The sequence below is a fragment of the Streptomyces sp. NPDC020898 genome, assembly GCF_044333925.1.
GTDB lineage: Bacteria > Actinomycetota > Actinomycetes > Streptomycetales > Streptomycetaceae > Streptomyces.
On the sequence record NZ_JBIRRV010000022.1, the window covers coordinates 57672 to 113500 of the forward strand.

57 protein-coding genes, 1 pseudogene and 1 riboswitch (2 of these 59 cut by a window edge) are annotated in these 55829 nt (G+C 70.9%); of the genes and pseudogenes, 31 read left to right on the forward strand and 27 right to left on the reverse strand.

The genetic code is table 11. The annotated features are described in order from the left end of the window. From ACH4TV_RS41610 to ACH4TV_RS41625, 4 genes are all read right to left on the reverse strand, one after another. Positions 1–563, reverse strand: the 5' portion of a protein-coding gene (locus ACH4TV_RS41610) for a cobalamin biosynthesis protein (protein WP_398406580.1). Its footprint begins 385 nt before the window's first position; 563 of the gene's 948 nt are visible here — the first part of the coding sequence; its start codon is at positions 561–563; its stop codon lies beyond the left edge, outside the window. 97 nt (positions 564–660) lie between these two features. After that, positions 661–804: riboswitch (cobalamin riboswitch) on the reverse strand. Between the two features lie 145 nt (positions 805–949). After that, positions 950–1171 carry a hypothetical protein gene (locus ACH4TV_RS41615; RefSeq protein WP_398406581.1) on the reverse strand — a complete coding sequence of 74 codons (222 nt, stop codon included), beginning with the start codon at positions 1169–1171 and terminating at the stop codon, positions 950–952. A gap of 34 nt (positions 1172–1205) precedes the next feature. Beyond that, entirely contained in the window at positions 1206–2456 is a 1251-nt protein-coding gene (locus ACH4TV_RS41620) for an anion permease (protein WP_398406582.1), read from the reverse strand. A gap of 167 nt (positions 2457–2623) precedes the next feature. Next, positions 2624–3385 carry a lysozyme gene (locus ACH4TV_RS41625; RefSeq protein WP_398406583.1) on the reverse strand — a complete coding sequence of 254 codons (762 nt, stop codon included), beginning with the start codon at positions 3383–3385 and terminating at the stop codon, positions 2624–2626. Between the two features lie 197 nt (positions 3386–3582). Between ACH4TV_RS41625 and ACH4TV_RS41630 the strand changes: the two genes are divergently transcribed. The 3 genes from ACH4TV_RS41630 to ACH4TV_RS41640 all read left to right on the forward strand — a co-directional run bounded on the left by ACH4TV_RS41630 (position 3583) and on the right by ACH4TV_RS41640 (position 7214). Next, positions 3583–4290 (forward strand): class II aldolase/adducin family protein, encoded by a 708-nt coding sequence (locus ACH4TV_RS41630; RefSeq protein ID WP_398406584.1) that lies wholly within the window; start codon positions 3583–3585, stop codon positions 4288–4290. Between the two features lie 104 nt (positions 4291–4394). Continuing rightward, positions 4395–5531, forward strand: a complete 1137-nt coding sequence (locus tag ACH4TV_RS41635; protein ID WP_398406585.1) for an alpha/beta hydrolase family protein — start codon at positions 4395–4397, stop codon at positions 5529–5531. A 276-nt stretch (positions 5532–5807) separates the two neighbouring features. Further along, a complete protein-coding gene (locus ACH4TV_RS41640; protein ID WP_398406586.1) occupies positions 5808–7214 on the forward strand; it encodes a hypothetical protein in 1407 nt (468 codons plus the stop codon). Between the two features lie 216 nt (positions 7215–7430). Here the strand turns inward: ACH4TV_RS41640 and ACH4TV_RS41645 are convergent, their stop codons facing one another. Together ACH4TV_RS41645 and ACH4TV_RS41650 are read right to left on the reverse strand one after the other, a co-directional pair. Further along, the gene (locus tag ACH4TV_RS41645) at positions 7431–7844 is read right to left on the reverse strand and encodes a VOC family protein (protein WP_398406587.1); all 414 of its coding nucleotides are present in this window, start codon (positions 7842–7844) and stop codon (positions 7431–7433) included. 22 nt (positions 7845–7866) lie between these two features. Further along, positions 7867–8070 carry a hypothetical protein gene (locus ACH4TV_RS41650; RefSeq protein ID WP_398406643.1) on the reverse strand — a complete coding sequence of 68 codons (204 nt, stop codon included), beginning with the start codon at positions 8068–8070 and terminating at the stop codon, positions 7867–7869. 244 nt (positions 8071–8314) lie between these two features. On the opposite strand from ACH4TV_RS41650, the gene ACH4TV_RS41655 reads away from it, so the two are divergent. The 9 genes from ACH4TV_RS41655 to amaP all read left to right on the forward strand — a co-directional run bounded on the left by ACH4TV_RS41655 (position 8315) and on the right by amaP (position 15228). Beyond that, the gene (locus ACH4TV_RS41655; RefSeq protein ID WP_398406588.1) at positions 8315–9913 is read left to right on the forward strand and encodes an ABC-F family ATP-binding cassette domain-containing protein; all 1599 of its coding nucleotides are present in this window, start codon (positions 8315–8317) and stop codon (positions 9911–9913) included. Positions 9914–10266: 353 nt separating this feature from the next. Beyond that, complete coding sequence (locus ACH4TV_RS41660) at positions 10267–10488, forward strand: helix-turn-helix domain-containing protein (protein WP_006123601.1); 222 nt, start codon at positions 10267–10269, stop codon at positions 10486–10488. Between the two features lie 116 nt (positions 10489–10604). Beyond that, complete coding sequence (locus ACH4TV_RS41665) at positions 10605–11411, forward strand: enoyl-CoA hydratase/isomerase family protein (RefSeq protein WP_398406589.1); 807 nt, start codon at positions 10605–10607, stop codon at positions 11409–11411. A 124-nt stretch (positions 11412–11535) separates the two neighbouring features. After that, on the forward strand, positions 11536–12696 hold the full coding sequence (locus ACH4TV_RS41670; protein WP_398406590.1) for a pyridoxal-phosphate dependent enzyme: 1161 nt from the start codon (positions 11536–11538) through the stop codon (positions 12694–12696). 108 nt (positions 12697–12804) lie between these two features. Continuing rightward, positions 12805–13305: an Asp23/Gls24 family envelope stress response protein gene (locus tag ACH4TV_RS41675; protein ID WP_398406591.1), complete on the forward strand. Its 501-nt coding sequence runs from the start codon at positions 12805–12807 to the stop codon at positions 13303–13305. A 38-nt stretch (positions 13306–13343) separates the two neighbouring features. Next, a complete protein-coding gene (locus ACH4TV_RS41680) occupies positions 13344–13529 on the forward strand; it encodes a hypothetical protein (RefSeq protein ID WP_398406592.1) in 186 nt (61 codons plus the stop codon). A 5-nt stretch (positions 13530–13534) separates the two neighbouring features. After that, positions 13535–13948 (forward strand): hypothetical protein, encoded by a 414-nt coding sequence (locus ACH4TV_RS41685; RefSeq protein ID WP_398406593.1) that lies wholly within the window; start codon positions 13535–13537, stop codon positions 13946–13948. Beyond that, complete coding sequence (locus ACH4TV_RS41690) at positions 13945–14643, forward strand: DUF6286 domain-containing protein (RefSeq protein ID WP_398406594.1); 699 nt, start codon at positions 13945–13947, stop codon at positions 14641–14643. Before ACH4TV_RS41685 ends, ACH4TV_RS41690 begins: the two co-directional genes overlap by 4 nt. A 6-nt stretch (positions 14644–14649) precedes the next feature. After that, complete coding sequence (gene amaP / locus ACH4TV_RS41695) at positions 14650–15228, forward strand: alkaline shock response membrane anchor protein AmaP (protein ID WP_398406595.1); 579 nt, start codon at positions 14650–14652, stop codon at positions 15226–15228. A gap of 105 nt (positions 15229–15333) precedes the next feature. Here the strand turns inward: amaP and ACH4TV_RS41700 are convergent, their stop codons facing one another. From ACH4TV_RS41700 to ACH4TV_RS41720, 5 genes are all read right to left on the reverse strand, one after another. Next, positions 15334–16089, reverse strand: coding sequence for an SDR family oxidoreductase (locus ACH4TV_RS41700; protein ID WP_398406596.1), 756 nt, complete (start codon positions 16087–16089; stop codon positions 15334–15336). A 5-nt stretch (positions 16090–16094) separates the two neighbouring features. Further along, a complete protein-coding gene (locus ACH4TV_RS41705) occupies positions 16095–17948 on the reverse strand; it encodes a glycoside hydrolase family 15 protein (RefSeq protein ID WP_398406597.1) in 1854 nt (617 codons plus the stop codon). A gap of 62 nt (positions 17949–18010) precedes the next feature. Beyond that, entirely contained in the window at positions 18011–18817 is an 807-nt protein-coding gene (locus tag ACH4TV_RS41710; protein WP_398406598.1) for an SURF1 family protein, read from the reverse strand. Between the two features lie 70 nt (positions 18818–18887). Beyond that, positions 18888–19121, reverse strand: a complete 234-nt coding sequence (locus ACH4TV_RS41715) for a hypothetical protein (protein ID WP_164413017.1) — start codon at positions 19119–19121, stop codon at positions 18888–18890. Positions 19122–19279: 158 nt separating this feature from the next. Continuing rightward, positions 19280–20266, reverse strand: a complete 987-nt coding sequence (locus tag ACH4TV_RS41720) for a DEDDh family exonuclease (RefSeq protein WP_398406599.1) — start codon at positions 20264–20266, stop codon at positions 19280–19282. A gap of 154 nt (positions 20267–20420) precedes the next feature. Here ACH4TV_RS41720 and ACH4TV_RS41725 point away from each other — a divergent pair, with 154 nt between their 5' ends. Next, a complete protein-coding gene (locus ACH4TV_RS41725; RefSeq protein ID WP_398406600.1) occupies positions 20421–21290 on the forward strand; it encodes a sterol desaturase family protein in 870 nt (289 codons plus the stop codon). Continuing rightward, a complete protein-coding gene (locus ACH4TV_RS41730) occupies positions 21287–21994 on the forward strand; it encodes a lysoplasmalogenase (RefSeq protein ID WP_398406601.1) in 708 nt (235 codons plus the stop codon). The genes ACH4TV_RS41725 and ACH4TV_RS41730 overlap by 4 nt, the downstream gene beginning before the upstream one ends. On the opposite strand, the gene ACH4TV_RS41735 is transcribed toward ACH4TV_RS41730, so the two are convergent. The 4 genes and pseudogenes from ACH4TV_RS41735 to ACH4TV_RS41750 form a co-directional block, all read right to left on the reverse strand. Continuing rightward, the gene (locus tag ACH4TV_RS41735) at positions 21960–22988 is read right to left on the reverse strand and encodes a CopD family protein (protein ID WP_398406602.1); all 1029 of its coding nucleotides are present in this window, start codon (positions 22986–22988) and stop codon (positions 21960–21962) included. The genes ACH4TV_RS41730 and ACH4TV_RS41735 overlap by 35 nt on opposite strands. A gap of 76 nt (positions 22989–23064) precedes the next feature. Then, positions 23065–24438, reverse strand: a pseudogene (locus ACH4TV_RS41740) (hypothetical protein). A gap of 114 nt (positions 24439–24552) precedes the next feature. Next, the gene (locus ACH4TV_RS41745) at positions 24553–26082 is read right to left on the reverse strand and encodes a S8 family peptidase (RefSeq protein WP_398406603.1); all 1530 of its coding nucleotides are present in this window, start codon (positions 26080–26082) and stop codon (positions 24553–24555) included. Between the two features lie 67 nt (positions 26083–26149). Continuing rightward, entirely contained in the window at positions 26150–27685 is a 1536-nt protein-coding gene (locus tag ACH4TV_RS41750; protein ID WP_398406604.1) for a S8 family peptidase, read from the reverse strand. Positions 27686–28145: 460 nt separating this feature from the next. Between ACH4TV_RS41750 and ACH4TV_RS41755 the strand changes: the two genes are divergently transcribed. From ACH4TV_RS41755 to moaA, 3 genes are all read left to right on the forward strand, one after another. After that, entirely contained in the window at positions 28146–28502 is a 357-nt protein-coding gene (locus ACH4TV_RS41755) for a DUF485 domain-containing protein (RefSeq protein WP_398406605.1), read from the forward strand. After that, positions 28499–30124, forward strand: a complete 1626-nt coding sequence (locus tag ACH4TV_RS41760; RefSeq protein WP_398406606.1) for a cation acetate symporter — start codon at positions 28499–28501, stop codon at positions 30122–30124. The genes ACH4TV_RS41755 and ACH4TV_RS41760 overlap by 4 nt, the downstream gene beginning before the upstream one ends. Positions 30125–30319: 195 nt before the next feature. After that, entirely contained in the window at positions 30320–31309 is a 990-nt protein-coding gene (gene moaA / locus ACH4TV_RS41765; protein ID WP_398406607.1) for a GTP 3',8-cyclase MoaA, read from the forward strand. Between the two features lie 17 nt (positions 31310–31326). On the opposite strand, the gene ACH4TV_RS41770 is transcribed toward moaA, so the two are convergent. Then, positions 31327–31566, reverse strand: coding sequence for a hypothetical protein (locus ACH4TV_RS41770; protein ID WP_398406608.1), 240 nt, complete (start codon positions 31564–31566; stop codon positions 31327–31329). 255 nt (positions 31567–31821) lie between these two features. Further along, positions 31822–32220: a DUF3099 domain-containing protein gene (locus ACH4TV_RS41775; RefSeq protein WP_398406609.1), complete on the reverse strand. Its 399-nt coding sequence runs from the start codon at positions 32218–32220 to the stop codon at positions 31822–31824. A 245-nt stretch (positions 32221–32465) separates the two neighbouring features. On the opposite strand from ACH4TV_RS41775, the gene ACH4TV_RS41780 reads away from it, so the two are divergent. Next, positions 32466–32741: a GlsB/YeaQ/YmgE family stress response membrane protein gene (locus tag ACH4TV_RS41780; protein WP_398406610.1), complete on the forward strand. Its 276-nt coding sequence runs from the start codon at positions 32466–32468 to the stop codon at positions 32739–32741. 75 nt (positions 32742–32816) lie between these two features. On the opposite strand, the gene tyrS is transcribed toward ACH4TV_RS41780, so the two are convergent. The 3 genes from tyrS to ACH4TV_RS41795 form a co-directional block, all read right to left on the reverse strand. Then, positions 32817–34082 carry a tyrosine--tRNA ligase gene (gene tyrS / locus ACH4TV_RS41785; RefSeq protein WP_398406611.1) on the reverse strand — a complete coding sequence of 422 codons (1266 nt, stop codon included), beginning with the start codon at positions 34080–34082 and terminating at the stop codon, positions 32817–32819. A 74-nt stretch (positions 34083–34156) separates the two neighbouring features. Next, on the reverse strand, positions 34157–35551 hold the full coding sequence (locus ACH4TV_RS41790) for a metallopeptidase TldD-related protein (protein ID WP_398406612.1): 1395 nt from the start codon (positions 35549–35551) through the stop codon (positions 34157–34159). After that, positions 35548–37071: a TldD/PmbA family protein gene (locus ACH4TV_RS41795; protein WP_398406613.1), complete on the reverse strand. Its 1524-nt coding sequence runs from the start codon at positions 37069–37071 to the stop codon at positions 35548–35550. The genes ACH4TV_RS41790 and ACH4TV_RS41795 overlap by 4 nt, the downstream gene beginning before the upstream one ends. Before the next feature lie 312 nt (positions 37072–37383). Between ACH4TV_RS41795 and fabG the strand changes: the two genes are divergently transcribed. From fabG to ACH4TV_RS41810, 3 genes are all read left to right on the forward strand, one after another. Next, positions 37384–38088: a 3-oxoacyl-[acyl-carrier-protein] reductase gene (fabG, locus tag ACH4TV_RS41800; protein WP_398406614.1), complete on the forward strand. Its 705-nt coding sequence runs from the start codon at positions 37384–37386 to the stop codon at positions 38086–38088. A gap of 5 nt (positions 38089–38093) precedes the next feature. Then, the gene (fabI, locus tag ACH4TV_RS41805; RefSeq protein WP_398406615.1) at positions 38094–38861 is read left to right on the forward strand and encodes an enoyl-ACP reductase FabI; all 768 of its coding nucleotides are present in this window, start codon (positions 38094–38096) and stop codon (positions 38859–38861) included. A 172-nt stretch (positions 38862–39033) separates the two neighbouring features. Next, positions 39034–39387: a hypothetical protein gene (locus ACH4TV_RS41810; RefSeq protein ID WP_398406616.1), complete on the forward strand. Its 354-nt coding sequence runs from the start codon at positions 39034–39036 to the stop codon at positions 39385–39387. Here the strand turns inward: ACH4TV_RS41810 and ACH4TV_RS41815 are convergent. Next, on the reverse strand, positions 39362–40060 hold the full coding sequence (locus tag ACH4TV_RS41815; RefSeq protein ID WP_398406617.1) for a FadR/GntR family transcriptional regulator: 699 nt from the start codon (positions 40058–40060) through the stop codon (positions 39362–39364). The two genes, ACH4TV_RS41810 and ACH4TV_RS41815, sit on opposite strands and share 26 nt — an antisense overlap. A gap of 83 nt (positions 40061–40143) precedes the next feature. On the opposite strand from ACH4TV_RS41815, the gene ACH4TV_RS41820 reads away from it, so the two are divergent. The 4 genes from ACH4TV_RS41820 (at position 40144) to ACH4TV_RS41835 (ending at position 42613) form a co-directional block, all read left to right on the forward strand. Next, positions 40144–41466, forward strand: coding sequence for a CynX/NimT family MFS transporter (locus ACH4TV_RS41820; RefSeq protein ID WP_398406618.1), 1323 nt, complete (start codon positions 40144–40146; stop codon positions 41464–41466). A gap of 47 nt (positions 41467–41513) precedes the next feature. Beyond that, a complete protein-coding gene (locus tag ACH4TV_RS41825) occupies positions 41514–41630 on the forward strand; it encodes an SGM_5486 family transporter-associated protein (protein WP_398406619.1) in 117 nt (38 codons plus the stop codon). A 166-nt stretch (positions 41631–41796) separates the two neighbouring features. Further along, positions 41797–42003, forward strand: a complete 207-nt coding sequence (locus tag ACH4TV_RS41830) for a hypothetical protein (protein WP_398406620.1) — start codon at positions 41797–41799, stop codon at positions 42001–42003. An 85-nt stretch (positions 42004–42088) separates the two neighbouring features. After that, on the forward strand, positions 42089–42613 hold the full coding sequence (locus ACH4TV_RS41835) for a SixA phosphatase family protein (RefSeq protein ID WP_398406621.1): 525 nt from the start codon (positions 42089–42091) through the stop codon (positions 42611–42613). Between the two features lie 148 nt (positions 42614–42761). On the opposite strand, the gene serB is transcribed toward ACH4TV_RS41835, so the two are convergent. Both serB and ACH4TV_RS41845 read right to left on the reverse strand, forming a co-directional pair. Continuing rightward, a complete protein-coding gene (gene serB, locus ACH4TV_RS41840) occupies positions 42762–43964 on the reverse strand; it encodes a phosphoserine phosphatase SerB (protein WP_398406622.1) in 1203 nt (400 codons plus the stop codon). Positions 43965–44069: 105 nt separating this feature from the next. Then, entirely contained in the window at positions 44070–46178 is a 2109-nt protein-coding gene (locus tag ACH4TV_RS41845; RefSeq protein ID WP_398406623.1) for a streptophobe family protein, read from the reverse strand. Positions 46179–46418: 240 nt separating this feature from the next. Here ACH4TV_RS41845 and ACH4TV_RS41850 point away from each other — a divergent pair, with 240 nt between their 5' ends. Beyond that, positions 46419–48938, forward strand: coding sequence for an FHA domain-containing protein (locus ACH4TV_RS41850; RefSeq protein ID WP_398406624.1), 2520 nt, complete (start codon positions 46419–46421; stop codon positions 48936–48938). Positions 48939–49032: 94 nt separating this feature from the next. Here the strand turns inward: ACH4TV_RS41850 and ACH4TV_RS41855 are convergent, their stop codons facing one another. From ACH4TV_RS41855 to ACH4TV_RS41865, 3 genes are all read right to left on the reverse strand, one after another. After that, positions 49033–49782, reverse strand: coding sequence for a transglycosylase SLT domain-containing protein (locus ACH4TV_RS41855; RefSeq protein WP_398406625.1), 750 nt, complete (start codon positions 49780–49782; stop codon positions 49033–49035). Between the two features lie 276 nt (positions 49783–50058). Next, positions 50059–51174, reverse strand: coding sequence for an S-adenosylmethionine:tRNA ribosyltransferase-isomerase (locus tag ACH4TV_RS41860; RefSeq protein ID WP_398406626.1), 1116 nt, complete (start codon positions 51172–51174; stop codon positions 50059–50061). Further along, on the reverse strand, positions 51171–51866 hold the full coding sequence (locus ACH4TV_RS41865; RefSeq protein ID WP_398406642.1) for an SDR family NAD(P)-dependent oxidoreductase: 696 nt from the start codon (positions 51864–51866) through the stop codon (positions 51171–51173). Before ACH4TV_RS41865 ends, ACH4TV_RS41860 begins: the two co-directional genes overlap by 4 nt. Positions 51867–52051: 185 nt before the next feature. Between ACH4TV_RS41865 and ACH4TV_RS41870 the strand changes: the two genes are divergently transcribed. The 4 genes from ACH4TV_RS41870 to ACH4TV_RS41885 all read left to right on the forward strand — a co-directional run bounded on the left by ACH4TV_RS41870 (position 52052) and on the right by ACH4TV_RS41885 (position 54660). Beyond that, on the forward strand, positions 52052–53197 hold the full coding sequence (locus ACH4TV_RS41870) for a GAF domain-containing sensor histidine kinase (RefSeq protein WP_398406627.1): 1146 nt from the start codon (positions 52052–52054) through the stop codon (positions 53195–53197). Then, a complete protein-coding gene (locus tag ACH4TV_RS41875) occupies positions 53190–53828 on the forward strand; it encodes a response regulator (RefSeq protein ID WP_398406628.1) in 639 nt (212 codons plus the stop codon). Before ACH4TV_RS41870 ends, ACH4TV_RS41875 begins: the two co-directional genes overlap by 8 nt. A 151-nt stretch (positions 53829–53979) precedes the next feature. Continuing rightward, positions 53980–54225: a chaplin ChpE gene (chpE, locus tag ACH4TV_RS41880; RefSeq protein WP_398406629.1), complete on the forward strand. Its 246-nt coding sequence runs from the start codon at positions 53980–53982 to the stop codon at positions 54223–54225. A gap of 195 nt (positions 54226–54420) precedes the next feature. Beyond that, the gene (locus tag ACH4TV_RS41885; RefSeq protein ID WP_398406630.1) at positions 54421–54660 is read left to right on the forward strand and encodes a chaplin family protein; all 240 of its coding nucleotides are present in this window, start codon (positions 54421–54423) and stop codon (positions 54658–54660) included. 253 nt (positions 54661–54913) lie between these two features. On the opposite strand, the gene ACH4TV_RS41890 is transcribed toward ACH4TV_RS41885, so the two are convergent. Further along, entirely contained in the window at positions 54914–55696 is a 783-nt protein-coding gene (locus tag ACH4TV_RS41890) for a hypothetical protein (protein ID WP_398406631.1), read from the reverse strand. Positions 55697–55825: 129 nt separating this feature from the next. Between ACH4TV_RS41890 and ACH4TV_RS41895 the strand changes: the two genes are divergently transcribed. Beyond that, positions 55826–55829: the beginning of an ABC transporter ATP-binding protein gene (locus ACH4TV_RS41895; protein WP_398406632.1), read on the forward strand. Its footprint extends 788 nt past the window's final position; 4 of the gene's 792 nt are visible here — the first part of the coding sequence; it begins with the start codon at positions 55826–55828; its stop codon lies beyond the right edge, outside the window.

Below are 55829 nucleotides of genomic sequence, written 5' to 3' on the forward strand. Positions count from 1 at the left end.
TAGTGGGCGGACTTGTGCCCGACCATGGCGTCCAGGGTGTTGACGGCCCGGAACCCGACCAGCCCGGGCACCCCGCCCAGGGCGCCCCACACCAGTGCGCCCACGACGGCGTCGGAGGTGTTCTCGGCGACGGACTCGACGACGGCCCGGGCGATCCCGTCGGCGTCGAGGGTCTGCGGATCGCGTCCGCAGAGGTGGGGCAGCCGAGTCCGGGCGCGGTCGAGGTCGCCGTCCGCGAGCGCGTACCCGATCGCCCGCGCCTCCCGGCCGAGGGAGGTACCGCCGACCACCGCCCAGGTGGCTGCGGCGGTGAGCGCGACGGAGGCGGGACGGGAGCGACGTACGGCACAACCGGCCGTGGCCGCAAGAGAGACGGCACCGCCGACACATACGGCGGTGTGCAGCGCGCCCCACCCGCGGTGGTCGCGCCAGAGCACTTGTTCGACGGCGTCGGCGGCCCGCCCGAACGCGGCGACCGGATGCCCGCGGCGAGGGTCGCCCAGGATCAGATCACCGAGAAGTCCGGCGGCGGCGCCGTACGCGAATACGCGATCGGCACGCATCGGCTCAGCCGGCCGCAGTGGCGGGAAGAGCCCTGGTCATGGACCTCGAACGGCAGCCGAACATGGCGAATTGTCCTCACTCAGGGTGTCCACGCCCTGGTTCGACGAGACCGGCGGCGAGAGTTCCTGGCTCCCGGGGATTCCTACCCCGGTGACAGTGGCGGGACCGCGCCGGATTCGCACCGGCTTCCTCTTCTGCCGCCGTACATGGCTCCGGCAGTCCACCACGGGCCCGGAACACCCGTCAACTTGCCGTTGACCTGGAAAGGAGGACTGTGCTGAGCCCCACACAAGGGAGCATCGGGTGGGCGGACAAACGCCCGCCCTGCCGGTAACCACCCACAGGGCGGCCGCCGTCAGGGCGGGCGACGAAGCCGGGTCGGCCCTCAGGCCACGATCAGATAGATCCCGTATCCGACGACCGCCGCGCAGGCCGCGAAGCACGCGTACGCGCCCGTGACCGCGAGCCCCGCCGTGCCTCCCTGCGCCACCGCCCGCTCGCGTCGCGAGAGCCCGACGATGCCGAGGGTGAACACGCCCACCATCGCCACGGTGATGACGAGACTGACGCCGAAGACGGAGCCGAGGGCTGCCCAGTCGATCTTCATGTTGCTTCCTTCTTGGTCGAACGGGGTCTCGGACTCAGAGGGCCGTCGCCGACGGCGTCGCCGCGACCTCGGCCGGGGCGGGGATGGTGGCCGTGAGGTCGTCGGTCACGGTGCCCGCGGGGGGCGGGGTGACCGCGGCGATGGCCGTCGTCACGATGCCCGCCGGTTCTCCGGCCTCGCCCTCGACGTCGTTGACGTTCGTGTGGTCGATCACCTCGCGCCGCGAGACGACCCAGATCGCCGCGCTGGAGCCGATCAGGAAGACCGCGACCAGTGCCGTGCCCCAGTCCCCGAACCCGGTGACCCATTCCGCCACGGCGCCGACCAGTGCCGCCGCCGGCAGCGTCAGTCCCCACGCCACGAACATCCGGGTCGCCGTCGACCAGCGGACCACGCCGCCCTTGCGGCCGAGGCCCGCGCCCATCACCGAACCCGACACCGAGTGCGTCGTGGAGAGGGAGAAGCCGAGGTGGGAGGAGGCCAGGATGACCGTCGCCGCGCTGGTCTGGGCCGCGAAGCCCTGCTGCGGCTGGAGATCGGTCAGGCCCTTGCCCATCGTGCGGATGATGCGCCAGCCGCCCAGGTACGTGCCGAGCGCGATGGCCAGGCCCGCGGAGAGGATGACCCACACCGGCGGGTCGGAGTCGGGGGCGACAGCGCCGCCCGAGACGAGGGCGAGGGTGATGATGCCCATCGTCTTCTGTGCATCGTTCGTGCCGTGGGCCAGCGACACCAGGCCCGCGGAGGCGATCTGGCCGACCCGGAAGCCCTTCTCCGCCGCCTTGCCCTCGGCCCGCTGGGCGGCGAGCCGGTACGACAGTCTCGTCGCCAGCATCGCGGCGATGCCCGCCACGATCGGGGCGGCGATGGCCGGGATCAGCACCTTCGTCACCAGCACGTCGCCGTGGACGGCGCCCGCGCCCGCCGAGGCGATGGTCGCGCCGATCAGGCCGCCCATGAGGGCGTGCGAGGAACTGGAGGGAAGCCCGACCAGCCAGGTCAGCAGATTCCAGAGGATCGCGCCGACCAACGCGGCGAAGATCACCTCGGGACGGATACCGCTCTCGTCGACAAGGCCCTTGGAGATCGTGTTGGCGACCTCCACGGAGAGGAAGGCGCCCACGAGGTTGAGGACGGCCGACATGGCCACCGCAACCTTGGGCTTCAGAGCGCCGGTCGAGATGGTGGTGGCCATCGCGTTGGCGGTGTCGTGGAAACCGTTCGTGAAATCGAACGCGAGCGCGGTGACGACCACGATCGCGAGGATCAGCGAGAAGCTTTCCATTTACCCAGATTTCTTCGGGACGTCAGTGCCTGCTGGACCGTAAGCAACCTGGATGAACGGAAGGTGAACTGGCGGGGGATACGCGATGACTTGAAATGAGGCGTCGCCCCGCCGGATGTGCCGGACGGGCGACTCCCCCTTCGACCGGTCTCCCGCTCCCCCTTCGCCTACCCCTTCGCGAACTGCCTGAGCTGGGCCAATGACCCGTTGAAGAGATTCTGGTCACCCGGGAGCGTGCCGCTGTTGTCGTACTGCCAGAACGTCCAGAATTTCCAGCCACCGGACGGCAGCGCCCCCGCGTCGGCCGCGTTGTAGCGAGCCAGCCACAGAGAGTGTTTCGAGGTGAAGACACTGCTGCTGTTCGTGCACGTGTTCCACCAGTGGGCGGTCGTGTAGATGACCGGACGGCGGCCGGTGAGGCGGTTGACCTCGTTGCTGAAGGCCGTGATCCAGGCGGCCATCCTGGCCTTGCTCAACCCGTAGCACTTCTTCTTGCTGTACGGGTTGTACTCGATGTCGAGCGCGGGCGGCAGCGTCCAGCCGTCCGCGCGCCAGCCGCCGCCGTTGCGCACGAAGTGCTGGGCCTGGGTGATGCCGGACGACTTGTCCGGCAGGGCGAAGTGGTACGCGCCGCGGATGAGGCCCGCGGTCCGTGAGCCGTTGTACTGCTGGCTGAAGTACGGATTGCGATAAGTGTGGGACTCGGTCGCCTTGACGTACACGAAGGTGGCGCCCTTTGCCTTCGCGGACGACCAGTTGACGTCCTTCTGGTGCGACGAGACGTCGTGCCCCTTCGGCTTCCCCGCCGCCGAGACCGGAACCTCCGTCAGGAGGGTTCCGCCGATGGCGAGTGCCGCCGCGGTCGCCGCGAGTATGCGCGAGCGGTGGCGTAAGGATTTGCGATGGAACGGTTTGCGATCACGGGCCATGTGTCCCCCCGGAATGGCGGCGTGCGTGACAAATCCCCCAGAGATTACTGGAAGATCGACGAACCTCCGGCGGCCTCCGGCCAAAGCGCGCGCACGCGCCGTTGTATGCGCATGTGCGCCCTTACGGTTGCCGGAGTTCCGCCCTACAGTGCCCTCGCCCGGCGCCGGTCCGGGACCGGGCCTGACAGGATCACGGCATGGCTGAGCAGCGACGGGACGGGCGTGACGTGCGAGACAGTGCACAGGAAGGGCGTACGGCCCGGGAGCGCGCCTGGGACGGGCTCGTCGCGACGGCCCGGCGCACCGTGACCGACGGGCTGGTCGTCGGCACCTCCGGCAATGTCTCCGTGCGCGTCGGGGAGACCGTCCTGGTCACGCCGTCGGGCGTTCCGTACGACCGGCTCACCCCCGGCGACGTCGTCGGCGTCGACCTGGCCGGCCGCCAGGTCCTCGGCACCCTGACCCCGACGAGCGAACTGCCCATGCATCTCGCCGTCTACCGCGCCACCGACGCCCGCGCCGTCGTCCACACCCACGCCGTCCACGCGACCGCCGTCTCGACGCTCGTACGAGAGCTGCCGCTGATCCACTACATGGCGGGCGCCCTCGGCGGACCCGTCCGAGTTGCCCCGTATGCGGCATACGGCACGGACGAGTTGGCCGAGAAAATGCTCCAGGCCCTGACCGGCCGCACCGCCTGCCTCCTCCAGAACCACGGCACGATCGCGTACGGCAGCACCCTCGACCAGGCGTACGACCGCACGGCCCAGCTGGAGTGGATGTGCCGCGTCTGGCTGACGGCGTCCGCCCTGCCGGGGCTGTCCCCGACGCTCCTGTCGGAGGAACAGGTGAACGAGGCGGGGGAGCGGCTCAAGGGGTACGGGCAGCAGGAACCGCAGCGGTAGGAGGAGAGGGACTCACCCCGGCCTCCCCACCCGGCCTCCCCCGACCTCACTCCGGGTCCGTCCTCCCGCTGGCCGCCGGGGCGCTCCGCAACGAGACTGGACCCGTGCGCCCAGTCACCGCGACGGCCGCGGCCGTCACCGTAGCCCTGGCAGCGGGCGCTGCCAGTGTCGCCGCCGGCCGTTACGCCAGCGACGCCGCGCTCAAGGCGCCCCCGGGCAGGCCGCTGCCCACCGAACCCCGGCTCACCGTGCACGGCACCGCGGCCGGCCGGATCACCCTCACCCGTGCCCTGGCCTCCCAGCGCCCCGGCACCTACGGCCTGGCCGGCGAGGGCTCGCACGCGGTCGTCGGCCCTGTCCTGAACCACGCGGCCCACTCCGCAGACACCGTCGTCCGCCGCCTCGAACGCGTCACGCACGGCACCCTGGAACCCCGCGACAAGGTCTGGCTCACCCCGAACGTGTACGTCGGCGACCCCGGCACCGCCCTCGGCCTCGACCACGCCGACGTCGCGGTCCCCGGGGAACTCGGCGCCCTGCCCGCCTGGTTCGTGCCCGGGGCGCGCACCACCTGGGTGATCACCGTGCACGGCCTCGGTGCCACCCGCGAGCACCCTCTGAACGTCCTGCCGTTCCTGCACGGCCAGCGCTTCCCGGTCCTCGACCTCGCCTACCGGGGCGACCCCGGCGCACCCCGGCCGCAGGACGGCCTCGGTCACCTCGGCGAAACCGAGTGGCGCGACGTCGACGCCGCGATCCGGTACGCCGTACGCCACGGCGCCGAGCACGTCGTCCTGTACGGCTGGTCCACCGGCGCCACCATGGCCCTGCGTGCCGCCGCCCACTCCGCACTGGCCGACCGTGTCTCCGGGCTGGTCCTGGACTCGCCGGTGCTCTGCTGGGAGACCACCCTGCGCGCCCTCGCCCGGGCCCGCCGCACCCCGGGCCCGCTGCTGCCGCTGGCCGTACGCGCCGCCCAGGGCCGCACCGGTCTGCACGGTGGCCCCCAGGGACCCGCCGCCGAGGCCGCCGACCCCGCCCGGCTCACCGTCCCGGCGCTGATCCTCCACGGACCCGCCGACACGATCGCCCCTTGGGCACCCTCTCGCCGCCTCGCGGCCCGCCGCCCCGACCTGATCACCCTGCACCAGGTCCCGAACGCCCCGCACGGCGCGATGTGGAACGCGGACCCCGCGACCTACGAGGAAACCCTGCGCCGCTTCCTGACCCCGCTGATGTAGCTGCTGTAAGCGACACCCCCCCGTTTATGCGGGAGCCCCGGCTCGTGGGCGACTCCCGCTTTTGCGCTGTCCCTCGCCGCGAACCGCCTGGTCCGCAGCCCGGCACCCCTTGTCATCCGCTCACCGCCTTACAGAGGACCCCCTTCCGTTTAAGGCCGGACCACTGGCTCAAACAGCCCCCTGGGCCCCCGCCCGAACCCCCTCCCCGGGCCGGCCCCGTGGCCCGCCGTGGCATTCCGTTTGGGTTTTCGGACCGTCAACCGGAAGACTGCACCCGTGACGTCCCGTATCCCGCGCGACTCCAGGCTTCGACTTGTCCGCCCGCGACCCCTGGCCGCCGCCCCACGAGCGATGAACCAGCGGCGCTCGCGCCGCCCCGCACCGCGTCCGCCCGAGGGCACACCGGCACCGTCGGAACTGGCCCGAATGGCTCGCTCCGGTCTGGCCGGCGCGGCCCGCGTCGCCCGCTGGGCCGACGCCGCGTTCCGGCCCGGCCGTGACGGCGGTACCTCCGACGGCGGGGGCACCCTGTCCGACGCCACCGCCGAACGGGCAGCCGCCGAACTGGGGCTGACCCCGGATCAGGTCCGCCACGACTGGGACACCGCCCGGCTCGCCGGCCTCGTCGAGGTGCACGGCGACACCGCGCGACCCGGCTGGCGCCTGCGTGCCTGGAACCGCGACGACAGCGCCGTACTGCGCGGCTGGGTCGCCCTTTTCGACGCCTGGTCGCTCGCCCACCCGGAGGCCGCCGACCACGAGCCCGCCGCCGTTGCCGAGGTCGTCTCCGCGATGCCCCAGGTGCTCTCCTTCCTCCAGCTGTCCGCGGGGCCTGTCCCCATGGAGCAGCTCCTCGACCTGCTGGAGCAGCGGGTCACGGAACTGCGCACCGAGCGCTGCGAGATCCCGTACGGTCCCCGGCCCGAGCCGCTGCCGCAGCAGCCGGAGGCCACCGCCGTCGACACCCCGCTCGACCCTCTCCTCGACTGGGCCCTGCACGCCCTCGCCTCCGTCGGCGCCCTCACCTACGGCGACGGCCATGCCACGCTCACCCCGCTCGGCAGCTGGGCGGTGTGGGTCAAGCTGGAGCAGATCTGCGTCGCCGCGCAGAGCCCGGCCGGCAACATCGAGCAGAACGCCGAGGACATGCTGCGCGGCTGCTCCCAACTGCGCCCCAACGCGGCCCGCGCCGAGTACCGTGCCTGGCTCGCCGCCCGCCCTGTCGGCAGTGCCGTCGCCGAGCTCCTCGACGCCGCCCGCGGCGAGGACGCCCTGCTGCGCGGCCTCGCCTTCGAGGCGATCCGGGTGGTCGGCGCCCCGGCCGAGCCCGACGTGCGTGCCGTGTCCGACGAGACACCGCTGCGGCCGTACGCCCTGCTGTGGCTGGCCGAGCACGACGGGATCGACCCGGAGGACGCCCACGAGGTGCTCACCCGCGCGGAGGCCACCTGGCTGTGGGTGGACACCGCCGCGGCCGTCGCCGACCACGGCGAGGCGCCACTGCTCGTGCGCCATCTGGAGTCCGCGGTGCAGCCCACCATCCCCGCGCTCCTCGACGAGGTGCGCGCGGTCGGCCACCCCCGCACCGTCCAGGTCCTGGTCGCCCTCGCCGCCGCCCACCCCGACCCGGCCCTCGCCAAGGCCGTACGCCGCGCCGCCTTCCAGGTGCACACCGGGGGTTAGGGCGCTTCTGATGGAGTGCCGGGCGTCGCGACGCCCGGCACGCACCCTCGCCGCACGGCGCAAAGGGACAGGTGGCTCCGCCACATGACCCTTCACACCGCACGCCGAGCGCACGCACCGAACGCCGCTCCTTCTCCCACGGAGATCCATCAGAAGCGCCCTGACGAACACCGGCCTCGGGGAGGGGACCAGGGGGAGAGCAACAGGGGGAGGGGATCAGGTCTGTATCTCCGGGGCGTACGTGCCGAAGCTCCAGATGTTGCCCTCGGTGTCGCGCGCCATGTAGTCGCGTGAGCCGTAGTCCTGGTCCGTCGGGGGCATCAGGATCTCCGCGCCGTGGTCCACGGCCTGCTGGTGGTGTGCGTCGACGTCGTCCACGACGATGTACACCCCGCACGGGCCCGCGTCCTTCATCGCCGTGTCGAAGACGCTGCCGGTGCCCTTCGAGCCCAGCATCACCGCGCCGTTGCCCTGCACCAGCTCGGCGTGCATCACCGAGCCGTCCTCCCCCTCGTACACCGATGCCTCGGTGAAGCCGAACGCCTCCGTGAGCTGCTTGATCGCCGCTTTCGCGTCGGCGTACACCAGCGTCGGATAGATGCTCGGACGCCCGCCACCCGTGCTTGCCATGTCCATCACTCCCTCGGTCCCGCTACCGGAGAACTGCCGGAAAAATGACCTGCGCCCAGTCTTGCACCGGCCACTGACAACGCCCCTCCGAACCGGAGAGCCCGAGAAGCAGCGCGAGGAGGGCGCCGATGCCACCGCCCACGGCCGCCCTGCCGCCGGGAATGCGACTGCCGTGTACGTCCTGTACCTCGGAGGTGTCGAGATCGGCGTCGTCGTCGAACTGCATGGCGTCATCGTCGTCCGCCGCCGCGGGCGCCGCGCCGGACGGTGGCCCGAACGGGGGACGCGCCCCGCGCGGAAGCCCGCATCCGTGTGGAGAAGCACACATCTGTCTCGAACGCCTGAACGCAGGAAAAGTGCTTGCACGACCCCGTTAGACTTGGCCCCATGGCCATTCTCCTCGCGCATTAGACGGCGGGAACGTCCTCAGCCGCCCACCCCGCCAACAACCCCCGCCCTGGAGTCTGTCCGTGATCTCCGCCTCCGGTATCGAGCTGCGCGCCGGCGCCCGCGTCCTCATCGAGTCCGCCACCTTCCGCATCACCAAGGGCGACCGCATCGGCCTGGTCGGCCGCAACGGCGCCGGCAAGACGACCCTCACCAAGGTTCTCGCAGGTGAAGGCGTCCCCGCCGCCGGCAACGTCGCCCGCTCCGGCGAGGTCGGCTACCTCCCCCAGGACCCCCGCACCGGCGACCTGGACGTGCTGGCCAGCGACCGCATCCTCTCCGCGCGCGGCCTGGACGCCCTGATCCGCAAGATGCGTGAGAACGAGCAGCGCATCGCCAACGGCTCGGGCGCCACGCGTGAGAAGGCGATGCGCCAGTACGAGCGCCAGGAGACGGAGTTCCTCACCAAGGGCGGGTACTCCGCCGAGGCCGAGGCCGCCACGATCGCCGCCGCGCTGAACCTGCCCGACCGGGTGCTCGGCCAGCCCCTGCACACGCTCTCCGGCGGTCAGCGCCGCCGAGTCGAGCTGGCCCGCATCCTGTTCTCCGACGCGGACACCCTGCTGCTCGACGAGCCGACCAACCACCTCGACGCAGACTCGATCGTCTGGCTGCGGGACTACCTGAAGACGTACCGCGGCGGCTTCATCGTGATCTCCCACGACGTCGACCTGGTGGAGACGGTCGTCAACAAGGTGTTCTACCTGGACGCCAACCGCGCCCAGATCGACGTCTACAACATGGGCTGGAAGCTCTACCAGCAGCAGCGCGAGGCCGACGAGAAGCGCCGCAAGCGCGAGCGTCAGAACGCCGAGAAGAAGGCCGCCGCGCTGCACTCGCAGGCCGACAAGATGCGCGCCAAGGCCACCAAGACGGTCGCCGCGCAGAACATGGCCAAGCGTGCCGACCGGCTGCTCGCCGGGCTCGACGCGGTACGGGTCTCCGACAAGGTCGCCAAGCTGCGCTTCCCGGAGCCCGCGCCCTGCGGCAAGACCCCGCTCATGGCCGAGGGCCTGTCGAAGTCGTACGGCTCCCTGGAGATCTTCACCGACGTCGGCCTCGCCATCGACAAGGGGTCGCGCGTCGTCATCCTCGGCCTCAACGGCGCCGGCAAGACGACCCTCCTGCGGCTGCTCGGTGGCGCCGAGAAGCCCGACACCGGAGAGGTCATCGAGGGCCACGGACTCAAGCTTGGCTACTACGCGCAGGAGCACGAGACCCTCGACCCCGAGCGCACGGTCCTGGAGAACATGCGCTCCGCCAACCCCGACCTGGATCTGGTCGAGGTCCGCAAGACGCTCGGCTCGTTCCTGTTCTCCGGCGACGACGTCGACAAGCCCGCCGGCGTCCTCTCCGGCGGCGAGAAGACCCGCCTCGCGCTCGCGACCCTCGTGGTCTCCTCCGCGAACGTGCTCCTTCTCGACGAGCCGACGAACAACCTCGACCCGGCCAGCCGCGAGGAGATCCTCGGCGCGCTGCGCACGTACAAGGGTGCCGTCGTCCTCGTCACCCACGACGAGGGCGCCGTCCACGCGCTCCAGCCGGAGCGGATCATCCTGCTGCCCGACGGCGTCGAGGACCTCTGGGGTTCCGACTACGCGGACCTGGTGGCCCTCGCCTGACGGTCACGATCACGTGATCGAATCGCTGATCCACTTCACATGGATCATTCGGCCGATCCGTGATCCATCATCTGTGTGAGATCTCCTCATACCGAGGTGTGTCCTACATCCATTTCACGGCCGGGCCCTTCATCGACAAGGGCCCGGCCGTCGCACGTTCCTGACCAGGCAATTCACGAAACAACTCGTTCGGCCGTACGGACATCTTTGTAAGGAATGGCAAATTCCGCTTGTGGGGATGCGCTCCTGTCGTCAAAACCTTGTCTCACGGACCTTGCCGAATGGGTGGCCATGAGGCGCTTGAGGGGTGATCATGAGAGGAACCAGAGCGCACTTCCCACGAGGAGGCACGGGTGGCCGAGACTCTGAAGAAGGGCAGCCGGGTAACCGGCGCCGCGCGCGACAAGCTCGCGGCAGACCTGAAGAAGAAGTACGACTCCGGTGCGAGCATTCGAGCGCTGGCCGAAGAAACCGGTCGCTCGTATGGCTTCGTACACCGGATGCTCAGTGAGTCGGGCGTCACGCTCCGTGGGCGTGGCGGGGCGACGCGGGGTAAGAAGGCCGCGTCGGCCTGAGCCCGGTGGCTCGTCGGCTTCGATGGTGACCACCCGGTCGGTCCACTGACCGGCCGGGTGGTTACTGTGCAGTCACTTAGCTTCGCTCTGCTGACCGCACTTATCGGAGGCGCCCCATGGCTTCGCCCGAAAAGGACCTCCCCGGTCCCGTACTCGACAAGGACGGCGTCCGGCTCACCGTCGACGGCTCGATCGCCACGGTGACGCTGGCCAACCCGGCCAAGCGCAACGCGCAGAGCCCCGCTCTGTGGCGGGCGCTGGCCGAGGCGGGCCGGCTGCTGCCGGGGACCGTGCGGGTCGTCGTGCTGCGTGCCGAGGGCAAGTCGTTCTCGGCCGGGCTCGACCGGCAGGCGTTCACGCCCGAGGGGTTCGACGGCGAGCCGTCGTTCATCGACCTCGCGCGAAGCGACGACGCCACGCTGGACGGGACCATCGCCGAGTACCAGGAGGGCTTCACCTGGTGGCGGCGCAGTGACCTCGTATCCATCGCCGTCGTCCAGGGGCATGCCGTTGGCGCGGGTTTCCAGCTCGCGCTCGCCTGTGACCTGCGCGTCGTCGCCGACGACGTGCAGTTCGCCATGCGCGAGACCAGCCTGGGCCTGGTCCCCGACCTGACGGGCACTTATCCGCTCGTCGGGCTGGTCGGCTATGCCCGCGCGCTGGAGATCTGCGCGACGGGCCGCTTCGTCCAGGCCGAGGAGGCCGTGGGGACGGGCCTCGCCAACATCGCCGTACCGGCCGACCAGCTCGACGACGCCGTACGCGACCTGTCGTCCGCACTGCTCGCCGCGCCCCGCGACGCCCTCGTCGAGACGAAGGCGCTGCTGAGCGGCGTCCAGGGCCGGACGTACGACGAACAGCGCACCGCCGAGCGTGCCGCCCAGGCGCGTCGGCTGCGGGACCTGGCAGGCGTCGGCGACTGACGCGCCCGCCCACGCCTGCACACGTGCGGGGCCGCCCCCGGTGGGCGGCGGCCCCGCACGGAACCGGCCGATCTGGCCATGCGAGCTCTTCGCGAGGCGGGTGTGCCGCACTACGGTCGTCACCGTGGCCACTTCAGAGACGCGGTACTCGCCGACGGCACCGGCCGTCACCCAGAACCCCGCCCTCCACTCCCTCGTCTGTCTGCGCTGCGAAGCCCGTCACCCGGTGGCGGACCTCCCGCAGGGCTGCCCGGCCTGCCTGGAGAACGGCACCCCGGCGAACGTGGTCTGCGCCTACGAGCCGTCCAACGGCTCCACCCCAGCCACCCCCGCCGCCTCGGGCGTACGTCTGCCGTACTCGGTCCCGTTCACCCTCGGCGAGGGCAATACACCTCTGCTGCGTCCTGGCGCCGACATCGCCGGGGACCTCGATCTGTGGCTCAAGTGGGAGGGCGCCAACCCGACCGGCTCGCACAAGGACCGCTTCAGCGCGGCGGTCGTCGCCCGCGCCCTGTACGCCGGGTACGAGACCGTGGCGGCGGCCTCCTCCGGGAACGCGGGCGTGTCCCTGGCCGCCTACTGCGGGCGCGCCGGCCTCGGCTGCGAGATCTCCGTCACCGAGGACACCCCCGGACACGTCGTCGGCCTGATGCGCGACCTGGGCGCCGATGTCGTCGTCTTCCCCACGGCGGGGGCCCGTTGGCGTCACCTGGCCGGACATCTGGAGTCGCCGGGCGTGCTGCCGGTCACCAACTTCCGGCTGCCGCCGGTCGGCAGCAGCGCGTTCGGCATCGAGGGCTACAAGACGCTCGCCGCGGAGATCCTCGCCGATCTGGCGGGCCGGTGGCCGGACTGGGTCGTCGTCCCCACCTCACGCGGAGACCTGGCCTGGGGTCTCCACCTGGGCTTTCGCGAACTGTGCGGGGACCGTCCGGTGCCACGTCTGTGCCTGGTGGAGCCGTTCCCCAGAGTGTCGGCCGTCCTCGACGGCGCCGATCCGCACGGCGACTTCCCGGGCTCGACCGCGGTCATGCCGTCCATCGGGGGCAACTCCGTGGCACTCCAGGCGGTGGAGGCCGTACGCCGTTCCGCGGGGCGGGCCCAGGTCGTGGACGACGACACGGTGGCCGCCGAGACCCGCCGCCTGTGGCGCACCGGCCTGCCGCTCGAACCGAGCAGCGCGGCGGCTCTGGTAGCGGTGGCCGACGCACGCGCCGCCGGGGCGATCGCCCCCGGTTCACTGGTCGTGGCGGTGACCACGGCACACGGCCTGAAAGGGATGTGAACGACACCGGACCACTTCCCCTTCGCCTGCCTGCCGCATCCCCGGCGCGTGTCCGCCCGACCCCGCTTACTGTGGGTCGAGGAGGACGACCGAAAGGGATGTACGGCTATGACCGACATGACCGAGCGGAACCGGCCGGAGCAGCCCGGGGGCGAGGGCGACGACCCGCCGCCCGCCCAGCTCCGGAAGCCGAACGTCACCAAGCGCGGCGGGGGTGCCCCGGCCGACCGGGGGCGCACCACGATCGCCGACGGGGTCGTCGAGAAGATCGCCGGGCTCGCCGCCCGTGACGTCCTCGGTGTGCACGCCATGGGCAGCGGCTTCTCGCGGACCTTCGGCGCGGTCCGCGACCGGGTGCCGGGCGGCGCCTCGAAATCCGTCACCCGTGGGGTGAAGGCCGAGGTCGGCGAGGTACAGACGGCCCTCGACCTGGAGATCGTCGTCGAGTACGGCGTCTCGATCGGCGATGTCGCCCGGGCCGTGCGCGAGAACGTCATCGCGGCCGTCGAGCGCATGACGGGCCTGGAGGTCGTCGAGGTCAACATCGCGGTGACGGACGTGAAACTGCCCGACGAAGAGGAAGAGGAACCCGAGCCCCGGCTGCAGTGAAGGAAGGGTTCGGAAAGGGATCGGGAAGGCAGGGCAGCATGAGCATCGCCGTGATCGGCATGATCGCCGGAATGGCGCTGGGATTCGCCGGGTACTTCGGCGGATTCGGAGCGTTTCTGCTGGTGGCGGCCCTGGGCGCCCTCGGCTTCGTCGTCGGCCGGTTCCTGGAGGGCGACCTGGACCCGGGTGACTTCTTCCGCACCCGCGGCGACAGACGACGGTGACGCCGGTGACCGAGGAGCAGCCCGACGAGGGGCGGCCCGGTGAGGTACGTACACCCGGCAGCGCCACGACGGCCGTGCCGCCGGGCGAACGCGGTGCCACCCGGATCGCCGACCGGGTCGTCGCGAAGATCGCCGCGCAGGCGGCCCGCGAGGCGCTGGCCGAGCTGCCCCCGGACGCGGTACCCCCGCACGCCACGGTCGTCGTCCACCACGACCGGGCCCGCGTCCGTGTGAGCCTCGAACTCCCGTACCCCTCCGATATCGGTGGCCAGTGCGCCACTGTGCGTCGTCGGGTCACTTCGCGGGTACAGGCATTGGCGGGAATGGAGGTGCCGGAGGTCGCCGTCGAGATCGAGCGGCTGCATCCGGTACAGACGCACGGTCCGGCACCGGGGAAGGCACAGGGGAGGACGCGATGAGCGAGCCCCAGGGCTCCGAAGGCACCGAGAGCACCCAGCGACTGCCAGTACTGGAGAAAACGGCCGACGCTTCGGCCGACACCACCGGGCCGGGACAGGCCTCGTCCGCCGCCGACTACGACCCCCTGCCCACCCTCGGCGACGGGGACGCCGGAAACGGCCGCTTCTGGTCGGCGCGCAGGGTCCCCGCCGCCTTCCTCGCGCTGCTGCTCCTCCTGGGCGCGGGCGCGTTCCTCTACGACATCGCCGCCGTACGAGCCGACCGCCCCGGAATGAGCTGGCGCAGGTCACTGGCCAGGCAACTCGCCGAACGCCCCCTCGACGACACGTGGGTGCTGGTCGGCGCCGGGATCGCCGTCGCCCTCGGCGCCTGGCTGCTCGTCCTCGCCGCCACGCCCGGCCTGCGCGGTGTCCTGCCGATGCGGCGCACCCACGCCGACGTCCGGGCGGGCCTGCACCGGGCGGCCGCCGCGATGGTGCTGCGCGACCGGGCCGTGGAGGTGTCGGGGGTGCAGTCCGTCCGGGTCCGGATGACCCGTACCAAGGCCGACGTCAGCGCGGTCTCCCACTTCCGCGAACTCGACGACGTACGGGCCGATCTGGACGATGTGCTCGCCGACGCGATCAGGAGCCTGGGCCTGGCCCGGCCGCCCGCCCTGTCGGTGCACGTCACCCGGCCCGGCCGGAAGGGGTGAGGACGGATGTTGCGCATCGTCAACCGCGTACTGCTGGGACTCGGGGGGCTGGCCCTGGTCGTCATCGGCGGCTCGGTGCTCGCCGTCGGCCTCGGCGCGTCCTGGCCCTCGTGGTGGATCCACGACGACCGTCACGACGTGCTGCTGAGCCACGCCGAGCGAACCCACTGGCGGGACGACGCCTGGTGGTGGCCGACGGTCCTGGCCGTCCTGGCCGCCGTGGTCCTGCTGGCCCTGTGGTGGCTGGCCGCGGTACTCCGCCGACGCCGACTCGCCGAGGTCCTGGTGGACACCGGCGACGGCGAGGGCGCCCTCCTGCGGGGCCGGGCGATGGAGAGCGCGGTGGCCGGAGAGGCGACCCGCCTGGACGGCGTGGAACGCGCCCAGGTCACCCTGACCGGCCGGCGCACAGCCCCGGAGGCCCGCGTCCAACTACTGCTCCAACCCCACGCGGCCCCGGGAAACGCCGTCCACCGCCTCACAACAGAGGCCCTGGCCAACGCCCGCGACTCAGCAGGCCTCAAGTCCCTCCCAGCAGAGGTAGACCTGAGGGCCGTCAAGCACCGCGCAGAAAGGGTCAACTGACAATCAGGGTAAGGGCAACTCCCTAGGGGCGCGGGGCTGTGACATTTGCGGCTCCGCCGCGTGGGCGCGACAAGCCACAACGCACCCGCAGTCGAAAACAGCGCTTCAGAACCCGTGCCGCATCCCCCCGTCAACAGGCACCATGACCCCCGTCAGATAGCTCGCCGCAGGCGACAACAAAAACGCCGCCGTACGCCCGAACTCCTCCGGCCTCCCATACCGCCGCAAAGGAATCCGCGCCTCGTTGGCCACCCGAGTCGCCTCAGGATCCGCAGACAACGCGTCCAGCTCCCGCACGCGATCCGTGTCGATGCGCGCCGGCAGCAGCCCCACCACCCGAATCCCGCGCGGCCCCACCTCGTCCGCGAGCGACTTGGCGAAGCCGGCCAGCCCGGGACGCAGGCCGTTGGAGATGGTCAGCCCGGGGATCGGCTCGTGCACCGAGCCGGAGAGCACGAAGCCGACGACCCCGCCCGCCTCCAGCTCAGCCACCGCCGTACGGGCCAGCCGTACCGCCCCGAGGAACACCGAGTCGAACGCGGCCCGCCACTGCTCGTCCGTGTTGTCGGCGACGAACCCGGGCGCCGGACCGCCCACGCTGACGAGGATGCCGTCGAAGCGCCCGAAGTGCTCGCGGGCCGCCGCGACGAGCCGCTCCGCGACCTCCGGGTCGGCGTTGTCCGCGGCGATGCCCACCGCCCCCGGGCCCAGGGCGGCAGCCGCCTCCGTGACCACCTTCTCGTCCCGCCCCGTGATGATCACCTTCGCGCCGTCGGCGACGAGCTCGCGTGCGGCGGCGTTGCCCAGTCCGCGGGTGGCTCCGGTGACGACGTACACCCGGTCCTTCAGTCCAAGATCCATGGTCCCTATCCTGCCCGGTCCTCCCCGTACAGGGCGAGGGCGGTGTTGACGAGGCCGATGTGGCTGAACGCCTGGGGGTAGTTGCCGAGGTGGCGGTCGGCGACCGGGTCGTACTCCTCCGAGAGCAGCCCCACGTCGTTGGTGAGGCCGACCAGGCGTTCGAAGAGCTCGCGTGCCTCCTGCGTGCGGCCGGTCATGTGCAGGGCGTCCGCCAGCCAGAACGAGCAGGCCAGGAACACGCCTTCGGAACCGGGCAGCCCGTCGACGGGTGGCCCCTCCGTGCTGTAGCGGCGTACGAAACCGCCGTGCCCCAGCTCGTCCCGGACGGCGTCGATGGTGCCGACGATCCTCGGGTCGTCCGGCGGCAGAAAGCCGACGCGGGGCAGGAGCAGCACGGCGGCGTCGAGTTCGCGCGAACCGTAGAACTGCGTGAACGTGTTCCGCTTCGCGTCGTAGCCGCGCTCGCACACCTCCTGGTGCACCTCGTCGCGCATCGCCCGCCAGCCGTCCAGGTCGCCGCTCAGCTTCGGGTTGAGCTCCACGGCGCGGACCGCGCGGTCGGCGGCGACCCAGGCCATCACCTTGGAGTGCACGAAGTGCCGGCGCGGGCCGCGTACCTCCCACAGCCCCTCGTCGGGCTGCCGCCACGCCTTCCGCAGGAACTCCATCAGGGCGACCTGCACCCGCCACATGTGCGGCTTGGACGGCAGCCCCGAACGCCGGGCCAGCGCCAGCGAGTCGATGACCTCGCCGTACACGTCGAGCTGGAGCTGCCGTACGGCCGCGTTGCCGATCCGCACCGGGGCCGAGCCGCCGAACCCGGGCAGCCAGTCCAGCTCGAACTCGGGCAGCCGGCGCTCGCCGCCGAGGCCGTACATGATCTGGAGGTCCGCCGGGTCGCCCGCGACCGCGCGCAGCAGCCAGTCGCGCCAGCACTCGGCCTCCTCGTGGTAGCCCGCCGACAGCAGCGCGTTCAGGGTGAGCGTGGAGTCGCGCAGCCAGCAGTAGCGGTAGTCCCAGTTGCGGACACCGCCGAGTTCCTCGGGCAGCGAGGTGGTGGGGGCGGCCACGATCCCGCCGGTCGGCTGGTACGTCAGCGCCTTCAGAGTGATCAGCGAGCGCACGACGGCGTCCCGGTGCGGCCCCTCGTACGTGCAGCGTGCCGTCCAGGCCTCCCAGTCCTCGACGGCCGTGTCCAGAGCCTCGTACGGGTCGACGAACGGCGGATGCGGCTCGTGCGAGGGATGCCAGGTCAGCACGAACGCGACCCGCTCGCCCTCGGCGACGGTGAACTCCGAGTGCGTGGTGAAGTCCCGGCCCCAGGTGCGCACGCCTTCGTCGGTACGCAGCCACACCGCGTCCGGCCCCGCGACGGCCACCCGGTGTCCGTTCTGCCGGCGCATCCACGGCACGATCGACCCGTAGTCGAAGCGCAGCCGCAGCGTGCTGCGCACGGTCACCTCGCCGCGCAGGCCCTCGACGATGCGTACGAGATCGGGGGCGCGGTCGCGCTGCGGCATCAGGTCGGTGACCCGTACCGCGCCGTCGTCGGTCTCCCACTCGGTGTCGAGGACGAGGGTGCCGGGGCGGTAGCCGCGCCGGGTGCACCGGTCGGCGCCCTCGGGGGCGATTCGCCAGTGCCCGTTGCGCTCGTCGCCGAGCAGCGCGGCGAAGCAGGCGGCCGAGTCGAAGCGGGGCAGACAGAGCCAGTCGACGGAACCGTTCATGCCGACGAGTGCGGCGGTCTGGTGGTCGCCCACGAGGGCGTAGTCCTCGATACGGGGGATGCCGTGGTTCTGGATGCGGTGATTCCGGTGGGGGTGCACGACGGGCGGGTTCCCGGTGCGGGGCCCCGGCATTCGGGCGTGTGCGTCCTGTCACACGCCGAGGCCCCAACTGTTACGTCACCCGGCCGGTCGCATCACACGGCGGCGGGTTCGCTGTCCGGTGACTCCTGCGTTTCGCGCGCCGCCGCCGCGGCCTCCGCCCGGTCCCGCCGTTCACGGCGCACCAGGATCACCCAGCCCAGGGGGACGGCCGCGGAGAACAGCCACCACTGGATGGCGTAGGCGTAGTTCAGCGCGGCGTTCTCGTCACCGGGCTTGCCGAGCAGCTCGGGGGTGTCACCCTTCGGCTCGGGCGTCGTCAGCACGACGTAGCCGCCGAGCACCTCGGCGCCGAGCCGCCGGGCCTCCTGCTCGCTGTTGATCAGCATGATCTGGCGGTCCGGCAGCCCCTTGAGGTTCTTGATGCCGCTCGCCGCGGTCGTCTCGGCGGGCATCAGGCGCCCGGTGACGGTGATCTCACCCTTCGGGGGCGCCGGGATGCTGGGGAACGCGGTCTGGCTCGGGCCGTCTGCGGGAATCCAGCCCCGGTTGACCAGCAGGACCTTGCCGTCGGCCAGGACGAAGGGGGTCAGGACGTGGTAGCCGACCTCGTCGTCGGAGTTGGTGCGGCGCCGGACGACGACCTCGTCATCGGTGTCGAAGCGACCCTTCGCGGACACCGTGTGGTACCGCTCGCCGGTGGTGACGGTGTGTCCGGGGGAGGTCAGCTCCTCCACGGGCACCGGCTTCGCGGACAGCGCGTCGGCGACCAGCTGGTTGCGGGCGGTGCGCTCTTCGTAGCGGTGCATCTGCCAGATGCCCAGCCTGATCATCGTGGGGATGAGGAGGAGGGAGACCAGCGTGAGGATCACCCACTGCCGGGACAACAGGAAGCGGTACACCCCACTGACGGTACAACTCGCCCGTGGGGTGTTTTCAGGGGGGTACGGACAGGCCCAGGACCCGGGCCTCTCAGACCCTGTCGATGATCCCCACCCTCCCTTCCGCGCGAGCGCAGTGCGCCCCGCAGTACCAGTGACCCTCGGCTTCGACGCCCTGACCGATGATCTGGACGCGACAGTGTTCGCAGATGGGTGCCATGCGGTGGATGGCACAGGCGAAACAGTCGAAGACGTGCACCGAGCCCTGCGCGTGCACCTCGAAGGTCATCCCGTAGTTGTTCCCGCAGACTTCACAACTGGCCATGCGCCACAGGGTGGGACCCGGGGCGCCGCCACGCGAGCGGGCAGGCGGTGACGGGCCCCACAATCACCCGTCTGACGTCCGTGAGGAGGGGAGGGAGGGGAAAAGGGAGAGGTGGGGAAGTGAGGGGATGAGAGGGGACGGGAGGGCTTGCGGTGCGGTCAGGCGGGCTCGATGTCCCGCAGCAGCTGCCCGAACGCCGCCTCGTCGACGACCGGTGTGCCGAACTGCCGGGCCTTGACCACCTTCGAGGTCATGGAGTCGGGGTCGTTGGTGACGAGCAGGCTGGTCAGCCGGGACAGACTCGTCGCGACATGCAGGCCCGCCTCGACGGCCCGGTCCTCCAGCAGGTCGCGCTCGACCGAGGTGTCCCCGGAGAAGGCCACCCGCATGCCCTGCTTGAGTGGCTTGCCGTCCACGAACCGCCCCGGGTTGGGGTACGGGCACGCGGGCCGCTTGCGGGAGGGCCGCCAACTGGTCGGCTGGTAGCTCCCGGAGGCCTGCCGTCCGATCTGCGGGCGCGCGGAGCCGGTGGAGCCGGACGACCACTCCGTCAGCGGCCGGCACTCCAGCAGCGGCAGCCGTACGCCGCCCCGGGCCGCCGCGTGCAGACTGGGCCGGAACGCCTCCGCGAGGACGCGTGCGTCGTCCAGCGCGTGGTGGGCGCGCTGCTGGACGACCCCGAAGTGCGCGGCCAGTGTCTCCAGCTTGTGGTTGGGCAGCGGCAGCCCCAGCTCCTTGGAGAGCGCGATGGTGCACAGCCGCTGCCGCACCGGCGCCTCGCGCTCCGCGCGCGCGTACTCCCTGGCGATCATCGACCAGTCGAAGACCGCGTTGTGCGCGACGAGCACCCGCCCGTCGAGCCGGGACGCGAACTCCTCGGCGATGTCGACGAAGAGGGGGGCGCCCTCCAGCACGTCGCTCGTCAGCCCGTGGATCCACGTCGGCCCGGGGTCCCGCTCCGGGTTGACCACCGTGTACCAGTGGTCCTCGACCTCGCCGCGCGCGTCGAGTCGGTAGACGCCGGCGGAGATTATCCGGTCGTCCCGGGACAGACCGGTGGTCTCGACGTCAACGACCGCGTATCCCTGGGGATAAGCGGTCGGCCACGGTGCGGGGGACGGCGCGGGAGAACGGTCTTCGAGCATGGTTTTAGAGGATAAGGGCCACGACTGACAGCGCTGACCCCGGCCTGTGGGACGGAGGTTGGTGGACACCACCAACAAGCAAGCGCGTACTGCCCTGAATACTTGTCAGTAACAGCGTCTATGCGCCACCTTCCGGCCGCCCTAACGTGCAGCCATGCCCAACCTCCCCGACGTCGTGGCCTGGTCGATACCCGCCTTCGTGCTGCTCACCGTCATCGAGATGATCAGTGTCCGGATCCACCCCGACGAGGATGCCGCCGGGTACGCGGCCAAGGACGCGGCGACCAGTGTCGGGATGGGGCTCGGGAGTCTCGTTCTCGACCTCCTCTGGAAGATTCCGATCGTCGCCGTCTACACGGCGATCCACGAACTCACCCCCCTCCGCGTCCCCTTCCTGTGGTGGACGGTCCCGCTCATGCTGCTCGCGCAGGACTTCTTCTACTACTGGTCCCACCGCGGCCACCACGTCGTCCGCATCCTCTGGGCCTGCCATGTCGTCCACCACTCCAGCCGGAAGTTCAACCTCACCACCGCCCTGCGCCAGCCCTGGACCACGCTCACCGTCTGGCCGTTCTACGTCCCCCTCGTCGCCCTCGGTGTGCACCCGGCGGCGCTCGCCTTCTGTTCCTCGGTGAACCTCGTGTACCAGTTCTGGATCCACACCGAGCGCATCGGCAGGCTGCCGCGGGTGTTCGAGTTCGTCTTCAACACGCCCTCCCACCACCGGGTCCACCACGCTTCCCAAGGCGGCTACCTGGACCGCAACTTCGGCGGGATCCTCATCGTCTGGGACCGGCTCTTCGGGTCCTTCACCGCCGAGACCGAGCGGCCCGTCTACGGGTTGACGAAGAACATCAACACGTTCAACCCGATCAAGGTCGCCACTCATGAGTACGTCGCGATCGTCAACGACCTTAAGATGGCACGCAGTTGGCGTGAGCGCGCCGGCCGGCTGTTCCGAGGACCCGGCTGGCAGCCGGCGCCCGCGCCGCGGCAGCCGGCCGAAGAGACCGTCGTCGCGTGAGGCCGGCCCGCGTTCTCCTGGCCGCCTTCGCCCTCACCGCAGCAGCCGACCTGGTCTCCCTCGCGGCCGGCTCCGACACCGGGCACACCCTCGCCAAACCGCTCCTGATGCCCCTCCTCGCCGCCCACGCCCATCTGCGCGGCGCTCCCCGCCTCCTCCTGGCCGCCCTCCTCCTCGGCTGGGCCGGCGACGTCCTGCTCTTGTCCGGCACCGACTCGGCGTTCCTGGCCGGCATGGCGTCCTTCGCGGCCGGTCACGTCTGTTACCTCGCCCTCTTCAGGACGTACGGCAACGACTGCCGCACCGCGAACGGCACCCCACGCGCGCATGGGGCATGGAAACGGAAGCAGCTCGCCGGGGCCTACCTCCTGGCCTTGGCCGTCACCCTCGCCGCCCTCTGGCCCGGGCTCCCCGCCGAACTCCGCGTCCCCGTCGCCGGGTACAGCCTCCTGCTGACCGCGATGGCCTACAGGGCCACCCGGCTCGGCCTCCTCGCCGGCGTCGGCGGCGCGCTCTTCCTGCTCTCCGACACCCTCATCGCGACCGGTGTCGCGGACCTGCCCCAGCTCCCCGCCCCCGACTTCTGGATCATGCTCACGTACCTCGCGGCCCAGTGGCTGCTGGCCGGCGGCGTACTCGCGGCGGCAGAAACCGCGACCCACCCACCGGTCACGTCCAGCGGATCGGCACCGGCAGTGCCGTGAGCAGCCCCGACACCGCGACCACCAGCCCCAGCGCGACGACCTCGGCGCGCGCGGGGGACCAGGCGGCCTGCGGATCGGCCGCCCGGCGCAGCCGCAGCCGCGCCCACAGGGCGAGTACGGCGACGGCGGCCACGACGATCACCTTGGCGAGCAGCGTGCGGCCGTACGCCGTCGACGTCAGCTGCTCCAGGACCGTGTCCGACGGCATCCGGCGCAGCGTGCTCCAGATGCCCGTCGCGGTGATCAGGGCGAGCAGCACGGCAGCCACGCGCGCGTAGAGGCCCAACAACGCCACGCGCGCGCCGCTCTCGGCCTCCCAGAGGGGCAACGTCCGCAGTACGTACAGCAGTCCGCCCACCCACAACGACGCGCACGTGAGGTGGACGAGCGTCAGCGCCGAGCCGGTCAGCGGATCGAACTCCGTCGTCGGATGGGCACGCAGCGCCTCCGCCACGGCCACCGCCGCCAACGGCCAGACCTGGGTCGCCGGGCGGGCCGAGAGGGCGCACAGACCCGCCGCGGCGAACCCGTTGACCTCCAGCAGCGCGAGCTTGCCGTCCCGGGACTCGTACAGGCCGCCCACATCGATCGCGGCCGGGCTGTCCGGTACGAGGTTGCCGGTCGCCACCACTGAGGCGAGGCCCAGCGCGGCGACGAAACCGACACCGGCCGCGTACGGCGCCCAGGCGCGCGCCCGCTGCGGCGGCGCCCCGGGCAGCCTCCCGGCCAGCCGGTGCACGAACAGCTCGCCCACCGGAACGCACAGCGCCGCGAACAGCACCGCCCGCAGCAGCGCGATACCGCCGGTACCGGGGGCGGCGGCCTCCCCGGTGCCGTCCAGCGCGGCGGACGGGCCGAGCAGTGGTATCAGCGCGGCCAACGCCACCAGCACGAGCACGGCGACGGCCGGCCCGATACCGGGGCGCCCGGTTCCCGGCGTTCTCGCGGGGCCGCCCGCGTCGGCGGCCCCGTCTGTCGGTCGTATCAAGCCCACCCCAAGGTCCTCACCAGCCGTAGTACGTCTCCGGTCGTCCCGGCGACTCACTTCGGCACCCCACCCCGAGCACTACTTAACCCCAGTGCGCCCGATCCGTCCCCCAAACCCCGGGAGGCCGTGCCCAGTCGACGGGCCCGCCCGCGAAGGAGACCGGCCCGAGTGCGTAGCGCAACCGCCCCAGCGGGCTGTCCCGCTCGGCGAGCCATGCCCCCGGCCCGTCGTACACGGAGCCCGCGATCGCCGCCTGCCCCTGTTCCGCCCCGCCCGTCAGCCACCCCGCCGTCCGGGCCAACGCCAGCCGCACGAACCGGCTGCCGCCCTCCGTCATCTGCTCGCTCAACGCCCGCAGCACCCCCGCCGCCAGCAGATACCCGGTGCCGTGGTCGAGCGCCTGCGCGGGCAGCGCCCCCGGCTCCTCCATCGACCCCTCGATCGCCGCGACGCCGGTGGCGACCTGCACCAGGGTCGTGCGCAGTGCCCCTGATGGCCTGTGCATCCTTGGTGCGACTGGGTATCACGGGGTGGTGCTCAATGTGGTGCGATCGGGCTTTTTTGGAACTTTCCGGTGACTGTGCGTCCCTGAGGTGCAGGAGCGGGGTGGTGTGCCCGGTAGCGTGCGTGTCACTGTGAGGCCGGTGGGAGCAGCAATCACGATTCCGGTCTCCTTGAGGATCCGCCCCGTGCCCAGGAAAGCGACGCGGGGTCCCCGCCCCGCCCGGGTCCGTACCGGAGCGGAAAGCGTCCGGCGGGGCGGCTGCCCCAGCCTCCCGAATTGCCGCAGCCAGCGGTGCCACAGGCGGCAGGTACCGCACACGATGAGCACCCGTCCCGCACCCGGCGGCGACGGCCCACGGTCCACCGGCAGGCGTCCACACCCCGCCAGCACCACGGACCGCTTCCCGGCATCCAGGAAAACCCAGGATCATCCAGGAAGCCTCAGCTCATCAGCGACGCTGTCGAAGCCCCGCCGCCCACCCCAGGGCCCGTACGCACCCCACGCCGACAACTGCGCCACGACCACCCCTGAGCGCGGCGGCGACGGACGCCGGGTCCTCGGGCGTGCCCAGGGCCGCGAGAAGCCGTGCCCGGTGGTGCGGGTAGTTGGCGTGGGTGCGCACCCAGCCGTCCGCCAGAAGCGCGACAGCGGCGCGAAGGAGACCGGTGCGCGTCCGTCGATCAGCAGGTGCCGCTCACTGACGAACGCGGTGGCGACCGCGCCGTCGTCCACACGGGCCGCGGGCACCTCGGGCAGCCCGGCGCGCAGGGCGCCCAGTTCGGCGGCGGCCAGCGCGCACGCGCCGACGCAGGCGCGCGCCAACTCCCGTACCGGAAGCCGCGCTTCGAGCGCTCCCAGGCGTGCGACGGTCGAGAGCCGGGGGAGGAGGGCGGGATCGCCGCCCAGTGCGTCCCAGGCGTACGCCACGTCCGGTGCGCGGAGGTCAGTCATGTCTGCACTATGCCGTGTGTACCGGATCAATACATGTACTGGACCAACATGACGGGCCGGGCGGTCCATTGACCGCCCGGCCCGCTCACGGGGTTGACCCTGCCTGCGTATGCCCTACTTCGTCACCGCGTCCAGCGCGTCCGCGATGCCGTGGCCGTAGAAGCCGTTGTAGTTCTTCGGGCCCTCGCACACCGCGTCGACCTTGCCGTCGCCGTTGATGTCGTACGGGTCCGTGCACGCCGTGTCGTCCGCCTCCGCGTACAGGAGCGCCTTCACCAGGGCGGCGGGGGCGTACGGGTGCGTCGACTTGATCAGGGCGGCGACGCCCGCGACATGGGGGGACGCCATCGACGTACCGGCCATGTAACCCCAGGTTCCGCCGGGCAGCGGGCCGAGGATCAGACCGCTGGTGGCCGGCGGGGCCGGGGTCTGGTAGCGGGTCGAGTCGCCGCCGGGGGCGGCTATGTCGATGACGCCCCGGCCGTGGTTGGAGAACGACGACTTGATGCCCTTGGCGCCGGTCGAGGCGACCGTCACCACGCCCGGGAGCTGGGTCGGGATGTCGAGGCACTCGGACGGGTCGATGACCCGGTCCGACGGCGTCGCGTCGTTCGGGGAGACCGGGTCGGTGATCTCGTCGGCCGCGAGGTCGTAGTTCTCGTTGCCGGCCGCCGCGACGTTGACGACTCCCTTGCCCTCCGCGTACAGCGAGGCCCGGGTGATGGCGTCGACCAGGGCCTTCTGGTCCGGGTCGTTCTTGCAGTTGAAGTACCAGGGGTCGGTGTAATAGCTGTTGTTCGTGACGTCCACGCCGTGCTCGGCCGCCCACACGAAGCCGCAGACGACGGCCTCCGTGTAGAAGTAGCCGGCCGTGGTCGACACCTTGATGCCGGACACCTTCACGCCCGGCGCGACGCCCGTGACGCCGACACCGTTCTTGGCGGCGGCGATCTCACCGGCCACGTGCGTGCCGTGCGGGCTCTCGCCCGTGCCCGGCCGCCAGGCCCCGTCGGTGGTGTCGGGCTTGCCCGTCACGCAGTTGACGGAGGCCGCGCGGTCGAAGTTCGGCGCGATGTCCGGGTGGGTGTCGTCGACGCCGGTGTCGATCACGGCGACGGTCACCTTGGAGCTGCCGAGCGACTTCTCGTGCGCCTTGTCCGCCTTGATGGCGGGCAGGTCCCACTGCAACGGCTCCAGCGGGTCCTGGGCCGCGGTGGCGTCGGCGGTGGCGCTCGCGACCTCCTCGGCGGAGAGCACCTTCGGGGTGCCCACGTCGGTGGTCGACTGCGCGGGCAGCGGCGCGTTGCGCGTGTTGCCGGCCGACTGCACACCGTGCACCGTGCGGATGACCTTGGCGAAGTCGGGGTTCGCCGAGTGGACGACGATCACCCCGATCCGGTCGTACGACGTCACGATCGTGCCGCCGGCCGCGGCGATGGCCTGCTTCACCTTGGGGGAGGGGCCGAACCCGGGAAACACGTTGACGACATAGCTGAGCGAGGTCGCGTCGGCAGCAGTGGCCGCGGCGGGCGTGGCGTCGGCCGCGACGGCGTTCAGGTTCGGCAGGAAGGCGAACGCGGTCGCCATGGCCATCCCGACCGGGATCGCCATGGCACGACGGGAGCGCGGGTGAGGCGCGGTCATAGGGTCTCCAGTTCCTTCGTTCGTGGGAGGTGCGGGCCGTGCGGGAAGTCTCGGAGAGCGGAGACGGTTACTGGACCGCGCGCAGCGCGTTGACGATCCCGAACCCGAAGAATCCGTTGACCTGATCGCCGCCCTCGCACACCGCCTCCGGCGTGCCGTCACCGTCCTGGTCGTACGTGTCGGGGCAGCCGGGGTTGTCCGCCTGGACCTTCAGCAGCGTCTGGAGCTGGGCCGGGGTCGCCCACGGGTGCTTCGACTTCAGCAGCGCGGCGACGCCCGCGGCGTGCGGCGAGGCCATCGAGGTGCCCTGCAGGAAGCCGTACTCACCGTTCGGCATGGTGGACAGGATGCGGCCGTTCTGCGACGGGGTGTCCGGTATCTGGTACTTGCGGTCGCCGCCGGGGGCCGCGATGTCGATGACACCGTTCCCGTAGGTGGAGTAGTACGACTTGACGTTGTCGACGCCCGTGGCGCTCACCGTGACGACACCCGGGAGCTGAGTCGGTACGTCGAAGCACTCGTGCGGGTCGATCGTGCGCGTGACCGGCGTCGAGTCGTCGGGGCTGGTTTCGTCGACGATCGCGTCGGAGTCCAGGTCGTGGCTGGAGTTGCCCGCCGACGCCAGGTTCAGGGTGCCCTTCTTCTGCGCGTACAGCTGCGCCCTGTTGACCGCGTCGACGATGGCCCGCTGGTCGGGGTCGTCCACGCAGTTGTACAGCCACGGGTCGACGTAGTAGCTGTTGTTCGTGATCTCGACGCCGTGATCGGCGGCGAACACGAAGGCGCACACCACGCTCTCCGGGTAGAAGAGCCCGTTGTCCGGGTCGCTCACCTTGATGCCGGAGACCTTCACTCCGGGCGCGACCCCGGCGACGCCGATGCCGTTGCGGGCGGCGGCGATCTCACCGGCGACGTGCGTGCCGTGGTAGTCCTCGGCGGTGTACGGGCGCCACGCACCCTCGCTGGTGTCCGCGACGCCGCCGACGCAGTTGGCCGACTGGGACGCGGAGAAGTTCGGGGCGAGGTCGGGGTGGGTGTCGTCGACGCCGGTGTCGATCACGGCGACGGTGACCTTGCGGCTGCCCGGGTTGATCTTGGCGGCCTTGTCGGCGCCGATCGACCGCAGGTCCCACTGGTCGGCTTCGAGGGGCTCGCTCTCGGGGGTCTTGGCCGACGCGGCCTTGACCTTGGCTGCCTCCGCGGCCGTCAGATAGTCCGCCGCACCCTCGTCCGTCGTGCCGGCGGCGACCAGCGGGGTGGTCCGGGTGACACCCGCGGACTTCACCCCGCGCGCCGCGCGGATCTCCGCCCCGAAGGAGGGGTTCGTGGAGTGGACGACGATGACACCGATCTTCCCGTACGTGACCACGACCGTGCCGCCGGCCGCGGAAATCGCCTTCGTCACCGCCCCGATCGTGTGACGGTCGGTGCTCTTGGTGTTGACGACGTACGCGAGGTTCGGACCGTCCGCGGCCTGGGCGGCGACGGGGGCGGCCGGCTCGGCGGCCGACGCGGCCACGGGCAGGAAGCCGAGGGAGGCGGTCAGGGACAGCACGACCGGCACCGCGAGAGCGAGCCGACGTCTGGAGCGCAGATGAGCCATGGGATCTCCACATCATCCGGAAACGAAACCGGCCCGAGCAAGGATGGTTGCCGGGCGGGCGCGTAGCAGGGACGGACAAGCGAGTACGCGCGAAAAGGCGGGCGCGGGCGCATGGCCCGCACCGGCGATTTGCAGGTACATGACGGGTGGTACAGGGCGAAGCTATCCCGCGTCGTCGCTGGCCAGCAATGACTTCCGGAGATCAGTTCGGAAAGAACCGCAGGGAGTTGAACCGGTCCTCGCGTGGCGCCGTGACCTTGGACAGGGAGCACGAGCACGATCGGGCCCCTGTCGGATCACGCGTGGGGGCCCTACCATCGCGAGCCGACCCCCCCTGTGATCCAGATCACCGCGAGGTCAGAAAAGAGCCATGTCCGTTCCGAGCCCGACCCCGTCCCCGGACGAGCATTCACCACCCCCGTCCACTGTCGTGACCGCACCCGCAACGCGAGGAGACTCCGTGGCTACCGACGCACCGCCCCCCTCGAAGACAGAACCCCACCTCCCCTCCACGGAGGAGTTCGTCGAGGTGCAGCAGAGCGCCGAGTTCGGTGAACTGCGCCGCGCCCACCGCTCCTTCGCCTTCCCGCTGACCGTCGGCTTCATCGCCTGGTACCTGCTGTACGTCCTGCTGTCGAACTACGCGGGCGGCTTCATGGGCACCAAGCTCTTCGGCAACATCAACGTCGCCTTCGTCTTCGGCATCGCCCAGTTCGTCACCACGTTCCTCATCGCCTGGTGGTACGCGCGGTACTCCTCCGCGAACCTCGACCCGAAGGGTGAGGCGATCAAGTCCCGGATGGAGGGCGGCGCATGAGCCCCGTACAGCAGAGTGTTCTCGCCGCCGGGGAGGCCAGCGAGCACCGGCCGCTGATCATCTCCCTGTTCGCGGTGTTCGTCGTCGCGACCCTCATCATCACCGTCTGGGCGGGCCGCCAGACCAAGAGCGCGTCCGACTTCTACGCCGGCGGGCGCCAGTTCACCGCCTTCCAGAACGGCCTCGCGGTCTCCGGCGACTACATGTCCGCCGCGTCCTTCCTCGGCATCGCGGGCGCGATCGCCCTCTTCGGGTACGACGGCTTCCTGTACTCCATCGGCTTCCTCGTCGCCTGGCTGGTCGCCCTGCTCCTGGTCGCCGAGCCGCTGCGCAACTCCGGCCGCTACACGATGGGTGACGTCCTCGCGTACCGCATGCGCCAGCGCCCGGTCCGCACGGCCGCCGGTACGTCGACGATCGTCGTCTCGATCTTCTACCTGCTGGCCCAGATGGCAGGCGCGGGCGTCCTCGTCTCGCTCCTCCTCGGCATCACCTCCGACGCGGGCAAGGTCGCCATCGTCGCCCTCGTCGGCGTCCTGATGATCGTGTACGTCTCCATCGGCGGCATGAAGGGCACCACCTGGGTCCAGATGGTCAAGGCCGTGCTGCTCATCAGCGGCACGATCCTGATTACGTTCCTGGTGCTGCTGAAGTTCAACTTCAACATCTCCGATCTGCTCGGCACCGCCGCCGAACGCAGCGGCAAGGGCGACGCGTTCCTGGAGCCCGGCCTCCAGTACGGCGCCACCGGCACCTCCAAGCTGGACTTCATCTCCCTGGGCATCGCCCTGGTCCTGGGCACCGCCGGTCTGCCGCACATCCTGATCCGCTTCTACACGGTGCCCACGGCCCAGGCTGCCCGGAAGTCCGTGATCTGGGCGATCGGCATCATCGGCGGCTTCTACCTGATGACGATCGCGCTCGGCTTCGGCGCCGCCGCGCTGATCGACCAGAAAGAGATCACCGACTCCAACCCATCCGGCAACACGGCCGCGCCGCTGCTCGCCCTGCACATCGGCGGCGTCGACTCGGCCTGGGGCGCGGTGCTGCTCGCGACGATCTCGGCGGTCGCCTTCGCGACGATCCTCGCCGTCGTCGCCGGCCTCACGCTCGCCTCGTCGTCGTCCTTCGCGCACGACATCTACGCCAACGTCATCCGCAAGGGGAAGGCCACCGACAAGGAGGAGATGAAGGCAGCCCGCTGGGCGACCGTCTTCATCGGCATCGTCTCCATCGCCCTGGGAGCCCTCGCCCGCGACCTCAACGTGGCCGGCCTGGTGGCCCTGGCGTTCGCGGTGGCGGCCTCCGCCAACCTCCCGACGATCCTCTACAGCCTGTTCTGGAAGAAGTTCACCACCCAGGGCGCCCTGTGGTCGATCTACGGTGGCCTGATCGTGGCGGTCGGCCTGGTGCTGTTCTCGCCGGTCGTCTCCGGCGACCCGAAGGCGATGTTCCCGGACGTCGACTTCCACTGGTTCCCGCTGAAGAACCCCGGCATCATCTCCATCCCGTTCGGCTTCCTCATGGGCTGGCTCGGCACGGTCCTCTCCAAGGAGGAGCCCGACGCCGGCAAGTACGCGGAGCTGGAGGTGCGGTCCCTCACGGGAACCGGAGCGCACTGAGATCCGTTCACCGGGCACGAACCGCGCCGGCCGCGTCGTAGGGAACTACGCCGCGGCCGGCGCGTGTCCCAGGGGATCTCGTGGCATCGGGCCACCCTCGATGTCAGTGGGGTCACGTAGGCTCGGGGGTATCGGAGAACAACGCTCCGTCATGTGCCCAGTCACGTGATCAGCTACGAGGGAGGGGGCCCACACGTGCTCATCGACACCTTCGGCCGGGTGGCCACCGACCTGCGCGTTTCCTTGACCGACCGCTGCAACCTGCGGTGCACGTACTGCATGCCCGAGGAGGGTCTGCAGTGGCTGGCCAAGCCCGACCTTCTCAACGACGACGAGATCGTCCGCCTCATCGACATCGCCGTGACCCGCCTCGGTATCACCGAGGTCCGCTTCACCGGCGGCGAGCCCCTGCTGCGCCCCGGCCTGGTCGGCATAGTGGAGCGGGTCGCCGCTCTGGCTCCCCGCCCCCAGATGTCCCTGACGACGAACGGCATCGGCCTGGTCCGCACGGCGACCGCCCTGAAGGCGGCGGGCCTGGACCGGGTGAACGTCTCCCTGGACACCCTGCGCCCTGACGTCTTCAAGACCCTCACCCGCCGCGACCGCCACAAGGACGTCATCGCGGGCCTGGAAGCCGCCCGTGAGGCCGGCCTGACCCCCGTGAAGGTCAACTCGGTCCTGATGCCGGGGCTCAACGAGGACGAGGCACCGGACCTCCTCGCCTGGGCGGTCGAGCACGACTACGAACTGCGCTTCATCGAGCAGATGCCCCTGGACGCCCAGCACGGCTGGAAGCGCGAGGGCATGGTCACCGCCGGCGACATCCTCACCTCCCTCCGTACCCGCTTCGACCTCACCGCAGAGGGCACCGACGAGCGCGGTTCGGCCCCCGCCGAGCGCTGGCTGGTGGACGGCGGCCCGCACCGCGTGGGCGTCATCGCCTCCGTCACCCGCCCGTTCTGCGCGGCCTGCGACCGCACCCGCCTCACGGCCGACGGCCAGATCCGCACCTGCCTCTTCGCCCGCGAGGAGACAGACCTCCGCGCGGCCCTGCGCTCGGACGCCCCGGACGAGGAGATAGCCCGCATCTGGCAGCTGGCCATGTGGGGCAAGAAGGCGGGCGCCGGCCTGGACGACCCGTCGTTCGTCCAGCCGGACCGGCCGATGTCGGCCATCGGAGGCTGAGCCGACGTTCGCGCGGGTCAGCCTTGGCTGTCCCGCTCCGACGCCGACTCCCATTCCGCGAGCGGTACGACGTCCTTCAGGAACCCCCGCACCCCCAGAAACTGGGACAGGTGCTCGCGATGCTCCTCGCAGGCCAGCCACGTCTTGCGCCGCTCCGGCGTGTGCAGCTTCGGGTTGTTCCAGGCGAGCACCCACACGGCGTCCGCCCGGCAAGCCTTGGCGGAACAGATGGGGGAGTCGGGGTCAGGACCGATCATCCACTGACCCTAACCCGGCGGAAACCGCGCTCAAAAAGGCGACGCCGAGCAGCCACGGGGGGAGCTGCCCGGCGTCGGTCTGTCGCTCCGACGGGGGATGCGGAGCGCGTACGAAGTATGTCACGGGTGACCGTCCGACCGGCACCGGAACAACATGATTGATCTGAGCTTTTCTTGAGCTTGGTCCGGAGTCGGCTTCCGTTTTCACCGCCCCGCAACGGAGACCGTCAGGACGCCGTGCGGGCCGGATTCCGGTCAGACCCCGTCGCGCGATTCGCCCGGCGCACCGGCCGTCGGAACAGCCCCGGCGTCTTCCGCTGCGTCTTCCGCGAAGCCCTCTTCCGGCCGCGGCGGCGCGATCATCGGCCGTGCCGGAGCCGTCACGAACGTCGACGGGAGCCCCGGCGCGTTCTCACGGCCCGCGTTGGCGATCACCACGGAGATGTAGGGGAGGACCATGCCGAGAACCAACGCCACGAACGCGACGTGCCGTTCGACGTTCCAGAGGACCGCCGCGAGGATCACCGCCACCGTGCGCACGGACATGGAGATGATGTACCGGCGCTGTCTGGCGCGTACATCGTCGGCGAGCCCCTGCCGGGCACCGGTGATCCGGAAGACCTCGGCGCCGCCACCGCTGCTGTGCTTCCGCATCACGTTCCACCATCCACCCGAATCGGACACGCCCCGGCCCGTACCCGCGCCGGACCCGGTCGGGGGACCTGGCCCGGACACGTTCCACGTTACGCCGCGCCTGCGCCGCCTACGAGACCGGGGCACCTTCCACCGTGGTGACAGGCCTCCGCCGTACCGCGTACAGATGTCCCAGACATGCGCCGTAGCGCGAACGGGCCGACACTGGGCGAAATGCTCACGTAGAGCCGTACGAGGAGGCAGCCATGGGCTGGTTGTGGGCGATCATTGTGGGACTCGTGCTGGGTCTGCTGGCCAAGGCGATCATTCCGGGCAAGCAGCACAGCCCGCTCTGGCTGACGACCGTCTTCGGCATTCTCGGCGCCATCGTCGGCAACGCGATCGCACGAGGTATCGGCATCGAATCGACGAGCGGCATCGACTGGGGCCGCCACGCCCTCCAGCTCGCGGCAGCGGTCGTGATCGTGTTCCTGGGCGACATGGCGTACGCGACGATGCGCGGGAGGAGACGGCGGGCATAGCGGTACGTGTGAAGGGGCGGCCCCTGTCGACAGGGGCCGCCCCTTCACACGTACTCGCTCAGTCGCTCGACCCGGTCAGCCGGTGACCTCCACCGCCGCCAGGTTCTTCTTGCCCCGGCGCAGCACCAGCCACCGCCCGTGCAGCAGGTCCTCCTTCGCGGGGACGGCGTCCTCGGCGGCGACCTTCGTGTTGTTCACGTAGGCGCCGCCCTCCTTCACCGTGCGCCGCGCGGCCGACTTGCTGGCCACCAGCCCGACCTCGGCGAACAGGTCGACGACCGGTCCCGCCTCGGCGACCTGGATGTGCGGCAGCTCGGAGAGAGCCGCGCTCAGCGTCCGCTCGTCGAGCTCACCCAGCTCGCCCTGGCCGAAGAGAGCCTTGGACGCGGCGATCACGGCGGCCGTCTGCTCGGCGCCGTGCACCAGCGTCGTCAGCTCCTCGGCGAGCGCGCGCTGCGCGGCCCGCGCCTGCGGACGCTCCGTGGTCTGCGCCTCCAGCGCCTCCAGCTCCTCGCGGGACTGGAAGGACAGGATGCGCATGTACGTCGAGATGTCCCGGTCGTCCACGTTGAGCCAGAACTGGTAGAACGCGTACGGCGTCGTCATCTCCGGGTCGAGCCAGATGGCGCCGCTCTCGCTCTTGCCGAACTTGGTGCCGTCCGCCTTGACCATCAGCGGCGTCGCCAGGCAGTGCGCCTGGGCGTCGGGCTCCAGCCGGTGGATCAGGTCGAGGCCCGCCGTGAGGTTGCCCCACTGGTCGCTGCCGCCCTGCTGGAGCGTGCAGCCGTACCTCCGGTACAGCTCCAGGAAGTCCATGCCCTGGAGCAGCTGGTAGCTGAACTCCGTGTAGCTGATGCCCTCCTGGGACTCCAGCCGCCGGGCGACCGAGTCCTTCGTCAGCATCTTGTTGACCCGGAAGTGCTTGCCGATGTCACGGAGGAACTCGATGGCCGACAGGCCGGCCGTCCAGTCCAGGTTGTTCACCATCACCGCGGCGTTCTCGCCCTCGAAGGACAGGAACGGCTCGATCTGCGCACGCAGCCCGGTCACCCAGTTCGCGACCGTCTCCGGGTCGTTCAGCGTGCGCTCCGCCGTGGGGCGGGGGTCGCCGATCTGGCCGGTCGCCCCGCCCACCAGGGCCAGCGGACGCAGGCCCGCCTGCTGGAGGCGGCGCATGGTGAGGACCTGCACCAGGTGGCCGACGTGCAGACTGGCCGCGGTCGGGTCGAAACCGCAATAGAACGTGACGGGACCGTCCGCGAGCGCCTTGCGCAAAGCGTCCTCGTCAGTGGACAGGGCCCACAGCCCGCGCCACTTCAGCTCGTCGACGATGTCCGTCACGGTTCTCGTATCTCCTTGTGAATGGTCTTCGTACAGTCAGTTGTACGGCAGTCGAGTGACTATCGGCTACGAGGTTATACGCCCTGGCTGACAGAGCTCATATTGAAATCCGGGATGCGCAGCGGGGGCATCGCGGCCCTGGTGAACCAGTCGCTCCACTCGCGGGGCAGCGTCTTCTCCGTCCGCCCGGCCTCGACGGCCCGTCCCAGCAGGCCCACCGGCGACTCGTTGAACCGGAAGTTGTTGACCTCGCCGCTGACCTCGCCGTTCTCGACGAGGTACACCCCGTCGCGGGTCAGGCCGGTCAGCAGCAGGGTGGCCGGGTCGACCTCGCGGATGTACCAGAGGCAGGTCAGCAACAGCCCGCGTTCGGTGTTCGCGACCATCTCCTCCAGGGACCTGTCCTCGCCCCCGTCCAGGACGATGTTCCCGATCGCCGGGGACACCGGCAGGCCGGTCAGTCCGGCGGTGTGCCGGGAGGTGATCAGCCGGTTCAGCTCGCCCTCGCGGATCCACTCGGTGGCGCTCAGCGGCAGTCCGTTGTCGAACACCGACTGGTCGTCGCCGGAGGAGTGGGCGAGCAGGAACGGCGAGGCTTCCAGCCCCGGCTCGTTCGGGTCGCTGCGCAGGGTCAGCGGCAGCTCGGTGAGCTTCTCGCCGATACGTGTCCCGCCGCCCGGCTTGGAGAACACCGTGCGCCCCTCGGCGGCGTCCCGCGCCGATGCCGACCACAGCTGGTAGATCAGCAGGTCGGCGACGGCGGTCGGCGGCAGCAGCGTCTCGTACCGCCCGGCCGGCAGCTCGATCCGCCGCTCCGCCCAGCCGAGCCGTACGGCGAGTTCGGCGTCGAGGGCCGCGGGGTCGACGTCCTTGAAGTCCCGCGTCGACCGCCCGGCCCACGCGGAACGCGTACGGTCCGGGGACTTGGCGTTCAGCTCCAGCGTCCCGTTGGGCTGGTCATGGCGCAGGCGCAGCCCCGTCGACGTACCCACATAGCTCGACACCAGCTCGTGGTTGGCGAAGCCGTACAGTTCCCGGCCGCCGGCACGCGCGCGGGCGAACGATTCGCCGAGCGCCGGCGCGAAGTCGACGAACACCGCGGACGAGGTCTCGGTGGGCGCGTCCGTGAAGTCGGGTGACGCCGGCACTCCCGCGACCAGCGGCTGGGCGTCCTCTGCCGGACCGGCGCCCCGCGCGGCGGCCTCGGCGGCCCGCACCAGCGGTTCCAGCTCGTCGGTGGTGACGGCCGAGCGGGAGACCACCCCGGAGGCGGTGCCCTGCTTGCCGCCGACGGTCGCGACGACGGTGAGCGTGCGCCCGCGCGTGACCCCGTTGGTGGTGAGGGCGTTGCCCGCCCAGCGCAGGTTGGCGGTCGACTGCTCGTCGGCGATGACGACACACCCGTCGGCCCGGGACAGCTCAAGGGCACGCTCGACGACCTCGTGCGGCTTGTTCATGCGGGCGCTCATCGACCGGCCTCCTGCGTGGTGTTGAGAATGTTGACGCCCTTGAAGAGGGCCGACGGGCACCCGTGGGACACGGCCGCGACCTGACCCGGCTGGGCCTTGCCGCAGTTGAAGGCGCCGCCCAGGACGTACGTCTGGGGGCCGCCGACAGCCGCCATCGAACCCCAGAAGTCGGTGGTCGTCGCCTGGTAGGCCACGTCACGCAACTGCCCGGTGATGCGCCCGTTCTCGATCTTGAAGAACCGCTGCCCGGTGAACTGGAAGTTGTACCGCTGCATGTCGATGGACCAGGAACGGTCCCCGACGACATAGATCCCGCGGTCGACCCCGCCGATGAGATCCTCGGTCGGCAGCCCGCCCGGATCCGGCTGCAGCGACACATTGGCCATGCGCTGCACGGGCACATGCCCGGGGGAGTCGGCGTACGCGCACCCGTTGGACCGCTCGAAGCCGGTCAGCTTCGCGATCCGCCGGTCCAGCTGATAGCCCACCAACGTCCCGTCCTTCACCAGGTCCCACGACTGTCCGGCGACGCCCTCGTCGTCGTACCCGATGGTCGCGAGACCGTGTTCGGCGGTGCGGTCGCCGGTGACGTTCATCAGCTCGGAGCCGTACTTGAGCTTGCCGAGCTGGTCGAAGGTGGCGAAGGAGGTGCCCGCGTACGCGGCCTCGTAACCGAGCGCCCGGTCCAGCTCGGTGGCGTGGCCGATGGACTCGTGGATGGTCAGCCACAGGTTCGACGGGTCGACGACCAGGTCGTACAGCCCCGCTTCGACGCTCGGCGCCCGCATCTTCTCGGCGAGCAGCGCGGGGATCTGGTCGAGCTCGGAGTCCCAGTCCCATCCCGTACCCGTGAGGTACTCCCAGCCGCGTCCGACGGGCGGCGCGATGGTCCGCATCGAGTCGAACTCGCCGCTCGACTCGTCGACGGAGACGGCCGTGAACTGCGGGTGCAGGCGCACCCGTTGCTGGGTGGTGACGGTCCCTGCGGTGTCGGCGTAGAACTTGTTCTCGTGGACGGTGAGCAGCGACGCGTCGACGTGGTTGACCCCGTTCGCCGCGAGCAGCCGCGCGCTCCACTCGGCCAGCAGCCCCGCCTTCTCCTCGTCGGGCACGGTGAACGGATCGATCTCGTACGACGAGACCCACGTCCGGTCCGCGTGCACCGGCTCCCCGGCCAGCTCCACCCGCTCGTCGGAGCCCGCCGCCTTGATCACCTGGGCGGAGAGCTTCGCCATGGCCACGGCCTGCGAGGCGACCTTCGCGGCGGCGTCCATGGTCAGATCCACGCCGGACGCGAACCCCCAGGTACCGCCGTGCACCACCCGCACCGCGTACCCCAGATCGGTGGTGTCCGACGACCCGGACGGCTTGGCGTCCCGCAGCCGCCAGGACGCGCTACGCACCCGCTCGAACCGGAAATCGGCGTGCTCGGCCCCGAGGGCACGCGCACGTGCGAGGGCGGCGTCGGCCAGGGCACGGAGGGGAAGTGCCAGGAATGACTGATCGACCTCATGGGCCATGAGCGGCCTCTCCTTGTCGCGGTGGGCGGGATGCGTCTGTCTCGCAGTGAATCATGCAGGTCTGACATCGCGGCTTCCAACGGATTCGGCTCAATCAGGACGGTGCGGGAACCCGGCACCGACGGGGCGGGACAAGGCGCCCTGCCCGTCGCGGAGTGCCCGCCGACTGTAGAGACCCGACAGGACGAGGGGTGAGCCACTGTCGATGCCCGATTGCCCGAGCGGTCGGCGGGACCGATAGGTTTTTGCAGAAGCAGCCTGTCAACCCGGGTGTTCGGACGGGTGTTGAAACGCTAACGAAAGGGTGATCCGTTGAGCCGCTCGGTTCTCGTCACCGGAGGCAACCGGGGCATCGGCCTCGCCATCGCCCGCGCGTTCGCCGATGCCGGCGACAAGGTCGCCGTCACGTACCGTTCCGGTGAGCCGCCCCAGGGCTTCCTCGCCGTCAAGTGCGACATCACCGACACCGAGCAGGTGGAGCAGGCCTACAAGGAGATCGAGGCCGAGCACGGCCCGGTCGAGGTCCTCGTCGCCAACGCCGGTGTCACCAAGGACCAGCTCCTGATGCGCATGTCCGAGGAGGACTTCACGTCCGTCCTCGACACCAACCTCACCGGCACCTTCCGCGTCGTCAAGCGCGCCAACCGCGGCATGCTGCGCGCCAAGAAGGGCCGCGTCGTGCTGATCTCGTCGGTCGTCGGGCTGTACGGCTCGCCGGGGCAGGCCAACTACGCCGCCTCCAAGGCCGGCCTTGTCGGCTTCGCACGCTCCCTCGCCCGGGAGCTGGGCTCGCGCAACATCACGTTCAACGTGGTCGCGCCCGGCTTCGTCGACACCGACATGACCAAGGTCCTCACCGACGAGCAGCGCGCGGGCATCGTCGCGCAGGTGCCGCTCGGGCGGTACGCGCAGCCGGAGGAGATCGCCGCGACGGTGCGGTTCCTCGCCTCGGACGACGCCTCGTACATCACTGGAGCCGTCATCCCTGTTGACGGCGGACTGGGAATGGGTCACTGATCACCATGAGCGGAATTCTCGAGGGCAAGCGCGTCCTGATCTCCGGTGTGCTGATGGAGTCCTCCATCGCCTTCCACGCCGCCAAGCTGGCCCAGGAGCAGGGTGCCGAGATCATCCTGACCGCGTTCCCGCGGCCCACGCTGACCGAGCGCATCGCCAGGAAGCTGCCGAAGCCCACCAAGGTCATCGAGCTCGACGTCACCAACGACGAGCACCTCGGCCGGCTGGCCGACCTCGTCGGCGAGGAGCTCGGCGGCCTCGACGGCGTCGTGCACTCCATCGGCTTCGCCCCGCAGGACGCCCTCGGCGGCAACTTCCTCAACACCCCGTTCGAGTCCGTGGCCACCGCCATGCACGTCTCGGCGTACTCCCTGAAGTCGCTGACCATGGCCTGCCTGCCGCTGATGCAGAACGGTGGCTCGGTCGTCGGCCTCACCTTCGACGCGCAGTACGCCTGGCCGCAGTACGACTGGATGGGCCCCGCCAAGGCCGCCCTGGAGGCCACCAGCCGCTATGTGGCGCGTGACCTGGGCAAGCAGAACATCCGCTGCAACCTCATCTCCGCGGGCCCTCTCGCCTCGATGGCCGCCAAGTCCATCCCGGGCTTCGGCGAGCTGGCCTCCGTGTGGGACGCCCGGTCGCCCCTGGAGTGGGACCTCAAGGACCCGGACCCGGCCGGCCGCGGCATCGTCGCCCTGCTGAGCGACTGGTTCCCGAAGACCACCGGCGAGATCATCCACGTGGACGGCGGGCTGCACGCGATCGGCGCGTGACGCTGCCGCCGTGGCTCGAGTGAAGAGTGAGGGCCCGCGTCCTTCGGGATGCGGGCCCTCACCCTTCACCCGTTCGGCCCACCTGGCCGGGCGGGGAGGCGGTACAACTGCGCACTCTGGATTACGCGTTCACCCTGCGCTTCCCTCCCCAGCACGGCCGAGGAGGTCCCTTGTGCGCCTGTCCCGCAGCCTGGCCCCAGTGACCGTCGCCGTCTGCCTCGTGATGTCCGTCCCGTACGACGCAATGCCGCACGCGCGCGTGGAGGTACGTGAAGCCGCCGCACCGGAGCCGTTCGGTTCCTGGTGCCGCAGCCGGGTCACGGGCTCTCACGTGACCGCGTACTGCCACAACCCCTATCCGCGTACCGACAGCGTCAGCCTGCACATCGAGTGCGACCGTTGGTGGGACGTCGACAGTGACTCGGCGGCGGTCGACGCCGGGCCGGCGCAGACCGTACGGCTGACCGGCCGCTGCTGGAAAGAGGTCCGCTCCGTGTGGGTCAGCCACCGGAAGCGGGCGCGCTGAGCCGCCCCGGGCGGCACAGGAAGGGGTAGCCGGCGGCCTCCTCGGCCGCGGTGGCCGCGTCGCCCGCGCGGATCGCGTCGACCAGCAGCGCGTGATCCATGTGCGTCTCCGGTGTCAGTTCCTCGCCGATGTCCTCGCGCAGCCAGTCCCGCAGCACCTCGCCGAGGTCCGCGTACATCGCGGTCATCACGTCGTTGTGGGAGGCCGACACCACCGCGAGATGGAAGGTGGCGTCCGCTGTCACGAAGGCCTCCGCGTCGCCCGACTCCCAGGCCTCCTCACGCCGTACGAGGAGCGCGTCGAGCTGCTTGAGGTCCTTCTCCGTGCGCCGCTCGGCGGCCAGCCTCGCCGCGGACGACTCCAGCGTCGAACGCAGCTCGGCGATGTGCCGCGGGTCCGCGTCGGCGAACCGGCGGTGCATCACACCGGCCAGCTCACTGGTCGCCACGACGTACGTGCCCGAGCCCTGGCGGATGTCCAGCAGCCCGTTGTGCGCGAGGGCCCGGACCGCCTCACGGATCGTGTTCCGGGCGACCCCGAGCTGCTCGACCAGCTCGGGCTCGGTGGGGATACGGGAACCGACGGGCCACTCGCCCGAGGTGATCTGGTTCCGCAGGGCGGCGATGACCTGCTCGGACAGGGCCGATCGGCGGGGGTGGCTCAGCGGCGGCATGGCACACCTTCGCATGGGAGGACGTCGTCGGACACCTGAGGGCGGTCAGCCCCAGGGGGTACACCCAATCATCCCATGATTCTATGATGGGCGTCATGGTGAGCGAGGAAACCCGGACGACGAAGTCCACGTCCATACCCGGCGAACCCGGGGGAGCGGCCCCGCGCGCGTGGCTGACGCGGCTGGTCGTCGTCGGCATCGTGCTGTCCGCCCTCAACCTCCGCCCGGCCATCACCAGCCTCGGCGCCCTCCTCGAAGAGGTGCGTGACGGGCTCGACATGAGCGGCACCGCGGCCGGCGTGCTCACCTCCGTACCCCCGTTCTGTTTCGCCCTCTTCGGCGTCATGGCACCGCGTCTGGCCCGCCGCTTCGGCGCCGGGGCGGTGGTCTGCGCGGGCATGGCCGCCATCGCCACCGGCCTGGCGATCCGGCCCTACACGGGCACCACAGCCGGCTTCCTGGCCGCCAGCGCGCTCGCCCTCATGGGCATCGCGGTCAGCAATGTGCTGATGCCGGTCATCGTCAAACGCTGGTTCCCGGACCGGGTCGGTTCCATGACGGGCCTGTACTCGATGGCCCTCGCCCTCGGCACCGCCGCCGCGGCGGCGATCACCGTGCCCATGACCGAGGCGCTGGGCGGGAGTTGGCGGAGCGGACTGGCCGTCTGGGCGGTTCTCGCGGCGGCAGCCGTGGTGCCCTGGATTCCGCTGGCACGGGAACGGGGCACGGCTCACGCGGACCGGGAGGCGCCCTCCGCGCGCGGGACGTCCTCCACGGGCACCACGTCCTCCACGGGTTCCCCGAGGGAGGCAGCCGGCGCCCTGCGCATCACCCGGAGCCGGACCGCCTGGGCGCTCGCCGTGTTCTTCGGGCTCCAGGCCACCGCCGCCTACGTCACCATGGGCTGGATGGCGCAGATCTTCCGCGACGCGGGCGTCCCGGCCGGCACCGCCGGACTCCTGCTCGCCGTGACCATGGCGATGGGCGTGCCGCTCGCCTTCGTCATCCCGCGGGTCGCCACCCGCCTGCCCCACCAGGGGCCGATCGTGATCGCGCTCGGCGTGTGCGGCCTCGTCGGATACGCGGGCCTGTACCTCGCGCCGGCCGGCGGCGCCTGGGCCTGGGCGGTACTCCTCGGCATCGCCAACTGCGCCTTCCCGCTGGCCCTCACGATGGTCGGGATGCGGGCCAGGACAGGGGCGGGCGTCGCCCAGCTGTCGGCCTTCGCACAGAGCACCGGATACCTGATCTCCATCCCAGGGCCGCTTCTCGTGGGGGTGCTCTACCAGCACAGCGGTGGCTGGGGGCTGCCGATCGCACTGATGGCCGGTCTGATGGTCCCGCAGATGGTGGTGGGCGTACTGGCGGGACGCGACCGCACGGTGGAGGACGAAGCGGCCCGCTGACCCCACCCCGGGGGACGGGCGGGGGCGACGGGTGCGAGACTGGCTGTATGCCATTGCTCGACCCGAACCCCCAGAACGGCCAGAAGAAGATGCTGCTCGTCTTCGGCTCGTTCTTCGCCATCTTCCTGATCATCGCCGTCATCGCGACGATCGCCTCACCGTGAGAGTCGGCAGAGGCGGTGGTGGGGGTATCCCCACCATCCCCTAGGGGGCGAGTATCAGGGTCAAGTGGGTGGATCACCGGATGGGTTGAGGGCCGCGGGTTCCGTAACTTCGAAGCGTGGCCACGAGATGCGGGCCACGGACCGCTCGAAGACCCACGGAGGCATCATGCCGGCCCACACGCACTCCCGGCCCCTTCCGGCGACCACGCGTGGAGTCGACATACGGCTGCCGTGGTGGGCCCTGGCCCTGCCGACGCTCGCGTTCGTCGTGCTGCTCGCGCTGATCCTGAACCCGACCGACGCACAGGCGGCGACGGGCGACCCGGCCATCACCCACATCCTTGAGCGCGCGCGGGACATGGTGACGCGTTGAGTGCCGTGAACGCCCCATTCCCACCTGTGGAGCCGCCCGTCAACTCCCTGCGCCCCATGGCGTGTTTCATGCGAAGCTGGGTGCCATGAGCGTCGCAGAATCCCGCAAGATCGTCCTCTTCCGGCATGCGAAAGCGGACTGGCCCCAGGTGACCGACCACGAGCGGCCGCTCGCTGACCGGGGACGCAAGGACGCCGCCGTCGCCGGACGCAAGCTGGCCGACACCGGCATCCCCCTCGACCTGGCCCTCTGCTCCACCGCCACCCGGACCCGTGAGACCTGGAAACTCGCGGTCCACGAACTCCCGCAACGGCCGAAGACCGTCTACGAGGAGCGGATCTACGAAGCCGCACCCGGTGAGCTCATCGCCCTGCTCAACGAAACCCCGGACGACACCCAGAACGTGGTCCTCGTCGGCCACAATCCAGGAGTGCAGGCCCTCGCCGAAATCCTGGCCCCCGAGTCCGAATCCGAGGACGAGGCCCGCACCAGGATGACCAGCCGGGGTTTCCCGGCCGCGGCCTTCGCGGTCCTCTCCTTCCCGGGCTCCTGGAAGGGCCTGGAGCCCGGCATGGCGACGCTGCTCGACTACTGGGCCCCGCCGGAGTAGAACCCCGGTCCGGTCACGGCCGGCGGCACAGGCGTCCCCCGCTCGAACGGAGTGGAGAGCGGGGGAGGGCAGGCACAGCCGAACCCGCACCCGGCGACGAAACAGAAGTCCCCACCAAAGAGCAGCCGCCCGCCGAACTCCCAGCGGGTTACTCGTGGGTGTCCGCCGCCTCGACCTCTTCCCGAGTGACACCCAGCAGATACAGCACGGTGTCCAGGAAGGGGAAGTTCACCGCCGTGTGTGCGGCCTCCCGCACGACCGGCTTGGCGTTGAAGGCGACGCCGAGACCCGCCGCGTTCAGCATGTCCAGGTCGTTCGCCCCGTCACCGATCGCCACGGTCTGATCCAGCGGCACCCCGGCCTCAGCGGCGAACCGCCGCAGCAGCCGGGCCTTGCCCGCCCGGTCCACGATCTCGCCGACGACCTTGCCCGTCAGCTTCCCGTCGATGATCTCCAGCGTGTTGGCCTGGGCGAAGTCCAGCCCGAGCCGCTCCTTCAGATCATCCGTGACCTGCGTGAACCCACCCGAGACGACACCGACCTCGAAGCCGAGCCGCTTCAGCGTACGGATCAGTGTGCGCGCCCCCGGCGTGAGCCGGACCTCGCTGCGCACCTTGTCCACCACCGACGCGTCGAGCCCCTTGAGCAGCGCCACGCGCGCGTGCAGCGACTGCTCGAAGTCCAGTTCCCCGCGCATCGCGGCGGCGGTCACCTGGGCGACCTCGTCCTCGCAGCCCGCGTGCGCGGCGAAGAGCTCGATCACCTCGTCCTGGATGAGCGTCGAGTCCACATCCATGACGACCAACCGCTGCGCCCGCCGGTGCAGCCCCGCCGCGACAACCGCGATGTCGACACCCAGTGCCGCCGCGTCGGTGACCAGGGCGGTCCGCAGCACCGCGGTCTCGACACCGGAGACGGCGAACTCGACGGCCGTCACGGGGTACTTGGCGAGCCGGAAGATGCGGTCGATGTTGCCGCCGGCGCGGGTGATCCGCGCCGCGATCGCGGCGGTCGACTCGGCGGTCAGCGGATGCCCGAGCACGGTGACGAGCGAACGCCCGAGCCCGCGCGGCCGGTTGTCACCGAGCCCGGAGATGATCTCCGCCTGCATCTTCATGGACTCCGCCCAGTTGTGGACGGTGGACCGCAGATCGCCTTCTATCCCGGCAGGCGGCTGTGTCACGAGCGCGCACAGCACCATGCGGCCACGCGTGACGACCTGCTCGATGTCGACGACGTCCACGGAGTAGGCGGCAAGCGTGTCGAACAGACCGGCGGTGATGCCCGGCCTGTCCTTGCCGAAGATTTTGACGAGAAGAGTGGGTACGTCAGCGGTCTGCGTAGCGTTCATGGTGTTTCCACCGTATCCGGCACCCAGTGCCTACCGCGCACGCGGTCCGCCTGACGGACAGGGAACACTACCTTTCATGACGGTGGCGGCGACCTTACGAGCAGGTCAGCGCCGTCCTTTGGGTGTACGCGGCGGTGGCGGCGGGGTGGGCGGATGCGGTGGCGGGGGAAGCGTCCGCTTCTCCTGCGGCGACTCCGGCGAACCGTCGCCCTTCCGGGCCCCGGGCCGTCGCGGCGGCGGTGAGACCGGCCTGGCCATGGTGGGGAGGCCGTACAGGTTTTCGGGCGGCTGGTCCCCCTCACCCGGACGATCGCCCTCACCCGGGCCGCCCCGCTCACCGGCGTCGTCGCCTTCCCCCGGCCCGGTCCCCGCACCGGAGCCCGCCCGCTCGGGCGGACCGCTCGCGCTGGGCGGCTGAGCTCCCGGACGCGGGACGCCGGGCGCCCACCCGCCCTCGTGCGGCCGTCGGCTCCCCGGGACCGGGCCGCTCCCGGATCCCTGCCCACCGCCGCCCCCGTAGGGCCGTCCCGCCTCGGGCGGGCGCGCGTCCTCGGGTTCCAGAAGCCCGTCGGGCCGCCGCAGATACGGATTGGTGTCACGGTTGGGCGGCCGGTACGGCGAGCTGGGCACGTACGGGCCGGGCCCGCCCGCCTGCTCCGGGTGAACGCCGTACCGCGCCTCCTCGACCCCCGTACCCGCCACCCGAGTCGTCCCCACGTCCCCCGATGTCCCGGTCGCCGCCTCCGCGCCGCCCTCTTCAGCGGGCCTCGCCCACACGTCACCCAGTGCCAACGGCACCGCCCGCCATCCCGCCGCCCCGCTCGCGTACGCCAGCAGCGCACCGGCGGCTCCCGCGGCCGCGCCCCACACCGCGCCCAGCAGCAGGGCCGCGACCAGTTGCCCGTGCAGTTCGATTCCGGCGCCGAACGCGTCGAAGCCCAGGACCGAGATCGAGGCGTCCACGGACACCTCCGTCAGCCAGGCGAGCAGCGGCAGGGCCAGCGCGGTGACCGCCCCCAGTCGCACCGCGCACTGCCCGGCGAAACGCAGGGCACCGGGATCCCGTACGGCGAGCGGCACCCGCTCGTCGACGTCGGCCGGCCCGACTCCCCGGGCCAGCGGCGTCCGGGCCGCCGCGAGGATGCCCGCGAGCAGCATCATCAGGATCGCCGCGACTCCCAACAGCCATACGCGGCTGTCCAGTTCGGCCAGTTCGCCCAGACTGACGGACTGGTCGGTCTCCGAGCTCAGGAGCCTGTCCAGGGGGTCCGGTAGGACGTTCACCAGGATCCCCGACGCGCTGCCGTCGAACGGGACGAACAGGCCGATCGGGATGCCCAGCCAGACCCCGTTGGGGGCGCCGAGCAGGGCCGCGCCCGCGATGCGTTGGGGGTTGTCGTCGCCGATCGCCGCGTACGCGGCTGCCGCGAGCCCCGCCGCGACCGCCACCAGCAACACGGTGACCAGGGCGGACGCCGCCGGACGGACGACGCGGTGGACGGCTTCCCAGCCTCGCGGCAGGGGAGTGCGGCGGGAGGAGAGCAGGGCGATCGTCAGGACCACGGCCGCCCAGACCATGCCGCCGAGCAGGGTGGGGAGCGTGTCGACGGTGAAGCCGACCGCCGCCTCCGCGTCGATCAGGTCGCCGACCCGGTCGGGCAGGAGGCCGCTGATGTCGCCGAGCCCGGGGATGTCGATGCCCCCGCCCCCGTCGCCTCCTCCGCCGGTGCCCGGCAGGTCGTCGAGGCCCAGGCTGCCGCCGTCGATCGTGATGACGTCGTGCCCCGCCCAGGCCAGCCCGCCCAGGGTGGCCACGAAGAGGGCGATCACCGCGCCCGCGCGCGTGAGGAGTTCGGACGGGCTGATGACAACTCCCGCCGCGCGCAGGGACCGTAAGAAGAACCAGGACAAAAGCACCGCACCCACCAGGCCGACGCCCAGTGGCGTGATCTCGATGGCGGTGGCCGCCTCCGCTCCTTTCAGGCCGAAGGCCGACACATCACCGGACGGCGTGACCGAACCACCTGCCCCAAGTGCCACAACCGCCGCTGTCATCGGCCCGAGCGAGCCCGCGGAGTCCGCCTCCAGCAGATGCAGACCGAGCGCTGCTGTGCCCGCCATCCCGATCAACGCCCAGCTCACAGCGGCGATCGCGGAGAGCAGCACGTCTCCCCACGGCAGCCTCCTGCCCTGCTCGGCGGTCTCGATGCTCATCGTCAGCCCCCGATCCGCGCGGCGGCGGTCCACCGCGCGTGTCCCCCTCGCGTGGGATTACCACTCTCCGGGCCGGTTTCCACCCAGTCAACGGCGCGTCGCTGTCCGCTTCCACGCCCCTTCCGCAAGACCCGACTTTCGGTCAGGGGGCTGAGCCTGAAATAGTTCCCCACGATGTTCGACATCCCTAGACTCCCCGTGTTGGGGCAAATTTCGGGGGACAACTCAGTGGGGCATGGAGTGCCGGAACTCGTACTGGAATTGAACGGCAGGACCTGGACGCTCGATTCGTCCAGGCCCTATACCCTCGGACGTGATCCGCAGGGAGACATCGTGCTCGATGACGCCAGGGTCTCCTGGCGGCACGCCACGATCAGCTGGGGCAGCCGCAGCTGGGTCATCGAGGACCACGGCAGCACCAACGGCACCTTTGTGCAGGGCCAGCGCATCCACCAGATGGAGATCGGGCCGGGCTCGGCCGTCCATCTCGGCAACGCGACCGACGGCCCGCGCCTGAACCTCTCCAGCAGCGCGGCCTCGGTCGCGTCGCCGCAGGTGGCGCAGCCTGAGCAGCAGCCGTACGCGGCACAGGGCGCGAGCCCCGGCTGGGCTCAGCAGCCGCCGCAGCAACAGACGCCGGAGCAGAGCTGGCCGCAGTCCCAGCCGCAGCAGCACGCTGCCGCGATCCCGCAGCAGCAGGGCCCCGGCCCGGACGCGGGGGCGCCGCCGGTGTACGGCGACCGCAGCCCGACCACCTTCCACCAACTGCTCCTCGGCCGCGTGATGCGCATCGGCCGCGCGCTGGAGAACGAACTGGTCGTCTCCGACCTCCAGGTCTCCCGCCACCACGCCGAGTTCCACGCGACGCCCGACGGCCGCTACGAGATCCGCGACCTGGGCTCGCACAACGGCACGTACGTCAACGGCATGCCGATCACCAAGGGCGGCACCGCGCTGCTCGGCCCGAACGACATCGTCGGCGTCGGCCACTCCACGTACCGCCTGGTCGGCGACCGCCTTGAGGAGTTCGTCGACACCGGCGAGATCTCCTTCTCGGCCCGCCACCTGACGGTCACGGTGGACGGCGGCAAGGACATCCTCAAGGACGTCTCCTTCGGCGTCCCGGAGAAGTCGCTGATCGCGGTCATCGGCCCGTCCGGCTCCGGCAAGTCGACGCTCCTGAAGGCGCTCACGGGCTACCGCCCGGCCAACCAGGGTGACGTCCTCTACGACAACCGGAACCTGTACAAGCAGTTCGCCGAGCTGCGCCAGCGCATCGGTCTGGTCCCGCAGGACGACATCCTGCACAAGGAACTGACCGTCAAGAAGGCCCTCAAGTACGCGGCCAAGCTGCGTTTCCCCGCCGACACCACGACGGCCGAGCGCGAGGCGCGGATAGGCGAGGTGCTGCGCGAGCTGAAGCTCGACATCCACAAGGAGAAGAAGGTCACCTCCCTCTCCGGCGGCCAGCGCAAGCGCGTCTCCGTGGCCCTGGAGCTGCTCACCAAGCCGTCGCTGATCTTCCTGGACGAGCCGACCTCCGGCCTCGACCCGGGCATGGACCGCGACGTCATGCAGCTGCTGCGCGGTCTCGCCGACGACGGCCGTACGGTCCTCGTCGTCACGCACTCCGTGGCCGAACTGGCGATCTGCGACAAGCTCCTCGTGATGGCGCCCGGCGGTGCCGTCGCCTACTTCGGCCCGCCCGAGGAGGCCCTGAACTTCTTCGGCTACGACACCTGGGCCGACGTCTTCTCCTCCTTCGAGAACTACCGCGACTACGACTGGGCGGGACGCTGGAAGGGCTCGCAGCACTACCAGATGTACGCCGCGGACATCGACGCCGTCGCCCCGCAGTCCGTACACATGCCGCCCGCGCAGGCCATGCGCCCGCCCAAGCCGCAGGGCTGGGGCTCCCAGCTGCTGACCCTGATCCGGCGGTACGTGACGGTCATCGCCTCCGACAAGGGCTTCCTGGCGCTGACGGTGATCCTGCCCGCGGTCCTGGGCGCGGTGAGCCTGCTCATCGACCCGGACAAGACCCTGCTGCCGGGCAAGGTGGGCAGAAGCGGCCTGAACATCCCCAACGGCACGGCCACCACCGTCCTGCTGATCCTCGCGGTCGGCGCCTGCTTCGCCGGCGCCGCGAACTCCGTCCGCGAACTGATCAAGGAACGGGTCATCTACGAACGGGAGCGCGCGACCGGTCTGTCGCGCTCCGCGTACCTGATGTCCAAGGTGATCGTCCTCGGCTTCATCACGGTCCTGCAGGGCCTCATGGTCGGCACGATCGGCTTCGCGAGCCGCACGATCCCGGAGGAGGGCCTGATCTTCGGCAAGTTCGTGCTGCTCGAACTCTCCATCCCGATCATGGCGCTCGGCTTCTCCTCGATGATGTTCGGCCTGGTCATCTCCTCGCTGGTGAAGACCTCCGAGAAGACCATGCCGCTGCTCGTCATGTTCGCGATCATCCAGGTCGTGTTCACCGGCTGCCTGTTCATCCTGCACGGCAACATCGGCGTCAACGAGTTCTCGTACCTGATGCCGTCCCGCTGGGCGGTCGCCGCCGCCGGTGCCACGCTGGACTTCAACAAGATCAGCCCGAACGTCGACGACCCGGGCAGCACGGACCCCCTCTGGGACCACACGGCCATGGCCTGGGGCATCGACATGGCCGCCCTGATCGCCCTCGGCGTGATCTGCGGCTTCTTCGTGGCCCGCTTCCTGCGCCGCCACGAACCCGAGGTCATGCGCAAGTGACCACGGCCGTACGGCCGGAAGTTCTGCTGCGACGGTGAAGGGCGGCACCCCGGTGGGGGTGCCGCCCTTCGGCGTACGAGAGGTCCGCGCGGCCTCAGTACGCGCCGTTGACGTTGTCGATCGAGCCGTACCTGTCGGCCGCGTAGTTGGCGGCGGCGGTGATGTTGGCGACCGGGTCGTACTGGCTGTGGACGGTGCCCGAGACGTGGTACGCGTCGAAGGTCGGCTTGATGACCTGCAGCAGGCCGATCGACGGGACGCCGTTGATGGCGTTGATGTCCCAGTTGTTGATCGCGTTCGGGTTGCCCGAGGACTCCCGCATGATGTTGCGGTACAGACCGTTGTACGAACCCGGGATGCCCTTGGACTTCATGATGTCCAGGGACTCCTTGATCCAGCCGTCGAGGTTGTTGGCGTACGTCTTCACGGCGGCCTTCTTGATCGCGGCGCGCTTGGCGGACCGGCTCGCGGCCTCCTTCGCCGCGCGTGCCTTCGCCGCCTTCGCGGCCGCCTTCTTCGCCGCTGCCTTCTTCGCGGCCGCCTTCTTCTGGGCCGCCGCCTTCGCGGCGGCCGCGTCGGCGGCCTTCTTCTTCGCCGCGGCGGCCTCGGCCTTCACGGTCGCGCCGGCCAGCTGGTCGGTGACGCTCGCCTTCACGTCCTTCAGCTGCTCCTGGCTGAACACCACAGGAGCGGCGGTGACGGCCTCGGAGGTGGTCTGCGCGTCCCCGGGCACGAGGGTGAACGCGAGGGCCGCAGCGCTGAGCGTGGCGGCTCCGGCGATCGCGAGCTTGCGGGTCCTGGCCGACGTACGGCTATGTCCAGGAGTGGCGGTGTTCTTGGGCATGGCGGGTGGACCTCTTCGAATAGCGCGGAGGTCGCTCGGCGTCCGGGGGGGACAGTGGTGCTTCCGGCACAAACGCCGCGGGCGGAACCCGCGGCGCTGAGCGACGGCTGCCATTCTTAGCGGCCGCAAAATTGTGTGGCAAAGGTGTGACGTACTACGGGGGGTAGTGGACCCCGGAACGGCAAATCAGGACAGACCGGAGCGTCTTTCCCGCTCACCGGGTGCGCCTTTGTCTCCTATGTTCCCTAGTAAGTGATGTGCGTCCTATGTGCGGGGTCACACCGGCCGGGTACTGGTCTCACCGGTAGTTGCTGGAGCAATGCTCAGCGTGAGGCTGCTGCTTCCTGCCTCCTCCGGGAGGAGGAGATGCACGTCCCCGAACTCGTGCCACAGGTAGCGCCCGCGCAGTGCCTCCTCGTATCCCCGGTCGATCGCCGCCCGCCCCGCGACCGCCTCCAGCATCAGCAGATGCGACGCCTGAGGCTCGTGCAGCCCCGTCAGCAGCCCGTCGACGACCCGCACCCCGCGCTCGGGCGTCACCACCAGGTCGGTCCACCCCTCGGCGGCCCGCACCACCCCGTCCGGCCCGGCGGCGGACTCCAGGGCCCGCACAGCCGTCGTACCGACCGCCACGACCCGCCCGTCCCCGGCCCGCACGGCGTTGACCAGCCGCGCCGAAGCCGCCGGCACCACGAACCGTTCCGGGTACGGCGGCTCGTGCGCCTCCACCGACGCGACCCCGGTGTGCAGCCCGACCGGCGCGAACTGCACACCCCGGCTCACCAGCTCCGCCACCAGCCGCGCGGTGAAGGGCCGCGCCGCACTCGGCATCTCCGCGCTGCCGGCCCCGTCGCAGGGCGGCAGCGCGAACACCGTCTGGTACACGGACAACGGCTGATCCCGCTCCGTATAGGAGTAGCGAATGGGCCGCCCGTGCTCCCGCAGGAGAGACACCACGGGCCCGTCCACCCGCGCCCACCACAGCCGGGTACCGCGCCCGGTCAGCGGCTCCTCCAGAACCAGCCCCGCACCCCCGGGCAGCCGCACCGACGTCCCCGCGGGCCCACCCGTACGCGCCCGCGTGGTGCCCCTCCCGTCGGGATCCCGCAGCTCGACGGCCCACCGCCCGTCGTCCCCGGACGTCGAGAAATGCACCACCACGCGCGCGTGCCCGATCCGTCCGTCCACGGCGGCGGCCAGCGTCGGCGACGTGTTGACGACGAGCAGATCCCCGGCCCGCAGCAGCCGGGGCAGCTCCGCGAACGCGTGATGCGACACCGCGGTCCCCCGCGACACGAGCAGTCGTACGGAGTCCCGGTCCAGCCCCGGCCCGCGCTGCTCGGCCGGCACCCGCGCCGACAACTCCTCCGGCACCTGTACGGCCAGTGTCATCGCCCCTCCAGCAGGGACGGCGCCGCGTACCGCCCACTCGCCGGCCGCTCGTCCAGCAGCCGCAGAAACGCAGGTACGACACTGCCGGGCTCCGGACGCGGATCGTCGTCGTCCGGTACGGCCGCCGCGTACAGGTCGGTTCCCATGTCCCCGGGGTCGACCGCCCAGACCCGCACCCCGGGCTCCTCCTCCCCGAGCACCGCCGCCAGCTGATCCAGGGCAGCCTTGGACGTCCCGTAGCCGCCCCACGTCTCGTACGCCTCGGCCGCAGCGTCCGAACTGACGGCGATCACCGTCCCGGCCGCCGACTCCCGCAGCAGCGGCAGCGCCTCCTGGACCAGGCCCAGCGCGGCCACCACATTCACCTCCAGCGCCCGCCGCAGCCCCTCCAGGGACAGCCCCTCCAGCCGTACGAGCGGTTCGGCGCCCAACGCGCTCGCGTTGCTCACCAGGAGATCGACGCCGCCCAGTTTCCGCGCCGCCGAAACCAGCCCGGCGCGGTGGGAGGCGTCCGTGACGTCGCCGGGCAGGGCCTCCACGCGCACTCCGTACACGGAGAGCGCCTCGGCGGCGCTGTGCAGCACCTCCGGGGTCCTGGCGTCCAGTACGAGATCCCAGCCGCGCTGTGCGAGCGCCGAGGCGAGCGCCCGCCCCAGTCCCTTCGAAGCCCCCGTGATGATCGCCACCGGCATGACATGCGTCCCCTCGTCCTCGACTGCCGCGATCGGCAGTGCACCCAACGTAGGAACGGGACCGTCCCGGCCGCCTCGCCCGGGGGCCGCATCACGGCGGGGCCCTTCGACCTAGGCCCTTCGGCCCGGACAGGGGCGCCACAGGGCGGATACGCACTGTCACACCCCGCCGGTACCGTGAGGGCATGAGTCAAGGACCACGGTCCGGCCTGGCCGCGGTGAGTGCCGCGCTGCTGGCCATGAGCAGGCACCTGGAGGTGCGCGACGTCCTCAAGACGATCGTCGCCTCCGCCAGAGAGCTGCTCGACGCGCAGTACGCGGCGCTGGGGGTCCCGGACGACCACGGCGGCTTCGCCCAGTTCGTCGTCGACGGCGTCAGCGACGCCCAGTGGAAGGCCATCGGCCCGCTCCCGCGCCAGCACGGCATCCTCGCCGCGATGCTGCACGAGGCCCGGCCCGAACGCCTCGCCGACGTCCGCAAGGACCCGCGCTTCGAGGGCTGGCCGTCCGCCCACCCCGACATGTCCGACTTCCTGGGCCTGCCGATCCGGGACGGCGACGAGGTGCTGGGCGCACTGTTCCTGGCCAACAAGAGGTGCGCGAAACCGTCCGGCGGCTGCGGCTTCACGGAGGACGACGAGGACCTCCTCTCCATCCTGGCCCAGCACGCGGCGATCGCCCTGACCAACGCCCGCCTGTACGAGCGCAGCCGTGAACTGACCATCGCGGAGGAGCGCTCCCGCCTCGCCCACGAACTGCACGACGCGGTCAGCCAGAAACTGTTCTCCCTGCGCCTGACGGCACAGGCCGCCGCCCGCCTGGTGGACCGCGATCCCGCCCGCGCCAAGGGCGAACTGCAACAGGTCGCCGTGCTCGCCGCGGAAGCGGCCGACGAACTGCGCGCGGCGGTCGTGGAGCTGCGCCCCGCGGCTCTGGACGAGGACGGCCTGATCGCGACGCTCCGCACCCACGTCCAGGTCCTCGACCGCGCACACTCCGCGCGCGTGACCTTCGACAGCCGCGGTGTCCGCGCCCTGCCGGCGGCCCAGGAGGAGGCCCTGCTGCGGGTCGCCCAGGAGGCCCTGCACAACGCGCTGCGGCACTCCGGGGCAGCTCGGGTCGAGGTGACCCTGGCGAAGCGCGGCCAGGGCGCCGCCCTGCGGATCACCGACGACGGCACCGGCTTCGACCCGACGGCGGTACGCACCGCCGGCCGCCACCTCGGCCTGGTCTCCATGCGCGACCGGGCCGGCGGGGTCGGCGGCCGGCTGGACGTGGAATCGGCGCCCGGCAAGGGCACCACGATCGAGATGGAGGTCCCCGGTGGCTGACGCAATCAAGGTGCTGCTCGTCGACGACCACCAGGTGGTCCGCCGGGGCCTGCGCACGTTCCTCGAAGTGCAGGACGACATCGAGGTCGTGGGCGAGGCGTCGGACGGAGCCGAGGGAGTCGACCGCGCGGAGGAGCTGAAACCCGACGTCGTCCTCATGGACGTCAAGATGCCGGGCATGGACGGCGTTGAGGCGCTGCGCAGACTTCGTGAACTCGACAACCCCGCGCGCGTGCTCATCGTCACGAGCTTCACCGAGCAGCGCACGGTGGTTCCCGCCCTGCGCGCGGGCGCCGCCGGGTACGTGTACAAGGACATCGACCCCGACGCCCTCGCCGGTGCCATCCGCTCCGTGCACGCCGGGCACATCCTGCTCCAGCCGGAGGTCGCGGGCGCGCTGCTGACCCAGGAGGAGACGCACTCGGGCCAGGGGAGGGGCGGTTCGCTCACCGAGCGGGAGCGGGAGGTGCTGAGCCTGATCGCGGACGGCCGCTCCAACCGGGAGATAGCCCGCGCGCTGGTGCTGTCCGAGAAGACGGTCAAGACGCATGTCTCGAACATCCTGATGAAACTCGACCTGGCGGACCGTACACAGGCGGCGTTGTGGGCGGTCCGTCATGGTATGGCCTGATGATCGGCAATTCGGAGCGTTCCGTTCCGGGCTGAGATTCATACCGTCGTGGGAATGTCCCCCAGATGGCGCATCCTTCCTGGATCTCCGGCGTTCTTCAGTGCGTGCTGCGGCGACCTGCCGCGGTGAACGTAGGGAGAGGGCTCAAGACGTGAAGAACCTGAAGAAGGCCGCTGCTGTGACGATGGTTGCGGGTGGCCTGGTCGCCGCCGGCGCCGGTTTCGCCTCCGCCACGGACGGCGCGCACGCCAACGGCAAGGCCGTCGGTTCGCCGGGCGTCGCCTCGGGCAACCTCATCCAGGCCCCGGTGCACATCCCCGTGAACGCGGTGGGCAACAGCGTCAACGTCATCGGCGTGCTGAACCCCGCCTTCGGCAACCTCGGCCTCAACCACTGAGGTACCGAGCCACTGAGGCACCGAGGTCCTGACCTCCGGCCTCCTGGGTACGCCCGGGGGGCCGGTCGGACATGGCGGGTTGCCCCAAACGGGCAGTTTGTCATCGGGATCCGTGTCACCCGGGACTTCTCCCGCGTCGCGCAGCGTACGACCCGCGGCAGGGTCGCCCACGCAATCGCAGGAGGAACCCGTCTCATGAACATCGCCAAGAAGGTGGCCGTGGCCGTCGCCATCGCCGGTGTCGCCGCGGGCGCTTCCGCCGGTGCCGCCGTCGCCGACGCGGACGCCCACGGTGTGACCGCGAAGTCGCCGGGCGTGGGCTCGGGCAACCTCGGTCAGGTCCCGGTGCACGTCCCGGTCAACGTGGTCGGCAACACCGCCAACCTCATCGGCGCCCTGAACCCCGCCTTCGGCAACAAAGGCGTGAACGACTGACGCCGCGACGCCACAGAGAGCCCCGCGAACGAGCAGACGGTTCGCGGGGCTCTCGGCTGTTCGCAGAACGAGGCAGGTGGGTTTCCGGACCGGCCCCGCGTTCCTCATCCGTGCGACCTCTTTGCGGCGCCGGTCCAGGCATTTCAGCCCGTCCGGCGTTTGAGGACGAGGCCCGTTCAGGGCCGTAGCAGGGGTCTGGGGGCGCAGCCCCCAGCAGACGCCCACCCCAGCTCCCCGCACCGCACAACAAACCTCACCGCGCCCCCCGCTCCACCACAACGGAGTTGTACGCCGCGACCTGGGCCCGTCGAGCCGTCCGCTCCACCGGCCGCAACGCCTCCGCCCGGGCCGCGATCTCCGACGCGCTCACCGCCCCGCCGTGCCCGTTCTCGGACGCCACCGAGATCAGCAACCCCACCCGCTGAGCCAGCTCCAGCACCCGTACCGCCCGCGGCGGATACCCCGGCGCCAACACCTCGCGCCCCCGCTCCGTCCGCGCCCGGTACGCGTCGAGCGCCGCCTCCGCGACCGGCCCCGACCCGGCGACGTCCAGCCGCGCCAACACCGCCGTCGCGTCCCGCAACGCCTCCGCCAACTCCCGCTCGGCCTCCCCGAGGGACGGCACATCGGCGGGCGGCGCCTCCCGCACCGGCAGGCAGTGCCAGACGACCTCGACGTGCACGTCGCCGGCCGGCCCCGCCTCATAGACCTCCGGCACCAGCCCCAGCGCGGCGTCCTCGCAGATCACCGCCTCCTCCGCGTCCAGCGCCCGCGCGTTGAACTCGGGGGGCCCGCTCAGCCCGAGCGGATGCCCCGGCGCGGGCAACGCGATCCGCAGCCCGGACGCCCCGAGCGTCCGCAGCCGCCCCAGCGCGAGCGTGAGACCGACGGGCGCCGACTCACCGGGCAGCCCCTCGACCCGGTGCACGGCGTCCTCCCCGACGATGGCCACTACCGCGTCGTCCGGCGAAACAAGTCCGGCCAACAGGGCATTTCCCCATGCGGCCAGTCGTCCTGAGCGTGGTTCCGAGAGCATGCCTCCACCCTAAGGACCGACCGAGGGGAGGGACCGGCCGACCGGTGGCGTAGATTTCGTGGGGGGCTGCGCCCACAGGCGCACACGAACGCGAGACTGGCCGACACTTCAATGGGAGACAACCCGCTCATGA

Coding starts and splice junctions, on each gene's coding strand:
- ACH4TV_RS41825 (WP_398406619.1), top strand. CDS start 41,514: ATGCCATTGCTCGACCCGAACCCCCAGAACGGCCAGAAGAAGATGCTG.
- ACH4TV_RS41770 (WP_398406608.1), bottom strand. CDS start 31,566: ATGATCGGTCCTGACCCCGACTCCCCCATCTGTTCCGCCAAGGCTTGC.
- ACH4TV_RS41645 (WP_398406587.1), bottom strand. CDS start 7,844: ATGGCAAGCACGGGTGGCGGGCGTCCGAGCATCTATCCGACGCTGGTG.
- ACH4TV_RS41650 (WP_398406643.1), bottom strand. CDS start 8,070: ATGCAGTTCGACGACGACGCCGATCTCGACACCTCCGAGGTACAGGAC.
- ACH4TV_RS41830 (WP_398406620.1), top strand. CDS start 41,797: ATGCCGGCCCACACGCACTCCCGGCCCCTTCCGGCGACCACGCGTGGA.
- ACH4TV_RS41855 (WP_398406625.1), bottom strand. CDS start 49,782: ATGCCCAAGAACACCGCCACTCCTGGACATAGCCGTACGTCGGCCAGG.
- ACH4TV_RS41820 (WP_398406618.1), top strand. CDS start 40,144: ATGATGGGCGTCATGGTGAGCGAGGAAACCCGGACGACGAAGTCCACG.
- fabI (WP_398406615.1), top strand. CDS start 38,094: ATGAGCGGAATTCTCGAGGGCAAGCGCGTCCTGATCTCCGGTGTGCTG.
- ACH4TV_RS41780 (WP_398406610.1), top strand. CDS start 32,466: ATGGGCTGGTTGTGGGCGATCATTGTGGGACTCGTGCTGGGTCTGCTG.
- ACH4TV_RS41745 (WP_398406603.1), bottom strand. CDS start 26,082: ATGACCGCGCCTCACCCGCGCTCCCGTCGTGCCATGGCGATCCCGGTC.
- ACH4TV_RS41705 (WP_398406597.1), bottom strand. CDS start 17,948: ATGCCGGGGCCCCGCACCGGGAACCCGCCCGTCGTGCACCCCCACCGG.
- ACH4TV_RS41835 (WP_398406621.1), top strand. CDS start 42,089: ATGAGCGTCGCAGAATCCCGCAAGATCGTCCTCTTCCGGCATGCGAAA.
- ACH4TV_RS41720 (WP_398406599.1), bottom strand. CDS start 20,266: ATGCTCGAAGACCGTTCTCCCGCGCCGTCCCCCGCACCGTGGCCGACC.
- ACH4TV_RS41700 (WP_398406596.1), bottom strand. CDS start 16,089: ATGGATCTTGGACTGAAGGACCGGGTGTACGTCGTCACCGGAGCCACC.
- ACH4TV_RS41870 (WP_398406627.1), top strand. CDS start 52,052: ATGAGTCAAGGACCACGGTCCGGCCTGGCCGCGGTGAGTGCCGCGCTG.
- ACH4TV_RS41750 (WP_398406604.1), bottom strand. CDS start 27,685: ATGGCTCATCTGCGCTCCAGACGTCGGCTCGCTCTCGCGGTGCCGGTC.
- ACH4TV_RS41795 (WP_398406613.1), bottom strand. CDS start 37,071: ATGGCCCATGAGGTCGATCAGTCATTCCTGGCACTTCCCCTCCGTGCC.
- ACH4TV_RS41690 (WP_398406594.1), top strand. CDS start 13,945: ATGAGCGAGCCCCAGGGCTCCGAAGGCACCGAGAGCACCCAGCGACTG.
- amaP (WP_398406595.1), top strand. CDS start 14,650: ATGTTGCGCATCGTCAACCGCGTACTGCTGGGACTCGGGGGGCTGGCC.
- ACH4TV_RS41890 (WP_398406631.1), bottom strand. CDS start 55,696: ATGCTCTCGGAACCACGCTCAGGACGACTGGCCGCATGGGGAAATGCC.
- ACH4TV_RS41885 (WP_398406630.1), top strand. CDS start 54,421: ATGAACATCGCCAAGAAGGTGGCCGTGGCCGTCGCCATCGCCGGTGTC.
- ACH4TV_RS41675 (WP_398406591.1), top strand. CDS start 12,805: ATGACCGACATGACCGAGCGGAACCGGCCGGAGCAGCCCGGGGGCGAG.
- ACH4TV_RS41775 (WP_398406609.1), bottom strand. CDS start 32,220: ATGCGGAAGCACAGCAGCGGTGGCGGCGCCGAGGTCTTCCGGATCACC.
- ACH4TV_RS41815 (WP_398406617.1), bottom strand. CDS start 40,060: ATGCCGCCGCTGAGCCACCCCCGCCGATCGGCCCTGTCCGAGCAGGTC.
- ACH4TV_RS41665 (WP_398406589.1), top strand. CDS start 10,605: ATGGCTTCGCCCGAAAAGGACCTCCCCGGTCCCGTACTCGACAAGGAC.
- ACH4TV_RS41630 (WP_398406584.1), top strand. CDS start 3,583: ATGGCTGAGCAGCGACGGGACGGGCGTGACGTGCGAGACAGTGCACAG.
- serB (WP_398406622.1), bottom strand. CDS start 43,964: ATGAACGCTACGCAGACCGCTGACGTACCCACTCTTCTCGTCAAAATC.
- ACH4TV_RS41715 (WP_164413017.1), bottom strand. CDS start 19,121: ATGGCCAGTTGTGAAGTCTGCGGGAACAACTACGGGATGACCTTCGAG.
- ACH4TV_RS41680 (WP_398406592.1), top strand. CDS start 13,344: ATGAGCATCGCCGTGATCGGCATGATCGCCGGAATGGCGCTGGGATTC.
- ACH4TV_RS41760 (WP_398406606.1), top strand. CDS start 28,499: ATGAGCCCCGTACAGCAGAGTGTTCTCGCCGCCGGGGAGGCCAGCGAG.
- ACH4TV_RS41725 (WP_398406600.1), top strand. CDS start 20,421: ATGCCCAACCTCCCCGACGTCGTGGCCTGGTCGATACCCGCCTTCGTG.
- ACH4TV_RS41625 (WP_398406583.1), bottom strand. CDS start 3,385: ATGGCCCGTGATCGCAAACCGTTCCATCGCAAATCCTTACGCCACCGC.
- ACH4TV_RS41615 (WP_398406581.1), bottom strand. CDS start 1,171: ATGAAGATCGACTGGGCAGCCCTCGGCTCCGTCTTCGGCGTCAGTCTC.
- ACH4TV_RS41845 (WP_398406623.1), bottom strand. CDS start 46,178: ATGAGCATCGAGACCGCCGAGCAGGGCAGGAGGCTGCCGTGGGGAGAC.
- ACH4TV_RS41790 (WP_398406612.1), bottom strand. CDS start 35,551: ATGAGCGCCCGCATGAACAAGCCGCACGAGGTCGTCGAGCGTGCCCTT.
- ACH4TV_RS41620 (WP_398406582.1), bottom strand. CDS start 2,456: ATGGAAAGCTTCTCGCTGATCCTCGCGATCGTGGTCGTCACCGCGCTC.
- ACH4TV_RS41860 (WP_398406626.1), bottom strand. CDS start 51,174: ATGACACTGGCCGTACAGGTGCCGGAGGAGTTGTCGGCGCGGGTGCCG.
- ACH4TV_RS41865 (WP_398406642.1), bottom strand. CDS start 51,866: ATGCCGGTGGCGATCATCACGGGGGCTTCGAAGGGACTGGGGCGGGCG.